The sequence below is a fragment of the uncultured Olsenella sp. genome, from assembly GCF_959602185.1.
GTDB lineage: Bacteria > Actinomycetota > Coriobacteriia > Coriobacteriales > Atopobiaceae > Olsenella_I > Olsenella_I phocaeensis.
Genome location: NZ_CAUGRZ010000007.1, coordinates 1 through 57,671 on the forward strand (window position 1 = coordinate 1; position 57,671 = coordinate 57,671).

The following is a 57,671-nucleotide window of genomic DNA, read 5'->3' on the forward strand; positions in this document are numbered from 1 at the left end:
CCTCCCAGAGGATTTAATGCTAATTCCTATTCTTTTACGAAAGTAAATATTAAAATACTTCCGTTATTTTGACAAAGCGGAATTTGCACGCTGTTGGCACATGCCAAGCGTCTACCTGCTTCGGCAACCATCGGGTGCGATTGCCATGTAGCAGCACTTACCTACGTGGAAGTGTTACAAGCATGGTGGTCCCGTTCTCGGAGCTCTTTTCCACCTCTATCGTACCGCCGTGAAGGGCGACGATTTCCCAGACCAGAGAAAGGCCGAGGCCAACTCCGCCATATGTCCTGCTACGCGACGTGTCGATACGGAAGAAGGGCTGAAAGACGCTCTTTTGGTACTGGCTGGGTATCCCAGGTCCGCTGTCTTCCACTCGCACGAGAGCGCGGTCGTCCTTCGCGCAGACGGAGACGCTGACGGTGGAATCGGAGCGGCTGTATCGTATGGCATTTTCGGTCAGGTTGAACAGCATGCGATACAGCAGGGTGTCGCTGCCAGGCACCTGGGCTTCTCCATCACATGTGAGGGCGATGCCCCTTTGCTCGGCAAGGGGGGAAAGGTCGGTAAGAACCTCCTCGACCATCGGTGCAAGTTCGATGATGTCGTTGCAGGAGACGCTGCAAAGTTCGCTCATCTCGAGCAGTGTCCTTGTCATCTGAGACATTCGCTCGGTCTGCTCTTGCAACGAGCCGAGCAGGCTAGCCGTGTCGGGCTGCGCGTCGGGATGCTCGGAGCAAAACAGCTCGATTTGGGCCTGCATCAGCGCCAGCGGCGTCCGCAGCTCGTGCGCGGCGTTGCCCGTGAACTGCCGCTGCGCGGCAAAACCCTCGTCAAGGCGGTCGATCATGTCGTTGAATGATGCGCTGCAACGCCCAAGCTCCGACGGCACATCCTCGGTGATCTTCATGTCAGCCAGATTGTCGGGTCGCACGTTTTCGACCTGAGTCGCAAAGGACCTCAGCGGTCTGAGTGCACATCCGCTTACAAAATACGCCAGGATGCCTCCAAACAGCGTCATTACTGCCGTTATGCACCAGCTGGCCGTGCTAAAGGACCCCTGCGCATCGCTCACGACGATCGTGAGCTCGTGGTCTATCTCCTCATTCGCCGGGTCAAACGACGTGGGGTCGCCCCCGTTGATGTCGTCGCGGGCTGTCAGGCCGATGCCAATCGACTCCATGGAGCGCATGCCTAAGTAGCCGATCAGGCAATTCATGAGCACGCAGGTCAGACACAAAACCAGCGCCGTCATCAGCGTAATGCGCCATTGCAGCGAGAGTCGCTTCACTTAGACCTCCTCCATTACATAGCCCTCTCCAATGCGGTTGCGGATGGGGTCGTGCCCCAAGGCGCAGCGCAGCTTTTTCCTGAGCGACGAGATGTGTACCCTCACCGAATTGCTAAAGCTGTTCACGCTCCCGTCCCACACATGCTCGATGAGCTCCTCCTGACTTATCGGGCGCCCCTGGTTGAGCATGAGATACTCTAGGATTCCCATTTCCTTGCGGGTCAGAGACAAGACCTCATCGCCGACGGTCGCCATGCGCAACTTGGTGTTGAAGCAAAGACTTCCGCAAGTCAGCACGACATCGTCTTGTGTAAAGCGCCTGAGCGTCAGGCTGCGAATCCGCGCCGCGAGCTCATCCAGATGAAACGGCTTGGTCAGATAGTCGTTGGCCCCTGCGTCCAGGCCCGCCACCTTGTCGGCGACCTCGCAGCGGGCTGACAAGATGAGCACCTTGGTCTCTCGGTCATCTTTCCTAAGGGTTTTGAGCACGGTCATGCCGTCGGCATGGGGAAGGTTGAGGTCGAGCACGACAAGGTCAAAGCTCTCGACAGCAAGTATTTCTAAGGCCTGGCGCCCGTCGTAGCTGCAATCAACGCTATAGGCAAGATTTCGCAGGCTGCGCGCAATCGCGTCGCACAGCACCCGCTCGTCTTCGACAACCAAAATACGCATGACACTCTTCTCGTGCAGGTCTTTTCACGCTTAACAAAGATTTTATGGCCAGTATGGTCCAATGGTACGCAAGACGAAAGGAGCAACCAAATTGTTCAAAGCAATAAAACCCATAGCTCAGCTTGCCTTGCTGGTCATCGGGATAACCATGGTGTGCTTTGGCGTTATGCGCGGCGAGGCAGACGCCGTGTTGGCTAAGGCTATCAGATTATGCTTGGAGTGTATCGGAATTGGATAAGAAAAAAAACTCCGCCTCACATCTTTTGAGCCGTTTTCGCTCTTGGGTGCAAGCGGCGGCGACGTTGCTCACCAATGTCCACCTGCCCAATTTCGTCAGGGGCGGCATCTATCAGGGTGCGGGCAAAACGGTCTGCGTGCCTGGCCTCAACTGCTATTCGTGTCCGGCGGCCTCGGGCGCGTGTCCCATAGGCTCGTTTCAGGCGGTGGTGGGTTCCTCAAAGTTCAACTTTTCCTATTACGTGACGGGAACGCTGATTTTAATCGGCGTGCTGCTGGGACGCTTCGTATGTGGGTTTTTGTGTCCGTTTGGCTGGTTGCAGGAGCTGCTGCATAAGATTCCTGGCAAGAAGCTATCGACAAAAAAGCTCAAGCCGCTCAGGTATGTGAAGTACGCCGTGCTGCTGCTTGCTGTAGTTTTGCTTCCCGCGCTGGTCGTAAACGATATGGGAATGGGCGACCCCTTCTTTTGCAAGTACGTTTGTCCGCAGGGGGTGCTTGAGGGCGCAATCCCGCTGTCTATCGTTAACGCCGGCATACGCTCTGCTTTAGGCCGGCTGTTTACTTGGAAGCTCATCATCTTGGTGATGGTGGTTGTGCTAAGCGTGCTCTTCTATCGTCCTTTTTGCAAATGGATCTGTCCACTTGGCGCATGGTACGCGCTCATGAATAAGGTATCCCTGCTAGGGATGCGCGTTGACCAGCATAAGTGCGTCTCGTGCGGCAGGTGCGCAAGGGTGTGCAAGATGGACGTTGATGTCACGCGGTCGCCCGACCATGCCGAGTGTATTCGCTGCGGCAAGTGCGTAAGCGCCTGTCCCGTTGGTGCCGTTAAGTTTCGCTACGGCTTAAGCCTGCCGGACAAGCAGTCTTCTCAACCACGCGAGGAGAAGCAGCACGTAAAAGCAAAGATTTAGGTTTTAAGAAAACGGAGGAAAGTTATGAGTGTTATGAAGCTACCAAAGATTGCAGTCGCACTGGTGATGTCTGCGCTGGTGTTGTGTCTTGTAGCCTGCTCGACGCCCGGAGCTGATAAGGGAAAGCCAGCAGGAAGCGATGCGGACATCGAGGCCTTTATTGCAGAGGAGCCAAAGAACGCCGAGGAAGCGACCGATCTGTACAACAGGCTCATGCAAAAGGAAAACGACATTTTCTCAAGCGACAAGGAGCTGTGGGAAAAGGTATTTGCTGAGGCAAACAAGGATTCCTCGATGATAGGGAACGGCTCAAATTACGGTGAGTTCCTGCTTTCTACTGTGGAAAGTGCCAAGGATAAGTTCTCGACTGACGAGTTCAACGTGCTTAAGGCAGGGGCCGAGCAGATCAAAAAGATTGAGGATAAACTTACGGCGCTCAAAAAGAAGTTCCCCGACTGCGTAAAAGCACCTGAATCAGGCGATAGTGTTGATGCGTCGAGCGCGGGAATGACAGGCGATACAAGTAAGTCCACCAAGTTCCCCAGCTTTAAGGGCAAAGATCTCGATGGCAACGACGTAAGCAGCGATGAGCTTTTCTCAAAGAGCAAGGTGACTGTGATGAACTTCTGGTTTACCAGCTGCAAGCCGTGCGTGGAAGAGCTTGGAGAGCTGGAGGCGCTTCACAAGAAGCTTGCCGAAAAGGGCGGCCAGGTAGTAGGTGTTAACTCTTTTACGCTCGACGGCAACCAGGGTGAGATATCGGACGCTAAGGATGTCCTATCGAAGAAGGGTATTACATACAAAAACGTCTGGTTCAAGACGGATAGCGATGCAGGCAAGCTTGTCTCGGGGCTCTTTTCCTTCCCGACTACCTACGTTGTTGATAGCAAAGGCAACATCGTGGGAGAGCCAATCGCAGGCGCAATCACGTCTGCTGCGCAGCGAGAGGCACTGGACAAGCTGATTGATCAGGCGATTGCAAACAGCGCAAAGTAGGGTTCGACGACAATATAACGCAATGAGCTTAGCATCTGCGGCTGCGTGGCACACCACCGCGCAGCCGCACTGTTGTCTAGATACTCCCGCACTATCCCCTCAGAGCAAAGATTCTGACGCGCTGAGGCAGGATGACCAGGTCAATGGGTAGCTCTGGCCCGTCGCCCCCGTCGTGCCCGCATTGCAGGCTACCGTCAAGGCACTCGATGCGGATGTTCTTTCCGCTCAACAGGAGCACCTGGTCGCTCTCCTCGGCAGTTCTTGTCAGGATGTTCGGAATGACCTGTGCCAAGATTTCGGACACGGGAAAGTGGGGGATTTCACGCTGCTATGGGCAGCTTCCCCCAGCCCGGGGCGGTCCTCGCGAAGAAGGTGTCCATGAGCTCGCCGGGTACCTGGTAGCCCATCGTCGAATGGGGTCTTCTGCGGTTGTGGAAAACCTCGATGTAGTTGAAAACCGCCCGCCTAGCATCGGCCCTGGTCTTGAAGCTGCGTCTGTAATACATCTCGTTCTTCAACGTCGCAAAGAAGGATTCTGCCACCGCGTTGTCGTGGCAGTTGCCGGTCCTAGAGCATGAGAGCCTTACGTTGTTTTCTTCGGCCCAGTCCAAAAGCATTCGGCTGGTGTACTGGGAACCCCTGTCGGAGTGGAATACGGCGTTTTTGGCCACATATCCGCGCCCCTTGGCGGTTCCCAAGGCGGCAGCGACGATGTCGGCCGTCATGCGCTCGGACATCGACCAGCTCACGACCATACGGGTGGCAAGGTCGATCACGGTTGCCAGGTAGAGCCAGCCCTCGCCCGTGCGCAGGCAGGTGATGTCCCCGCAGAGCTTGACGGTAGGCACCGGGGCCGTGAAGTCGCGCCTGATGAGGTCTTGAGAGGATGGCCTCTGGCGTGGTCGCGGGTTCAATGTTGAAACTCACCTCACCATCGCGCGGGTCCATGGGATCGCGAGAGAAGCGACCGCAGAGCTCGAGGCCCAGCATAAGCTGGACTGCGGGTTGCATAAAGGCGCCCATCTCGACAAACAGAAGCTCGGGCCCTGCCGCAGAGACGCCGCAGCCAAGATCGACGAAAGCGTTCTTGGGAAGTGGGTGTCCGTATACGCGGCTCTTGATCCCAGAGATGCGCAGGCGTTTGTCCTTGGCGGGAACCGCGATGTCGAGTGGTCGTTTTGTGGGAAAAGGGCAGAGGTCCCCAAAGCGCGTCAAGGCCGCTGAGAGACGCTTGGCAGACCAGCGTTTGCCCTCGGCAAAGACAGGGGCAGAGAGGCCCGTGCGCAGGGAGAGCACCTCGGGACCAAGGTCCTCGATCCGTTGTGCTCGTACCGCGCGGATCAGCCGCAGGGCAGCCAGCCCATCGATGGTGATGTTCACAGCGCGGCGTCAGTCATGCTTGAAAACAGTGTACACAAATTGCATGAATGCAGCTATACCACCACGATATGGGGCAAAAGTGTACGATATTGATGGCCGCAACCATTGGATCCAGGTCACCTGCCGGGGTAAAGCTGGTCAGCTACATGGCTGCAAGACGACCGTCTTTCATCTCGAGCACCTCGTCATAGCGCGCGGCATGCTCCGCATCCAGCTGATGCGTCACGGCTATCAGGGTCACCCCGTCGAGCGCCAGCAGCGTGTCCTCAACCCGTGCGGCAGTCTCCTTGTCTAAGGCCGAGGTCGCCTCGTCCACGAGCAGCGTCGTCTTGCCGTAGAGCAGGGCGCGGGCTATGGCCACGCGCTGGCGTTCCCCACCAGAGAGGCGCCCCCCGCCCTCCCCGACCGGTGTGTCCAGCCCGTCGGGCAGCGCGGCGATCACCTCGTCAAGGCCGGCAAGGCGCAGGGCGCTCCCTATTTGTTCGTCCGTGAACGTCCCTCCAAGCCCTATGTTCTCGCGCAGCGTGTCATCAAATAAAAAGACGTTCTGGTGCACCCAGGCCGCATCGGGGACACAGCCTGCCCTGCCATCTACGAGCACATGACCTGAGCTGGGGCGTAAGGATCCGCCCAAGAGCTCCAACAAGGTTGACTTGCCACAGCCGCTCTTGCCCACGATGGCATACTTCTTGCCAGCGTCGAAGCGCTTCGAGCAGTTGCGCAGGGTCGTGGGCGCATTGGAGAGTCTGCCTTCGGCCGGGTCCGTATCGCCGTACGAGAAGCTCACGTCGTCGAGCTCGATGGAGCGCCTCGGCTCGCACACCGCGATCTCTTGCCTGGCACCCGGCGTGTCGCTCGGCTTGTCGAGCCTGTCGAGGATGGGGTAGGTCGACTTGAGCTTGCTGATCTTGTCTGACAGCTCCGTCGCAGGGGAGATGACGCTGCCCGAGAGCTGCGTGACGGCAACGATGCTGCCAATGGTCACGTAGCCCCATATCGCGAACACGCCCGTCATGCCCATGATGCAGAACTGCATCGCGATGCCAACGACGCTTGCGAGGCTTCGAGCGCACGCCATCGTCATGTTGAGGTCGGCCTTATGCCTCTGGTAGCGGCCAATCATCCCACTCAGCTTGTCGAGCACATGTTGCTCCACATGAAACGATCGTATGACTTCGCCCCCTTGTGCGGTGTCGCGCACGCGCCCATTATAGCTTTTAGCATCCTCGACAACCTGCTGTTGCTGACAGGACAGGCGCTTCCCGAAGAGCTGTGGGACCAACGTCGGCAGAGCCATGCCCGCAAGGGAGATCAGCGCGACGAGCGGGTTGATCAGCACGAGCATGATGCAGCCTATGGTGATCTGGAAGACGGACTCCAGAATGCCCAGGGAGCCTGTGATGCAGTCGTTCTCGAGCACGTCCATGTTCTGGCCGAGGACGGTCAGCTGCTCTGCGCTGTCGCAGACGCGACCGCACGACGCGCCCGCTATCATCCCGCGCGCCGCCCCCTCGCGAATGTTGACCATGGCGTCCCTGACGATGAGCGCCCTCAGGGCGTCGGAGGCAAGTCTCAGGGCTCCAAGCACCAGTGCGTACAGGCACGATGTGAGGGCTAGGCGCACCACCGGAGAGACGTCCCCAACGGCCACGGCGGCTGTGGCGGCGTCAAGCAGGGCGCTGAGCAGGAGCGCTATGCCCATCGATGACAAGCAGAAGAGAAAATCGACCACGCAGAAGCAGGCAAGCCCCCTGGTGCCGATGTGCTTTCGTATGTACCGCATTCCTCGCATACTGATGTGCCTCCTTACGATGACACGTGCATCATCGCAGGGATGGCGGCGTGACTCCATATCGAATGATGTATATTTGGACGTTCGCGAGACGCTATGTCACAACGATGGCGGGGTGCGGGCGTTCGCGTCAGAGCCTCACGCCCATGTTCTCCTGGACCCAGTTCCGTACGGCGGCAGCGTGCTCATGCTGCCCTGTGAGGTCCATGTACGGGGCGATGTGCCTAAGGATGCCCAAGGCCTCGTCCCTTTGCCCCTCGCGATACCTGACGCGCGCCTCCGCGTAGAGAATCACGGGCATGTATGTGAGAATCCCCTCGTCAAGAGCCTCGCTGTGGGCGCGCTCGATGTAGCGGAGGGACTCGACGTAGCGCCCCTCCTGCTCGAGGCTCAGCGCAAGGTTGAGCTCGCAGCCAATCTTGTCGTCGGCCCAGTCCTGCGTGCCATTGTCCTGGTTGTCCATCGACTCGATGAGCTCCTCGCCAAGACGTGACGCATCGGCATGCCGTCCCAGGTAGCACAGTGTCGGGACCATGAGGCCTATGCACTCGGCTTCCGTCGGAGACAGCAGCGTGTGCCTGAAGTCATCGAGCCTCAGTGTCGGCTTGGTCAGCCTGATGGCTTGGTCGAGCAGGTCGAGCGCTCGGCCCAGCTCGCTGCCATCTATCGTGATGAGCGTAGATGCGTTCAGCATGAGGTAGAGCTGCCGGTAGCTTGGCCTCTCGCGAGACGACTCGTCCATGGAGTCAAGCAGCTCGCGCGCCTCGTCCGATCTCCCACGGTGCAGCAGGGCCCTGGTGCGCTTGGCAGCCCGTGCGAACTCGCTGTCGCGCTCGTTTTTGTAGTAGACGTCGCAAAGCTGGTAGGTGCTGGCCCCAAGACGAGAGAGCAGGCCATCGAGCACGGCCTTCGTGGGCATCTGCCTTCCGGTCTCGACGCGCGAGACGGTAACGGGCGAGCATATGCCCTCGGCAAGCTCTTCCTGCGTGAGGTGCCTCTCCTTTCTGAGCAGACGAATGGTGCTTCCCAGCGAGTTGTTGTCTTCCATTGCTACCGCCTATCGTAGCCCTGATGCCCTGTGTGCTTCAGGCAGGTGCTGTGCCGCGATGCTGTCAGGCCGGTCTCCGTCGCCCCTCTCGGTAGACACCGGTGCAGACGCCATCACCGGCCCCATGGGTTGTCATCCTATGTTCTTGCACTGCGTTGGCGCCGAGAACCCATGTCCATCAAAAACCGGGAGGATCCTCTAAAATAAATCGCTATGTGATCCCGTCCGGGTAAGATATAAAACCAGCTCGTCTCTGTCCGTTTCGTAGATTAGCAACCAATCTGGCGTAATGCGGCACTCACGATACCCCACATAGTCCCCGGAAAGTTGGTGATCCCTGTTCGTTTCCGGCAACGGCTTCCCCGCAGCTAGCTTTTTAATAATCGGTCAACAAAGAAATATCAAAGCCACGCTTTTTCAGGCGCTTAAAATCATCCCGAAATTGTGTAGTTGGTCTTATGTTATATATCGGCAAGCAGCTCCTCCACCATCATAGCAGGACCAAGGTGTATATCGATGGCCAGAGCGGCACCACAGGACTCCAGATCCACGGCCGCATCGAGGCGCACGAGGATCTCAGGCTGCTACGCATCAGCGATGAGAGGCGTCATGAAGTTAAGGAGCGCCGCAAATTCCTGAACGATGCTGACATCGTCTTTTTGTGCCTACCCGACGAGGGGGCACGCCAGGCGGTCTCGCTCGTCGAGAACCCCGACGTCTGCATCATCGACGCATCCACGGCACACCGCACCGCCAACGGGTGGGTCTACGGCTTTCCCGAACTCTCTCTGGGGCAGCGTCGCGCCATCGCCTCGAGCAGGCGCATCGCCAACCCGGGCTGCCATGCCACCGGCCTCGTCTCTGTCGCAGCGCCGCTCGTCCGCATGGGTATCCTGCCCACCGACTATCCCCTCTGCTGCTTCTCCCTCACGGGTTACTCGGGCGGGGGCAAGCGTATGATCGCCCGCTACGAGGAGGACGGGCGCGACGACGCCCTCGACGCTCCCGGCCTCTACGGCCTCGACCTCGCACACAAACACCTGCCCGAGGTGCAGAGGGCCTGCGGCCTTGCCCAGCCCCCCGTGCTCGTGCCCGTCGTCGATGACTACCGTCAGGGCATGGCCACCGCCATCATGCTGCACAGTCGTCTGCTTAAGGGCGCGCCAAGCGCGAGGGAGGTCTGCGAGGAGCTACGAGGATACTACGCGGACCAGTACTTCGTGAGCGTCATGCCGTTTGACCTCACGCCTCCCACGATCCACGCGAACGAGCTCGTCGGCACCAATCGGCTGCGCATCACCGTCTGCGGAAACGCGGAGCGCATCAGCGTGACGACACTCTTCGACAACCTGGGCAAGGGGGCTGCGGGCGCAGCCGTACAGAACATGAACATCGCGCTCGGCCTCGACGAGACAACCGGCCTGGAGTAGCCCGCAGGCCCGATGGTCGACACCGCATCTGGCTCCGCGCTCCCTGCCCCCGAAGGGCAACCCCCAAAGCTTGAAGAACAGCAGGGGACGTCCCTCAGTCGAGCGGTCGGTGGGCAGCTAGGCGGTAGGCTAGCGAGCCGAGTAGCGTCCATGCGCACCTCCAGGAAATCCGGTCAAATCTTGGGCTAGCGTACCCATTTGGCCGGATTGATGGCCGGATTGATGGCCGGATTGATGGCCGGATTGATGGCCGGATTTGTGGCCGGATTGGCGCGACCGCTCGACAGGTGGCGCAGCAAACCGCAGCAAGCTCAGCGACCCGCTGCGGTCCCCTGCCAGCCAGGCTCACACGAGCTGCAGGTGCTCGAGGCCCGAGGCTACCCCGTCTTCCGACACCGAATCGGTGACGTAGTCCGCGAGGCGCTTGACCTCGGGGATGGCGTTGCCCATGGCCACGCTCACGTCCACCTCAGAGAAGAGCGTGAGGTCGTTCTCCGAGTCACCGAAGCCATAGGTCACTCCTACGTCATCACCAAGATGTGAGAGGACCGCCTTGATGCCGGCCTTCTTGGTATTGCACGCGAGGCCGACCTCGGAGTTCTGCATCTCGAGGCGACTGGCGACCAGCTGGGAACCCAGCTGGGGGTCAGCGACGAGCTCGTCTGCGGCGGAGCTGCGGATGACCAGCTTGTAGGCACAGCCGTCCGGGAGCTGTCCGATTGCCTCGTCCATCGTGTCTGGCGTGCCGGAGCGCCTGCCCAAGGCTCCTCCGCGCAGCTCGACGGCACCATGGGCGGACTCTATCAGCGCGCCGTAGCCACCTGCAGCCAGGACCCGGTCGATGTGGGCGAGGACGTCGGCCGACAGGGGGCGATCGCGCAACACCTTATCGCCCATCGTCACGTAGGCGCCCGCCAACGCAATGATGCCACTGAACGGCAATGAGGCCAGGTCGGGGTGGATACCCACAGGCGAGCGCCCGGAGCACAGAAACGCGTGGTTGCCACGGGCGACCAGGCTGCGGATGGCTGCGGCGACGCGCGGACTGGGCGTGGGCGACAGGCCCCTCTCCCACTCGGGCAGCGCATCGCGCTTGTTGGGATCGGTCCACCCAAGGGTTCCGTCGATGTCGAAGAAGACCGTCGCTTTGCCTGATTGTGCCATGACACTCCCCATCTCAGTAGCCGCACCAGCGCGAGGCGGACGTTGCAACCGATCAACCACCGGGGACCCACGACAGCCGCACGGGACCCCGGTGGAAGCTTACACCCTCGGGACAAGCAAATCCCTAGTCATTGCCGACGAGCTTGTCGAAGCGCTCGCGGACCTTCGTCACGCTGAGACCGATGATCACCTGCATGGCCTTGCCGTTCTTGGAGATGCCCATGGTGCCGATGGACTTGAAGTCCTTGTCCTCGGCTACCTTGGTCTCGTCCTTCACGTTCACGCGCAGGCGTGTGACGCAGTTGGTGACGTCCACGATATTGTCCACGCCACCCAAGAGGTCAAGGATGTTCGCGGCAAGAACCATCTTCTCGTCGCTCGTGTCGATGTCGGGTGCGGAAGAGCCGGCCTCGTCGGCGTCCTCGGAGCCGACAGACTGCGCCATCCCATGTGCCTTGCGGAACTCCTTCTTGGAGCCGAACTTTATCTCCTCGTTTTCCTCACGACCAGGAGTCTTGAAGTCAAACTTCAGAATAAGGAAACGGAAGATAAAGAAGTAGATGGCCGTGAAGGCAAGGCCGACGGGAATGGCCATCAGGTACGTGAGGCCATGCGAGGCAGCAAGCGGTATGAAGTTGAACGACGCCATCTCGATGAGTCCGCCCGAGAACACGCCCACGATGCCGATTAGGTTCATGCAGGTCGAGAGCAAAGACGCGAGCAGGGCGTGGACAACAAACAGCGGGGGCGCGACGAAGAGGAAGGTAAACTCAATGGGCTCGGTCACGCCGCACAGGACAGCAGTGATGGTGATCGGGATCAAAAGGGCAAGGAGCTTCTTACGATTGGACTTCTTCGCCGTGACATAGAACGCTGCGGCGACGCCGGGCATACCGAAGATCTTGGACCAACCCGTCGCAGTGATGGCGCCCCAAGGAGCGAGCTCCTTGAGGGAGGCGGTAGAGGCAGCGAGCTGGGGCAAGGCCTTGGCCCACTCCGCGTAGATACCCCCATTGACGGCCACGTTGTCGTAGTAGAACGGGGCATAGAGCAGGTGGTGGAGGCCGAAGGGGATGAGCAGCCGCTCGAGGAAGACGAAGATCGTGACCCCCCAGGTGCCCGCACTCATGATGACACCCTGAAACACATGCATGCCAACCTGCACCTTGGGCCACAGCAGCACAGAGATGATGGCGCAGGGGAGCATAGCAAAGAAGGCGACCATGTAGACGAAGGTGGAGCCCGAGAACACGCCCAGCCACTCAGGAAGCTCGGTGTCAAAGTACTTGTTGTGCAGGCTGATGACCACCCCAGAGATGAGCAGGGCTCCAACCATGCCCATGTCCAGCGTCTTGATGCCGCCTATCGTCGCCAAACCAGAGGCGTTTCCGACCTCGGCGGTGAAGTCGACGCCCAAGGCCGGACCCCAAGCAGTTAGGATAGCATTTACGAAGTAGTTGAATGTGAGGTACGAGACGAGGACCTCCATGCAGCAGCGACCGCTCTGCTTGCGGGCAAGTCCAATGGGCAGGGCGATGGCAAAGAGCAGCGGGAGCTGGTTGAAGACGGTCCAACCTCCGGCCAAGATCACGCTCCATACGTTGTACCAGATGGTACCCTTGGCCGCTATCGGCCCCACAATTACCTCTGTGGTAAATAGGGTTCCCAGTCCCACGACAATGCCCGCGAAGGCAAACAGCAGAACTGGCGTGAACATCGCCCCGCCAAACTTCTGGATCTTCTGCATCATGGCGCGTGTCCCTTCTCTGGGTGCGAGCTCGATGCTGCCCCGTGACCGACCTCTTCGGTCATCTTGTTTGAACAAGTATAGCAGCTTCTTGGACATGTTATTCAAACAAGTCATTTTTTTTGGCACCTATCCCAAGCGATTCGCGTCACTGCCCAATCTTGCCGGGTGGTTTGCTTTGAACTCGGCGGGCATCCCACTTCCTGGATTTTTCATCCATATGCGCGGGAGGGGGAGTTCCATCAGGACGGTTGCGGTACAAGGTAACTATGTGCTCACAATCGATCTAGACAAGGTGCGCCCGAGACACTCGAGGCCTGCGCCAAGACGACGACTACGCAGTGAGGAACACGCGATGCCCAAAGCGCTCTTCGAAGACATATATCTAAGTATTAGGGAGAAGATCAAGGACGGAACCTATCCCTACCAATCGTTTATACCCTCTGAGAGCGAGCTTATCGGCGTGTACTCCTGCTCGAGGAACACCGTCCGCCGAGCGCTTGCCATCCTAGCCGACGAGGGCTTCGTGCAACCCATCCACGGCAAGGGCGTCCGAGTCATCTGGTACCCTGACTACCGCGACGTCATCGGTTCCTTCGATGGACTCTACTCCTTCGAGGAGTATGCGGCGCACAACGACATGAGGCCGGGCACCATCGTGAGGGAGTTCGAGCGGCTCGTCTGCGGGAAGGGACTTGCCGGATACACGGGCTTCGACGAGGGAACCGAGCTCTATCGCATGGTCCGCACCCGTAGTCTGGACGGTTTCACCTGCCAGATAGACACCAGCTACCTCCTCGCCGACATCATCCCCGACCTCTCCCCCACGATCGCCGAGAGTTCCGTGTACAAGTATCTAGAGGAGGAGCTGGGCATGAGGATACTCACCAGCCGCCGCCAGATAACAGTCGGCCTCGCCAGCAAGGAGGACCGACGGTACCTCAACCTGGGTCCCTTCAACTGCGTCGCCGTCGTCGAGAACCAGACATACAACTCGGACGGCCTCATGTTCGAGTTCACCCAGGTGCGCAGCCATCCCGACACGTTCAGGTACTGCGTGGTCTCGAGGCGCCAAGCCTGAGCCCCTCGCTCCGCCGCGTACTCCTAGAGCGGGTCTGGCCCGAGGCGGGGACGTACGCCGCCCCGGGCCACGCTAGGTCTATGACAGGTGCCAGATGTCCTCGTCGTACTGCGCGATGGTGCGATCGGAGGAGAACGTGCCCGCCATGGCCACGTTCACGAGCGCCTTCTGGATCCAAGCATGACGATCCTCGTAATCCCCATACACCCGCTCCTTCAGCTGGATGTACTCCTCAAGGTCCAAGAGGGCCATGAACCAGTCCTTGTTGACAATGTCATCGTGTAGGCGGCGCAGACGCTCGGCGTCACCCGTCGCCATGAACCGGGGGTTCGTAATGAAGTCCACGAGCAGCTTGACACCAGGCCGGCTATAGTGCGCGGACGCGTCGTAGGCGCCCTCGGCGTAGAGGCGCTCCACCTCCTGGCTCGACGCACCAAAGGTGTAGATGTCATTCTTGCCCACCAGCTCGGCAATCTCGACGTTGGCGCCGTCGAGCGTGCAGAGGGTCACGGCGCCGTTGAGCATGAACTTCATGTTGGAGGTACCGCTCGCCTCCTTGCTCGCCAGCGAGATCTGCTCGGAGATGTCAGCTGCGGGGATGAGGTGCTCCGCCGCCGTGACGTTGTAGTTCTGGACCATGAGGACCTGCAGGTACGGAGAAACATCGGGGTCCTGGGCCACCCAATCGGACAGCGTGAGGATGAGGTGGATGATGTCCTGGGCGATAACGTAGGCGGGTGCCGCCTTCCCGCCAAAGACGATCGTGATGGGGCGTGCGGGCAGATTGCCGTTCTTGATGTCCAGGTACTTCCAGATGATGTAGAGCGCGAGCATCTGCTGTCGCTTATATTCGTGGATACGCTTCACCTGCACGTCGATGATCGCGTCCTCGGGAATGCGCGCGCCCTGGTTTTCGAGCATGAACTGCCGCATGCGCCCCTTGGCGCTGTCCTTCGCCCTCTCGAACCCCTCTATCACGGCCTTATCGTCCAAGTGCTCCTTAAGCGGCGTGAGATCCGCGCTCTTGTGCCAGTCCGTACCGATGGTATCGTCCAAAAGTCCGGTGAGCTCAGGGTTGCAGCCCATGATCCAGCGGCGAAACGTAATGCCGTTCGTCTTGTTGCTGAACTTCTCGGGATAGATCTTATAGAAGGGTGCGAGCTCCGTGTCCTCCAAGATCTTGGTGTGGAGCGCCGCTACCCCATTGACGCTGCAGCCAAAGTGGATTGCCAGGTTTGCCATGTGGACCACGTCATCCTGGATGATGGCAACTGCGGGATCAGCGTAACGCTCCTTGGCGATAAGGTCGAGCTTCACGATAATGTCAGCTATCTTAGGAGCAACGGTCTTGAGGAACTTGATGGGCCACTTCTCGAGGGCCTCGGCCAAGATCGTGTGGTTGGTGTAGGCGACCATCTTCTCGACCATCGCGACGGCCTCGTCGAAGCCCATGCCATGCTCCTCGGTAAGCAGGCGAATGAGCTCGGGGATGACCATCGTGGGATGCGTGTCATTGATCTGCACCATGACATAGTCGGGCAGGTCACTCAGGTCGCTGCCACGTTCCAGCGCCTCGCGCAGGATGAGCTGGGCCGCGTTGCTCACCATGAAATACTGCTGGTACACGCGAAGCAGACGTCCCTTTTCGTCCGAGTCGTCGGGGTAGAGGAAGAGCGTGAGGTTCTTCTTGACCTCGTCCTTGTCAAACTCTATCGAGTCGGCGGGGACCAGCGAGTCATCCACGCCCTCGAGGTCGAAGAGCCTCAGGCGATTCTTGGTTGGACGGCCGTAGCCCGTCACGTCGATGGAATAGAGTCGCGACCTCACGTTGAAGTCACCGAACACCACATTGAAGCTCACGCCCTCGTCGTTGAGGACGGCCTGCCTGTCGAGCCACCCATCGGGAAGCGCCCGCTGCTGCTTGTCGCGAAACTCCTGACGAAACAGACCGTAGTGGTAGTTAAGGCCCACGCCGTCACCGGGAAGACCCAGGGTTGCTATGGAGTCCAGGAAGCACGCGGCGAGCCTGCCCAGGCCACCGTTTCCCAATGACGGCTCCACCTCAAGCTCCTCGACCTTGTTAAGGTCGTGCCCAGCCGCCTCGAGCTGGGCCTTGACCTCATCGTAAAGGCCAAGGTTGATGAGATCACTGATCAGCAACTTGCCGATAAGAAACTCCGCGGACAGGTAGTAGAGGCGCCGCTTGCCGGCATTGAGAGGCAGCTTGGCGCTGCGCTGCCTCACGATGCCCTGCAGCATGGCGCAGATCTGCTCGTCGCTCAGGGCCTCCAGGTCAAGGCCGTAGCTGTCGTGGGCGCAGGTGTTCAGACTCAACATGTGTCTTCCCTCTTTTCAGTCTATTGCTGTGCGTAAGGACGGCGACCGGACGATCCGGGGCGCTTGGTTGTGCGAATGGCCTCATCACGCCGGGAGCTCGGGCGGCCGTGCTCCGGGGACGCGAAAGTAGGTCTGGGTGAGGTCGAGGAGGGCTTCCTCGACGGCTCGGGTGATGGCACCCTCCCTCATGCGCCAGTCCCAGTTTCCACCTAAGACGGCTGGCACATTGATGCGCGCCTCGTCTCCTAGGTCAAGTAGGTCCTGCATGGTGTAGATGCAGGTGTCACTGACGGATGCGGCGATGGCGCGGTTGAACGCAGCCCCCACGGGCTCGCCCTTGGCCCGCCTGGTGTAGCGGTCCGCCTGTTCGCGCTGGCGCGGGGTCGCCGTGTTCTCGTACCAGCCACGAACGGTCTGGTTGTCGTGGGTACCCACGTACGCGATGGTGTTAGGCGTGTAATGATGGGGCAGATAATACGAATCGCTGTTGCCATCAAAGGCAAACTGCAAGATCTTCATGCCAGGAAAGCCCGTGTCCTCGCGCATCTTGATGACCTCCGGAGTCATGAACCCCAAGTCCTCCGCAATGATGGGGAGCTTGCCCAGCTGCCGTGTCAGCTCGTCGAAGAGTGCCGTGCCAGGACCCTTGCTCCAAGAGCCAGCCGCAGACGTCGCAGAGCCAAAGGGCACGTCCCAGTAGGACTCGAAGCCCCGGAAGTGGTCGATGCGCACAATGTCGTACATCTTAAGGCTCATGCGCATGCGCTCGACCCACCAGGAGTAGTGATCCTGGGCCATGGCGTCCCAGTCGTAGATTGGGTTACCCCAGTACTGTCCTGTTGCGGAGAACTGATCGGGCGGAGTGCCCGCGACGCTCGTGGGACTCCCGTCCTCACCGACCCTGAAGAGCTGCGGCATTGCCCACATCTCGACGGAATCGCGCGAGACGTAGATGGGCATGTCGCCCACGATAAGCACTCCGCGCTCGTTCGCGTAGCCCTTCAGGCTCTCCCACTGCTTGAAGAAGAAGTACTGCGTCATCAGGTGGTACTGGTAGTGGTGCTCACGCTTGGCGCTCAGGTCCCGCGACGCCTTCCCCGGGTTGCGATACTGCTGTGGCCACTCGTGGAAGGCCTTAAGGCCGAACTCCTCCTTGACGGTCATGAACTCGCAGTAGCTGTCAAGCCAACTGGCGTGCCTGCGTGAGAACTCGTCTAAGTCGGAGGGGGGGTCCTGCATGAAGCGTGCCGTCGCACGCTCGAGCACCTTCCTGCGCGCGACGAAGATCGTGGCGTAGTCGATGCGCGTCGGGTCATCCCCGAACTTTACGCCCTCAAGGTCGCCGCGCTTCAGGTAGCCCAGCTTTACCAGCTCGTCCAGATCGATGAAGTTGGGGTTGCCCGCGTAGGCGCTGAACGACTGGTACGGCGAATCACCGTAGCCCGTCGTGGTCAGCGGCAGGATCTGCCAGTAGCGTTGCGAGCAGCGGCTCAAGAAGTCGACGAACTCATAGGCCTTCGGCCCGAACGAGCCGATGCCATACCTCCCAGGCAGCGCAAAGATTGGCATCAACACTCCACTTGCTCGCATGGCGTCCTCTTCTCTCCTAGACCCACAGGCCAATTGTAACGGATACTCACCACGGTCGCGCGACCACTGCACGATCGTTCGCTACCGCTACTCACAGACAGGCTCGTCACTCAGATTCGCAGACACGCTCCTTCGTATAGGTACATTACTCGTTTGAACAAGTTTGGCTCTTCGGTAGTTCTCGTGGCCTAGGGGTCGTCTAGCTGCCCCTTGCCACCTTCCTCCTCCTCTTCCCGTCGCGTCCCCTGCCCCTCCTCCTCTCGTCCACCTTCCTCCTCTCCTCCCCCGCGGTCCTCCCGGGGAAGTGCCGGCCGCCCATCGGAGCGGCGCAGCATGAGAAGCGCGACGAGGTTGCCGGCGTTGCGGAACCCGTGGCCCATGCGCGCCGTCACCTTGATCTTGTTGTTGATGCTCTCCGCGCGGCCGTTTCCGATGCCCAGCGCCACGGCGGCAACGACGTCCGCGCGCCTGCGCCCCACCTTCTTCTCGACGGCGACCACGGGCCCGATCTCGCGGTAGGCGGCCCCGCGCGGCCAGCCGTCGGGCATGGCCTCGGCCTCGACGGCCGTCCCGGCGCGGAAGACGGCCCTCAGGTCCTCCTTGAGGTCCCAGGCCGTGAAGAGGCGCCGCCCTCCCGGGCTCGGCGGGCTTCGCCCGCTGCGGCCCCGTGGGGTCCCCCGGGTTCCTCACCGGCGCGCAGCGGCTTCCCCTGGTCGCGTCCGCAGCCTCCCTCAGCGCCCTGGCCTCCGGCGGGGTCCCCTCGCCCCCGCGCGGCCTGCCGGGCCCGTCGCGCCTCGGCATCGCGCCTTGGGCGGCCCTCTTGGCGACCCGCCGCTCCTCGCGCCCGGCCTCGTCGAGCGCGTCGCTCGTCCGCTCGGCCACGCGGAATGGGTCCATGGCCCACCGGGCGTTGGGGCACCCGCGCCTGGCCAGCGCCTTTGTCCACTTGGCCCCGCCGGCCGCCACGACCTCTATGGCGCGTCGCTGCTCGCGCGCGGGCTCGTCGAGGAAGAGGCCCGGCACCTCCTTGCCGTACCCCTCGTGGGCCCAGACGGGGCGTCCCCGGCCGTGGCCGACGACGACGGTCAGGTACTCGTGGCCCTTCTTGTAGCCGGTCTCGTCGACGCCGGTCCGTCCCAGCCCGTCGAAGCGCCCGACGCCCCCCTGCGCCCCGGTCTCGTCGTAGGCCCCCCCGCGGATGCCGCCCACGCCGTGCCACTCCGCTCGCGCGATGCGCGAGTGGGCGGGCACGCGGCACCTCACCGCCAGGCACGCGACCCAGCCCTCGAAGTCGCGCGTGCGCCTGGACCCGTGCCTCGCCCACGGCACGCTGGCGGGCCCGTGCTCCAGGAGGCACTCGGGCCTCGCCGGGTCCATGGCTCCCCGCCGCCTGGTCGGCTCGCGGTCGTGGCGCTCGCGCCTCCGACCGCAGATCGGGCACCCCGGCCGCCCCCTCCTGTGCGGTCCCGCCGACGCGACGGTCGCGTCGCCCTCGGTCGTCACGCCCTCCACGACGGTCCTCACAAGCGCGAGGGCATGCCGTAGGATCTCCGCCATGCGTCCGCCTCCCGTTGCTCCGGATGCTTTTGGCGAAGTGGAATCCTACGGGAAAGGGGCGCCGAGCGGCCCCTTGCGGGGCCGCTCCTGTCAGTCCCACCTGCTTCCTACGCGTGAGCCGGTCAAAGCGGTCGGTGGTCACCCACACAAGCTACCGAAGAGCCGGATTTTCTCGATTTGTCACTCTTCACTCCCACCTGCGGTTTTGCGAAACGAGAGGCCAAAAAAACTGGGTGACTACAAAGTGTAAGCGTCGGGCGACAATCGCCCCAAACAGTCAGGCAATCATCGCCCCTCGGAGTCAGCGCTGATTAGCCAATCTGAGCCAACGGATAATCGCCGATGCGCCAGCGTGGTTGGTGGCTTACTTGCCGGTTCCTACACTCGTAGCTTCGACACCGATGGGACCGCCTCCACCGAGAAGGTCTCACACCCCGCGCCCCGGAAGCTGGGCCCGCGCATCATGTACACGGACGCCTTGTCGAAGATGCGGTCGAGCGTGCAGACGAGCGTGTCGCTGTCCCCCTCGAAGAACTCGTCCCAGTTGTTGACCGGCGTGTTGCCGGTGAGGACGGGCGTGTTGGGCACCTCCTTCTCGTAGCGCCTGTCCACGATGTCAAAGAAGAGGTTGGTGCAGGCGCGGTCGAAGGTGCACCTGCCGATCTCGTCGACTATCAGGCAGGATGGCTTGACCATCGACGAGACGACCTTCGCGGTCGTGCCGCCCTCCACCGCCCTCTCCAGCCTGTCCTTGAGCTCGCTGGCCTTCAGGAAGTACGTCTTGTAGCCCCTCATGCAGCACTCGCGGCCGTATGCCTCGGCGAGGCGCGTCTTCCCGATGCCGCCGGGCCCCACGAACGCGATGTTCTTGCGCGCGTGCAGGTTGGCGAGCGCCGGAAGGCCGCGCAGCGCGGCGGCGTCGCGGCCCTGCATCCTGGCGAAGTCGAAGTTGCCGAAGGTCTTCGGCGCCTTCTGCGGCAGCCTGCTCAGCCGCAGAAGCGTGGCGATCGCGCTCTCGTGGTGACGTTTCGCCAGGTAGGCGAACACCTCGCCGGCCGCGGCCAACTCGGCGTCTCCGAAGCCGCAGCGCTCCGCGACGGCGGCGACCTCCTCCGCGGGCAGGTCGACCTTGAACGCGGCCGCGTCGGCGCTGATGGCCTCGTAGGCGCTCGCGAGCGTGCTCTCATCGGCCATCTTCGATCATCCCCCCGAAGTCGAACTTCGCGAGCGCCGGGTTGCCCGCGGGCAGCTCGACGCGCGGGACGGTCGCCCTCACCGGCCGTGACGGCACCTCGCAGGGCTGCGCGTCGACGTACTGGCCCTCGCAGAAGCTGTCCTCCCTTCCCCGGGTGACGGGGTGGACGCAAAGCTCCCGCGCGAGGTCCTCGCTGTATACGTGCAGGCACTCGCCCTCGCGGCTGACTCGGCACACGCTTCCGTCGTACCAGTGCGGCACGCCGAGGCGGCGCCCCTCGTAGCTCACGAATCCGTCAAACGTGATGCGGCGTCTGGGACAGAGGCACATGGCGACCTCGTCACCGACCGCAAGCGCGCCCGCGGCGGGCAGGCACTTGCTGCCGTGCTCGTCGGCAGGCACGCAGTCGAGCGCGCGGTGGTAGCTGCCGCCCTGCCGGGCGCACCACGCGAGCGCCTCCTCGTTGAGCTGGGTGATGTCGTGGAAGTCGCGACCCGCCAGGAAGTTGTCCTTCACGTAGCGGACCAGGCGCTCGACCTTGCCCTTGGTGAGTGGGTGCCTAGGCTTGCAGAGCTTCGTCCTGAATCCGACGCAGGCCATGAACGCCGCATAGTCGGTCTGCCAGACGGGACGTCCCTCGGAGTCCCGGTAGAGCGCGACGCTCTTCATGTTGTCGGTCAGCACGTGCTCCGGCACGCCCATGGCCATGAACGCGTGCGCCATGCCGATGAACAGGTTCTCCTGCCTGGCGTTGGGAAAGAACTCCGCATGGCAGGTACCACAGTGGTGGCAGATCATCGCGAAGCAGGCGGTCCTGCACCTCACGCCGGCCTCGTCCCCGAGGTTCACGAGGCCCCAGCCCATCTGGTGCGCCTGGCCCGGCTTGGTGTGGAAGCGCTGCCCGCGGCTGCCCTGCGGCGCCGCCGTCTTGCGCTTCGCCGGCGCCAGGGACATGTGCGCCCTGACGTAGTCCTTGACCGTGGCGAGGCCACCCTTGTAGCCGTCTGCGACGAGGCGCTCGTAGACGACCGACGAGTTGGCCACCCCCTTCGCGAGCAGCTCGTCGGCAACTCGCTCGTGGCCGGTCATCTTTGTGACCCCGGCCTTCCTGCCCGTGTTGGCGTGGGGCCTGACCTTGAAGCCGTTCTTCTGAATGGTCCTGAGCCTCGACCTGGTCAGGCCGGTCCTCCTGCGCAGCTCGGCGAGGTTCACGTCCGCCAGGTCGATCGGGTGCCCAGCGTCCTCGGCCATGTCCGAAAGGGCCTTGTCTATAATATCCTGCAGGTCATTGCGCTCGTTGGGTCTGCCCTCCATAGCCCTCCTTACACTGGCGCATCGGCAAGACCAGTGTAGGCCGCTCGACGGCGCAATGGCCGTTTCTGCTTGACCGGGAGTGGCCATTATCTTCTGACTATTCGGGGCTGATATCGCCTGGCGCTAACATCATCTACGACGTGGACGAAGAAGGCGCTGCCAAGGTCCATGACTTCACGGTCAATGACCAGGGCATGATCTCCTTCGACGGCAGCAAGGATATGACCGACGTGTTCGAGTGGACCGTCGAGAACATGCCCAAGGACATGCGCACCACCGCAATCGACAAGAGCAGCGGGATCCACGAGGGTCAGGCGCGCGAGAAGATGTGCGTCATCGATACCGTGGCGTACACGGGCTGCATCCCCGGCAACGAGTACACCGTGACAGGCACGCTCATGGACAAGGCCACGGGCGAGAAGGCACTCGATTCGCAAGGCAAGGAGATCACCGCATCCGCCACGTTCAAGGCCGAGGACTTCACCGGAACAGTCGAGATCGAGTTCACCTTCGACGGCGCGGGCCTCGCAGGCCACGACGTGGTCGCTTTCGAGACCATGACGCACGAGGGCAAGGAGTACATGGTCCACGCCGATATCTCCGATGAGGGCCAGACCGTGGACGTCATCGACATCCACACCACGGCGACCAACCCCGATACCGGCGACAACCTGGGCAGCACCGCAGAGGAGCTCGAGCTCACCGACACGGTGGCGTACCAGAACCTGAACCCCGGTAGGACGTACAAGCTGGTCACCACCCTCTACGACTCTGTCAACGGCAAGGAAATCCTCGACGCCGACGGCAACGTAGTTTCCGCCGAGACCGAGTTCGCCCCCGAGGCCGAAGACGGCACCGTCGACGTTCCGATGACTGTCGAGACCGAGGGCGTCGCTGGTCACACGCTCGTGTTCTTCGAGCGCCTGATGGACTCCGAGGGCAACACCGTGGCCACGCATTCCGATGCCAGCGACGAGGACCAGTCTGTCCACTTCGCCGGCATCCACACCAACGCGGTCGACGCCGACGACGGCGACAAGAATGTCGTCGCTGACGGCACAACACAGGTGACCGACACCGTGACCTACGAGAACCTCGTACCCGGCAAGGAGTACGTCCTCACCGGCACGCTCATGGACAAGGCCACTGGCGAGCCGTTCAAGGACGCCAAGGGCAACGTCGTGACCTCCACGGCCGCATTCACGCCAGACAAGGCCGAAGGCACCGTCGACGTCGCGTTCGAATTCGACGCCACCGGGCTGGAGGACAAGACGCTCGTAGCCTTCGAGACGCTCACTCGCGACGGCGTCGAGGTCGCGGTCCACGCGGACATCGACGACGAGGCGCAGACAGTCGAGCTCTACACGCCCGAGGAGGGCACGCCGGGCAAGGGCTATCCCAAGACCGGCGGCTCGGTGCCCGTCGCCCCGATCGCGGCGAGCATCGTAGTGCTCGCTGGATGCGGAGCCGCGGGCGCGACATACGCGCTGAGCAAGCGCCGCAAGGGCCTGGCTCCCGAATCCGACGAGCAGGACGGACAAGAGCCCGAGGAATAACGGCTGAATAAGAAGCCGAAAAGGGTGGGGCGGGCCACCGAGCCCGTCCCGCCGTCACGTCAGGAGAAGATGATGAAGAACGCGAAGATGCTTCTGTTCCCGTTGGGCGGGATCGTGCTCATGGTCGCCGTCGCCCTGGTCCTCACATGGGTGACTGCGACTCCCGATGAGAAGAACTTGATCGCAGACTGGATCGAGGACTATATCGGCCAGGAGCAAGATGAGGACGTGCGGCAAATCGATTGGGCCAGCTTGCCCGACGAGGTCGTCGCATGGGTCGAGGTCCCCGGAACCGAAATAGACGAGCCCATCGTGCAGGCGAATCCGGGCTATCCCAACTACTGGCTCTACGCGGACGTGTTCGGCGAGGGCGGTCACGGAACGCCGTATATCGACTGCGACTGCAGCTTGGACGGTCCCTTCACAATCGTCTACGGGCATCATATGGATGACGGCAGCGTCTTCGCCGGCTTTGCGAGCTACAGTGACGCCGCTTTTGCTGAAGACCACCGGACTGTCTACCTCTACGTTCGTCAAGACGATTCACGTCGCGAGCTAAAGGTCGTAGCAGTCAACGTGCTCAACGCGAGTAACGATTCATTGCAAACAGAGTTCAAGGACCAGAGGGCCTTCAAAGATTACGCGTTGTCCTGTTTCGAGGAAAGCGAGGTGGTGCTAGGCTCGCATGAGGACATAAGCCGTTTGTATGCTTTCGCCACGTGCTCCTACGAGACCTGGAACTCACGCACCGTTGTATATGCGGAATAATTCACACGATACATAATGACCTTCGCCCGTGCACTCGAGTATCGAGCGCACGGGCGTATAATTTATATAAGCCTTATTGAAAGCAAGGAGAAGCCGATGGATGAGAACGAAATCAAGAAGGCATTGCTCAACGGCAAAAAGGACGAGCGGATCATCTTCGCCGTAACCCCCGCGTTCAAGAAGGTGATGGGCGAACTTGCCGAAGAGGAATGCAGCACGGTAAGCGCCCTTCTTACCGATATTGCAGTTAAGGAAATCTTGAAGAATGCTTCAAAGCTCGACTTCGCCAAGCCGGAGTCATAGGAATCGGAAGTACGCCTCGAGCCGATCCAGGAATAGCCGTAGGAGGAACAGATGACAGCAACCGACATCATGACGAGCCCGGAAGAGACTCCAGTCGAGCAACCGACCCAGAAGCAGATCGTTGAAGGTCTGATTTCAGGTAAGAAAAAGAGCAGCAACAAGCAGGAGATTGCTGAGTTCACAAAGGAGTGGTCAAGACTTGCACGCAAGGAAGGCGTAAGCGACAGCTCGGTCGGATTGCTGATTGACGGCTTCAGCATTGCCGGAGCGAATCCATTGTTTGCACTTATGGGGACCGATGAGTCATGTTTGGCAACCTTGCGAGGAATGAAGAAGCTCCCCAAAATCGAAGAGAATCTACTCGGGGCTTCGCTCAGGATCTATGTGCATTTATTCGCTCTTTCCGTCAATGCCGGCAGGAGCTGGGACTGCATAAACTCGATTATCTCAACTATACCGAAATACGCATACAACAAAGAGGGAAAACCTTTCGGGACGAACTCCGCGACGATTTCGAAATACTTGCTGCGTGAGCTGAACGCCGGCAAGGCATCGGAAGTTCTCACGGGCGCTGATCTGCAAGAGTCGACTGCAAACAAGTTGGTCACAATCTTCTCCTCCGCTTTCGAAGAGGCAGTGTCCAAGAAAAAGCCGGTCAAAACTGAAGTCGATTCGGTCAAGGTATTGAAAAAGTGGTTTGAATCCAAGGCCACAAAGACCGAAGAGGCCACCGCAATCACCAAGCCGCTCTCTGGCACGTTGAAACTAAAAGAAACCGCTGATTTCTGTAAAACCGGTAGCGAAAAGACTGCCAGTGAGCCTGCCGCAATAGCAAAGGAGCCCCATACTCCGATTGCCGGTGCGGAGGGTAAAGGGGACGAACCCTTGACTTACGATGCAGTGGTTGCCGCAATCCGGAAGCTCGACCGCGCTCACGCCATTACCGAGTCAAAACTCTCATCTGTGGAGAACATGCTTCGAGCGAAAGAGGGGGCGATCGAAAAACTCAAAGCGTCGCTCGACGAGGCGAACAGTCACATTGCTTCCCTGAAGGAAGCCAATAGCGACAAACAACAGCAGATCGACAACGCGAACTACCAGATCGAGAAGCTCCAACATGAGATAGAAGAGGCGAAGTCGACGGCAGACGCCCGCGCGGAAATGATTGCCATGCTTGACAAGAACAGGGATCAGAAGGGAAGCGAGGCGCTTGCCAGGATTGCCTCGAAGCTCAAAGCAGATTACGGAGACTTCAAAGAATACGAGGGAGAGACTATGACTGTCGAGCTCGGCGAGATTGTAAAGCTGCAGCTCGGCCAAGTATTCGAGACCCTCAAATCCGCTGGTGTGAAGCTCTAAGGGGACGAAATTGGCACTTGAATATCACTTCGGAATAGACTTCGGCACGACGAACAGCTCAACGGTAGGCTACTACCGCGCTTCAGGCGACGCGCAATGGGTCAAGATGCGTTTCGAAGACGAAGAAGGCCTCCCGACTCCTTCGTTCGTCGCTATCGATTACGAGACCGGAGAAGTCCATACTGGGCGAGATGCCTGGAACCGCAGGATGGAGCTCTCATCGACCTGCGAATGCATTCCAAGTGTGAAAAGTTTGCTCGATAGCGGCTGGAAAAAGACAATAGCAGGAAAGGAATGGACCGCCTGCGACGTGGCGACGCAAGTATTCCTCGCTTTGAAGAGGACAGCATATGAAGGCCTTGGTGCTGAAATCGCTAGTGCAACAGTTGCAATCCCCATTGGCTTCAGCCCTTCCAAACGCGAGCAGGTCCGCAGGGCGGCTGCCCGTGCAGGCATCGCGATAGAATCCTTCATCAGTGAACCCACCGCAGCATATTTTGCGAACTACAGTGAGCTTAAGAGCTGCGAAACCGTCGCGATGTTCGACTGGGGTGGAGGCACGCTCGATGTATCAGTTGTCGAGAATGACAGCGGGCGTTTAACCGAACTCGCGACGAATGGAATTAAGCTCGGTGGCGACGATATTGACCGCAAGGTGGCTCTCAAGATCCACTCCAAAGTGGCTCGAGAAAAGGGGCAATCGGTGTCATTCGATGATATGCCGCTGGTCGCTCAGGACAGAATGCTCGTAAAAGCGGAGCGCGCCAAGCGCGTACTCAGCGACGATGACGACACGTCTGTTTTCTTGGGCTCTTACGGAGAGCTCGGGGCTTTCAGGGAGTCTCTTAGCTACGAATGGTTCGAGGCGATAATCGAGCCCGAAGTCAACAGGGCGATGAAGTGCCTCGAAGACACCATTTCCGGTTCCGGCGTTGGGCTTGCGAACATCGACCGCGTGGTTATGATTGGCGGCTCTTCGAATATGCGCCCATTGCTTGAGCACATGGAGGATAAATACGGAGACAAGCTCTTCTTCCCAGATGAGACCATGTGGAGCATCAGCGACGGAGCAGCGAGGCTTTCCATCAACCCCGGCATGTACTATGCAGCGCAGGACTTGGGTCTCATTCTCTCGGACGGGTCTTATTTCCCCATCTTGCACAAGGGGGACAAGGTCAAAGGGTGGAGTTCTTCGACGAGCTTCGGCCTTGTCGACCACAGCGAGGACGCAAGGCTGATCTTTGCGGGAAGTCGCGATCTGGACAGGGCGAGCGATCGGTATTGGGTCTTCACGGTGCCTCAATACGGGTTCCTGCAGGAGAAGATTATTCTCGAATCCTCTTTTGACGACAATCTGGTGTTCAGAGCAACGGCTAAGAGCTCGATGAGGTCAAACAAGTACTCGTCGACTTGGGAATACGACCGACTGAAATGCTACTACCGTCTATCGGAGCTGGGGTTGTAGCATGAGCGCATCGATGACAGAACTCGACGTAAGCACCGTTTCGCTGCAAAGCAACGTGTACCCCGTCGTCGATGAAGTCCCCTATTATGACAAAGCGTTTCTCGACGCGATTCACGACCCGGAGCTCTTGCAGATCTTCAACAGCAGATTCGAGAGTCGCTACCATCTTTCGCCGCTCCAGAACGAGGAGCGAGTCTACGCCATCCACTGCATGTATGCGGAGAAGGACGATTTCCCCTGGGGTACCATCGTTACGGATGCCGGGGAGAAAGTCGTATGCAAGTGCGAGAACTATGGATGCCGGCTTTTCGGGGAGTGCAGGCCCGGAGTGGAGGTGCCCGAAGTCAAGGAGCTCGAGGAAACCCCCGATGACGCGCCGTTAACTGAGAAGCTTCCGGATGAAGAAATCGCAATCCCCGACATGGAGGCCTTCAACGAAGCATTCTACGGGGACCTGGAAGTCGCCCCTCAAAGGATCAAGGAGGAAGAACAAGAAGAGGCCGATGGGGGCAATTACCAAGTAATCGAGCCCGAGCAGGATGCCGGCGACTTCGACTTGGACGAGTTTCCCTGGGAAGCTGAGGACGAGCAAGAGGAAGCAGAGCAGGAAGAGCAAGACGAGAACTCCGACATCCCCTCCTTCGAGGAGATCGACGAAGGCCGGGCTTACGAGGATTCCGCGCCGACTGAAGAGCAGCTGCGCGTTATCACCCTCCCAGTCAACGCGCGCGCAGTTGTGAATGCGGGGCCGGGAACGGGCAAAACGTTCACGCTGATCGAAAAACTCAAGTACATGCTTGAAAACCAGGAAGTGCCCTCGGAGAACATTCTCGTGCTGAGCTTTTCTCGGGCGGCGGTAAACGTCATCGAAGACCGGCTATCTGCTGCTGTCAGAGACGGCCAGCTCACTGCGCCCTGGCAATCACTCGATATCAGGACCTTCGACAAGTTCGCAACCTGGATCCTCTACAGCGGCGCCGACCTGGAGCCAGACGGCGTACCAGAGCCTTTCCTCCCGAGCACCGAGGAGATTCCCCAGCTTAACTACGACCAAAGGATTCTTGCCGCAAAGAACCTTATCGCCAACTGGGATGGGCTATTCGACAACGTCTCGCACGTCTTTGTCGACGAAACGCAGGACCTCGTCAGCCCCCGCGCCGACCTAGTGCTCGCAATACTGAATTCCCTGCCTGAGGACTGCGGTTTCACGTTGCTGGGGGACAGCTGTCAGGCGATTTACGATTACGGCCTCTATTCATACGAAAAGGGAAAGCGCGTCAAAAAGGGCACAACGTCGACCGACATGCTCAAAAGTATTCGGGAATCGTTCAACCCTGTTGCGCTTAGCCTCACGGTAAACCATCGCGTAAAGGGCTCCCTCCCTTATTCGCTTGAAACCTTGCGCACTGCGCTCATCGACGAGGACGTCCAAGCCGCCAGGGAATCCATACAGCAAATCATCGAGCTCTACATAGACGATCTGAGGGAAATCCGTGAGCTTGACAGGGAGACAATCGAAGCGGTCTCCGCAAATGGAACGCTGAGCATCCTCACCAGGACCAACGGCGAGGCGCTCTACGTCAGCAGCCTGCTGCGGAACAAGTCGATAAGCCATCACTTGCGCCAAGCAGATCGCGACGAGTTCGTTTCTCGGGTTATAGCTGATGTCTTCTACGAATACGATTCCGACAGCATCGACAAACAGGAATTCGTGTCAAGGGCAATAGAAGTTGGAGCCGGGACTGAAGAAGAGTGCATCGAAGGCTGGTATGAGCTTGCCGAGGCTTGTCGGGGGAAGGAGCTCGGAGCTCGCTACCTGGTTGAAGATCTTCTGCAATGCCTCACGTCGAATGCAAAGCGTTCGGCATTCTTCACAAGCATCCCCGACGGCAACGGCATCACCATCGGCACAATCCACTCTGCGAAAGGACGCGAGTACGATACCGTATGGCTCGCTTCGGATGACCTCGCGAAAATCGCCAAGAACGGAGACCTAGACGAATGCAAGGTTGCTTACGTTGCGCTATCGCGTCCCGTGAACGGCCTCGAGCTAAAGCAGTTCGAGACGGCTAGTCGAATCATGGGCTTCGGAGACTGGACAACGGGTAAGCGGAGACATTTCTGCGTGCCTCGAAACGTTGCGATGGGAGTGTCCAGGGCAAGGAAGAAGCGTGTGTCAAACGTGGAGCCAATCGATGAAATCGACGTCGATTTTAAGTCGTTCGGAAGCAAAGGCGCTATACAGAATGCCCTGCGCGAATTATGCGAACCGGGCAGCCCGTTGAGCCTGCTGAAGAACCCCGCCTCAGAAGGGGTTTATCCCACGTATACGATCTGCCTTGAGAGCGATGAAGGCCAGCGGCCGCTTGGCCTTTTGAAACCGTCGTTTGCAAGAGGTTTCGCCATTGCCCTGAGCGCAATCAACGGCGGGAAAAAGAAAGGCCATGAGCCGGCGGAGTACATCGACGATTGCCCCGAAGCGTTCGACGACCTCTATGTAGAGGACGTCGTCTCGTGCATTGGGAGTGCCGCTGACGCCCCCGAGCACGCAAAGCGCTTCGGAAACCAATGTGTTTGGTACGGCGTGACGGTCACCGGGCTTGCTAAGGCGAACAGCCGTAGCTATTAGGCGGGATGATATGAGCGATTACAGCGAATTTTACAAAGCGCGTCAGACGGTTCTCGATATCCTGGAGAAGGACCTCATCGGACCCGTTGCTCCTGACGAGGTCATTGACGAGTTGCCACTGTCCTACTACGCAATGGGAAAGATCTACCCGAACGACCTAGCAGAGGAAGACGTCGAGCAGGGAGAGAACATCGTAGACAACAAGGCTGACGACTACGACGCCTCAATCGACCTTGGCGGGCAAAGAAAGCCCTCATCGTTCGGCATAACAGTCTCGCCAGGTTCCGCCGAAGCAATGCTTGTAACGGTGAATTATGCGACGTACGAGCTCGAGCACCGCAACGTCAAAGATAAGGAAACGGGCAATATCTACGATGAGACCTTCTGGTCCCGAAAGCAACATAACAAGGAGCTGGATTGGAAGGTCAGCCGCCAGCAAGAACGGTTGAGATTGGGCGGAGGGGCCGAGCTGAGGATAACCCCTCGGCCGTCAATAGGAAACGAGGGCGACGTCGTAACCGTCACCCTTCTTAACACGAACGTCGCAAGCGACGACTTCGAGCAGCTAAATGCGGAGTCCCTGTTCCAGCCCTCAATCAAAGTGGAGCTTCGGGGCGCGAGCCGGTTCACGACCATAGAGCGCAATTCCGGCAGGATAACCGACCAAGAGGTTCTCGAGCTGGACATGCTCTACAGCCACGTCCAGTGCTATGCGCAGGGCCACGGATGCTCGGTCCTGTGGGAAGTTACCGATGATGCGCCACAGGCAATTGAGTCCACCTTCCTGCCCACATACAGCCTGCTCCAAATGATGCCCGCAAAAGCAGATGGGCGGCGCCTGTTCAACATGAAGCACCTTTCAGAAGCGAGCTTGGAGGAAATCCTGCGCGACGGAAGGGCGTATATTGGGGAATACAGCCATTGGATCGAAGATCTGGAATCCAAGGCGTTAAGGCTCCCCGCCCACCTGCACAACGTATCGGAGGCCAACATCGCCGGCTGCAGGAGGGCCCAGCAGCGGATCCTCGACGGCCTTGCCCTGCTCGAATCCGACGCCGCCTCCTTTCGGGCGTTCCAGCTCGCGAACAAGGCGATGTGCCTTCAGCGAAGGAAATCTCTCGAGAATCGGGGCATCGCCGTATCTGATGAAAAGATCAACTGGTATCCCTTCCAGCTAGCCTTCATGCTCCACGAGATTCGATCAATCGCGGAGCCCGAAAGTGATGAACGTCAGCTGGTTGATCTGCTGTGGTTCCCCACGGGCGGGGGCAAGACCGAGGCGTATCTGGGCGTCGCAGCCTTCGCAATATTCCTGCGCAGGCTAAGGAATCCCGGATCCAAAGGTGTATCGGTGATCATGAGATACACTCTACGGCTCTTGACGGTCCAGCAATTCGAGCGCGCCAGCGTGCTGATAATGGCCTGCGAGATCATAAGGAAGGAAGAAGCAATCGGCGGCGAGCCCATCTCAATCGGGCTCTGGGTCGGCGGAACCCTCGTTCCAAACAAGCTCAAGGAGGCGGAGTCTGCGCTGAAGAAACTCAGAGGCGGAGAATCGCTTTCCGAAGGGCTTGCGGATCCTGTCCAGCTGAAGGCTTGCCCATGGTGCGGCGCGGAACTGACGGCGAAAGACTACAGCGTGTCCGCAGGGAGGATGCGAATCGAGTGCCCGAATCCCGAATGCGACCTCCACGGCCACAAGGGCGGACTACCCGTGAGGCTCGTCGACGAGGACTTGTACAGCAACCTCCCCACGTACCTCATCGCAACCGTGGACAAGTTCGCCCAGATACCCATGAACGAAGAATCAGCACGCATATTCGGCATCGGGTGCGATGCGATGCCTCCGTCCCTCATCATCCAGGACGAGCTTCACCTCATATCCGGTCCCCTGGGCACCATTGTGGGTCTGTACGAGGCGGGCCTCAGCAAACTTTGCGAACGAGAGGGGATTCGACCGAAGGTCATAGGTTCGACGGCGACAATCAGGAACGCCAATAGCCAAATCAAATCGCTCTATTGTGAAGGGTACGAGCAATTTCCCCCGCAGGGACTTAGTATCAACGACTCGTTCTTCGCAAAGCTCGCATCGGAGGATGACCGCCCCGCCCGCCTCTACGTCGGAATCATGGGCGCCGGGATGACACCCACGAACACTCTCGTGAGAATCAACGCCTCCCTCTTGTTTGCGACCCGGTACTTGGAAGCGGCGGGATACAACGAGGATGTGGTGGACAACTACTGGACACTGGTTGGCTACTTCAACACGCTCAGGGAACTCGGCGGTGCTTCAACAACGGTCATCGACAGCGTGCAGCGGCGTTTTTCGTTCCTCGCCAACTCAAAGTTCAAGAACGACTACCCTGGCGTCGACGGGTCGAAACCATATAACTACATCATGGAGCTCACCAGCCGCAAGAGCGACCATGCTATCACCGAATCCATTGCAAGAATCGAGCGCAAATTCAACAGGAGCAATCCTGCGGATACGCTCGATTTCGTCCTCGCAACGAACATGATTTCTGTCGGTGTTGACGTTGGAAGGCTGGGCTTGATGGTCGTCGCATGCCAGCCGAAGACAAATGCGGAGTACATCCAGGCGACAAGCCGCGTTGGACGTGCCAGCCCCGGCCTCGTCGTCGTGAACTACAACCAGATGAGGTCGAGAGACCGATCCCACTACGAGCAGTTCCTGAAATACCACTCCGCGCTCTACCGCTATGTCGAATCCTCAAGCTTGACACCGTTTTCGGATAGAGCCCGCGATAAGGCTCTGCACACGGTGTATGTGATGCTGTGCCGATATTTGGTGAAAGGCCTAGCATCAAACGACGACGCCGGCATGTACCGCGACTCGAAAAACGGAGTCCAAACTATCAAGGATTACCTCATCGATTACGTTTCTAGGGTCGACCCCGAAGAGGCTGATTCGGTTGCCGAAGAACTGGAAATCATCAGCAAGGAATGGGAAGACAGGTGTACCCCAGATCTCAAGTACAAGACCTGGGGCAGGACGAAGGCGCCATCACTCTTCAAGAGCGAAACGTCAGAAGACCTGTTTAGCGCAATGGAGAGCATGCGCAACGTGGAAGTGAAGTCGAATGTGTGCCTGTGGGGTGAGCGATAATGAGAATACCCGGGGAAAGCTCAAAGAAGATCGGGCAGCTCCGCCGAACCCAGCTTATCACCACCTTCGGCCCTGGTGCTCTGGTCGACATGCCCGATTATTCAGTCATCGTCGCAGATGCGTCGATGTGGGAGTACGACAAACATGTCTTGCACGAGGAGAGGCTCGAACGCCTGCTGGGCGTAAAGTACTTCCGCGAGCCGCTTGCCTCCGACGACCCACATACCGGAAAGGACGTTATCAAGTCCTTCCGCTTTCCCGAGTGGTACTACTGCCCGAACTGTCATAGGTTGGCACCGGCATGGGCGCTGGAGGGAAGAAAGAAGGGCTACTGCGGAAACTGCAAGGAGAACAACAGGCTTGTCCCATCGACGTTCATCGTCGCTTGCGGGAACGGCCACATAGAGGACTTCCCGTATCGGTGGTGGGTCCATCGTGACACTGGAAAGGAATGCGACGGCAGGGCACTTGAGATTACATTCGACCAAGCCAAAGGCGGACTCGAGGGCATCATCATCAAATGCAGAGAATGCGGTGCCCAGAAGAGCATGGCGGGATCAATCGGCGCTGACGCTCTGAAGGGGTTCAAATGTCATGGCCGCAGGCCGTGGCTGGGGCGGCATAAGGACGATTCTCGAGAATGTGACATGCAGGTTCGAACTTTGCAAAAGGGATCCTCAAGCGTCTACTTCCCGATGACGATCGGCGCGCTCACCATACCAGCATTCGATCTCGGACCATTGGCCGATTGCGCCAGCCGCAACTGGGATACGACGTCGCTGATGTGGTCGATGATCGACGACGCCACGAAGCTGACATACTGTAAGAACCTGCTGGACAAAGAGGGTCTTTCCGGCCAATATGGGCCCTCGTCGCTTGTGGATGAGTTCAACAAATGCGCCGCAGGCGTAGATATCACCGAAAAGAGCCTTGTCGAGGACGAGTATGCTGCACTCACTTCGCCTGACAAGGACGATAGAGCGTTCAAGACCATCCACGTTGGACCGCCCGAATCCTTGAGCGACTACATTGACGATGTGGTGCTCGTGAAGCGACTGAGAGAAGTGATGGTCCTTCGCGGGTTCCGAAGGGTCACGCCTGAGGCGGTCGAAATTCCCGGTGAAACGGAAGAGCAGTACGAAAAGCGTGCAGCGAAGGCTTTCACGCCTTCGACGACGTCCGATGATTGGCTCCCAGCGATGGAGCTTCTCGGAGAGGGTTTCTTCCTCACGCTGAACACAGATGCTGTTGACGAATGGGTCGCACGCGTTGGAAATCGCTACGATTCCATGGAGAGACATCTGAAGAAGAGCAACATAAAGTGCCCTAGCTTCTCGCCTCGCTACGTGCTCCTGCACACACTATCGCACCTGCTGATCCGGCAACTCACGTTTGACTGCGGGTACTCGAGCGCCTCAATACGCGAGAAGATCTACGCTTCGAAGCCGGGAGACGATCGAAATATGGCAGGAATCCTCCTGTATACCTCCTCCCCTGATTCGGATGGCAGCCTCGGCGGGCTTGTGAGGCAGGGCAGGCCGAACAATCTGCAGCTTACGTTCGAGAACATGCTGAACGCTGCCTCATGGTGCTCTTCCGACCCGATATGCAGCCAATCCAAGGACCAAGGCTACGATGCATTGAATTATGCCGCATGCCATGCATGCACCTTGCTGCCTGAGACGAGCTGCACCATGCGAAACAGCCTATTGGACAGAGTGTCCGTGGTTGGTGAAATCGGCAATCCGGATCTGGGCTTCTTCGGAGACTGGTTCAAATGACAGGGGCGGTATCCAGCAAACAATCTGAGAACACTCGACAGATTGTGCTCGCCATTGGAATAGACAAGGACGGTTTCGAGTTTGCATCGTCTCTTGACAGTGCGATACTCCACGCGGATGGCGAATTGGTTCAGCTATCCGAAACCATTCAGACCGTAGATAGTCTGAAGCCCGACTGCGACAAGCTGGATTATGCGCTTGCTGCTAGCGCAGGCGCGCTTTGCGGGCTGATGGACATCTTCCTGGTCGGAAAACCTGGCGAAACGAAGCTGGGCGAAATGACCGATGGTTGGTTCGAAGATCGGGTAACTGATTTCGCTAAACTTTGCGGCTGGGATGGGAAAGACACGGCTTCCGCCATTCGTTACTTAGAGAAGAAATTCAAGATTCCCTACGACCAAACAGGCAGGGGCATTGCAAGCGAAATATGCGATCTGACGCCTGAGAATCACCACTTCAAGTCCCTCGGCCACAACCCAACGCTGTTCGGCCTATTCTTCTCAATACTAGACCAGTTCACCAACCAGTCCCATTTCGTTACCGATGGGGAGCTTGTTGCGCTTCAGGATGCTGACGGGGGGTTCGAGCTGCGTGGAAACAACGCACCCGCTAAGCTTTTCTGTGGATTCTTCAACTGGTTCGGACATCTGATATCCGACATGTCGGGGTCGTCTGGCAGCAAAGGTCGAGGCATGGGCGTCCCCTCTCCATTCTGGGCATGGACGAGTGATATTGTCGCGATAAGGCGCCAGTTGGGGATCGACGTCACCGACTTTGATAAGAACCTGAGTGAACTAGCGCTGAACGTGTACAAACAAGGGTTCGATCTGCGCTTCCAGGCCGTCCAGGCAATTCCCGTCTTATTTAACGAAGCCGTTGTCAGGCTGCTTTACGCGGTGAGACGGCTGGTCCGGTACCTGAAGAAGTCAAACAGACAAGACCGCTCCTTCCAGGGGATGTGGAGTGCCTGCGAACCGTTCTCGAATCCAACAATCAAACGAATGCTCACCGTTGCCCATGGCACGTTTTGCATGCTGGACGTCGGCGATGCCATTGCGAGGGGCATTGCTGCAGGCGCCGGCACTTTCAACGCGGCAGAATTCGTCATGCGCCTTAACATCGCGGGCGTAGGCCGCTTCTCCATATCCCTCTACGGCGAAACCAAGAGGGCCTTCGAGATTAACAGCGCCCGACAGTCAGCTCTCTTTGCTCAGAGGGAGCAGACGATTGTCGAAGATTACCTATCCGGCCTCCATCGACTTGCCCAGGTCTATGATGACGAACGCCTCGTATGCTTTGTGGACGACTTCAGGTGCAGTGATATGTACATCGAAGCTTTTGAGAAGTCTGTGCAGCTCGCCGAAATGCGAAAAGTCGATCGAGACAAGCTTCTTAAGACGAAAACCGACATCGACGAATATTTTGCCGGAGGTAGAAAGTGAGCAAGAAAGAGACAAAGCTCGAAAAAGCTCGAAAGCTTGCCGAAGAAGCCCTCGATCGAACAAACGAGAGGATTGAAGAGCTTGGAGACCATTCTGGCCATTTGTACGAGTCTCTAGGGGTTATGCAGGATCGCTTCGACTTGATCAGAAACGTTCCAGAAGAGAAGAGGATGGAATTCGAACGGGCGAAGAAGATCCGCTTGGAATGGAAGCAACAGGCTGAAAAAATCGAGTCCGACTACGCCACGGCTCAGGCGAAGAACGCAGGAAAGGGCGCTGCGGGCGCTGGTGCTGGCGTTGCTGTGGCAGCCCTCGGCCCAACCGCGGCGATGGGCGTCGCAACGACCTTTGGTGTTGCATCTACCGGTACTGCAATATCGGCGCTCAGCGGAGCAGCAGCGACGAACGCTGCCCTCGCCTGGCTCGGTGGCGGAGCATTGGCGGCTGGAGGGGGCGGAATGGCTGCCGGCGAAGCTCTTCTCGCATTGTCCGGCCCAGTTGGATGGGCGATTGCGGGAGTAGCGCTGCTGGGAAGCGGCGCTCTTCTGATAAAGGGAAAGAAGGATAAGAGCAGGCTCGAGGATATTTTCACGCTGATTAGTAAACGCGATACGAAGTCGTATGAGCTGGCTATCGTAGAGCTGAACGAGCGAATCCGCCGTATTGATGACGAAGCTTTCAGAATCGATGATGCGGCGGAAAGGATTGTATCCTTCGGCCTTGATTACGGTTCGATGAGTGAGGGGCAGCAGTACGAGCTCGGCTCCTACGTAAACCTTATGAACGCATCCATCCAGCTACTCGTGAACCCAATTTTGGGGCTCCAGCCGAAGTACTCAGAATCGGATCTCGACGAGCTTATTAGTCATGGCACTGTTGAAGTCGAGCAGAAAACGAGGCCTCTGATCATTTCCCTGTGCAACCTGCTCTTCAAGATTGACCTGAGCGATGCGGATAGAAAGCTCATTCGTAAGGCGTTCAAAGGTAACAAGGAATTCCTGGAGCAGGTTGGCTTAAAGAAACGCGATTTCAGTGGCTCCATCATGGACGTCGTCAATCAGGCTTTATTGCGAAAGTACTGGACGCTCGAGAACGCAAACAGCTAAGAAACCCGACGCACTGAATATGCCTTGAGTCAGTGCAGTTCATAAAGCTCGGTAGAACACGATCTTGCTGACGCCGGTTGTCTCCTCGACCTCTTTGATAGTGAGCTGACCTGATTCGTGCATCTTTATGGCTCGCTCAAGTGCTCCTGGGTCGACCTTTGGCGCCCTCCACGGTGTCCGCGTGAACGGGCAGCCTTAAGCCCGTCTTTAGTGCGTTCGGCGATCATGTCGCGTTCCAGCTCGGTGATGGACGCCATGATCCGGAAGAAAAATCTCCCCATGGGCGTTGTGGTGTCAATGGCGTCCCCGAGGGAAACGAAGTCGACCCCCATTTCGTCAAATTGATGCGAAAGCTCTATGAGGTGCTTGGTAGAGCGCGAAATGCGATTGGGTTTCACGACCGCGACTTGATCTCCTTCGCGAAGCATCGAAAGCATCTTTGCAAGTTCTGGTCAGTCTTCCTTTGCACCGGACGCCTTCTCGAGAAACATCCTCTCGCAGCCGGCAGCCTTCAGCGCATCCTCCTGGCGGTCGAGCCGTTGCTCTTCAATGCTAACGCGAGCGTATCCAATCTTCATTTCGGGCTCCTACAGTCGATGCTTACGAAGTGCGTTGTCCATGTCGGTGCGATTGATTCTGATTGACCGGCCGACTCTGACAACGGGAATGACCCCGTCCTTGATCTTCTTGTAGACCGTATTGCGCGACACCCTAAGGTACTGTGCGGCTTCCAGCGCAGTGAGATAGCCGTTTATGATTTCGGTAGGGCTTTCCGTTGCTGGCAGTTGCGACAATTCATCTTCCGACTCCACTTGAATCTCGAACCTACGGATTCGAGGACTGGATCAAGGTTCAGAAATGCTTCCTCTGGCGTCATCAGCTCCACTCTTTTCGATGATGATTTACGTTTGGCTGTTTTCCGAAAATGATTTACGTTTGGCTGTTTTCCGAAAACGGTCTTGCCCCGAGTTTCTGGGAACTTGACATTGGGAAGGTTTTGGGAACGCTTTTCGCGCTCTGCCAATGCATCGGCGGGGTGGGGCGCCAGCTTCCCGGAAACGGTCGTTATTGGGAAGGCCTTTACTCCCAGTGCCCGCCTGTCACAACTGTTTCGTAGTGGCCCTGCTCGGCATGTTCGATCTCGTCGTAGCCGACAAGTATTTGATGGACTTCGCTGTGGTGCCCTGACCATTCGCCTGCCAGCATATGGGCTTTTCCGTGTTCGGCGGTGCGACCCGTGATGTCGGCTCCGCATATGTTGCAAATCGAGAGCTCCTGGGAATCGTAGATTGGAACTTGTTCGCCCCAGGCTTCCGAGTCGACGACCCATACCTGCTCGGTGCCATCCACCCAGCGCATCTCATGTGTCGGTACGGATTCGCTAGATGACGCTGCGGGAGAACTACTCTCGCTGCTTGGTGCTGCAGCAGCGACAGAGCTTGTCGTGCTCGCGGCGGGCGCTTCGGATGTGTTCAATTCGGAATCGGTTGTCGATACGGCACCCGAATCCGATTCATCAGTTTGAGGGTCTGAAGAATCTTCAGGGGTCATGCTCGAGACGCTCGCCGCAGTGCCCGATTCGTCTTCGGGGACTACCGGTTGCTCACTGCTACTTGTCTCGACGGCGCTTTCGGTAATCTGCGTCCCCGCACTGGCATCGTTGCTGGCATTGCACTGCGCAAACACCAGCAGCAAAAGCAGCGCAACAACGACGGCGAGCACTGCCAGCATTTGCTTCCAATGGCTCTTCGCCAGATTCATCATCTTGTTCATTGTCTCCTCCTACATGAAACGAAATGCCGCACGAACCAGAAAGCGCACGAATGCGCCGGTCAGCTTAATCAACGTCTTCATGGTCCAGTCCCTCCATCCAGCTGTCGTATTCGTCTTCCTCTTCGCTTTCCTCGTCCTCTCCTGGTGCGATTCCCATCGCCTGCAAGGTGTTCACCAGCGCAAGGCTGCAGCCGCACATGCGGGAGATGTCTTCGGGTGCGGACCCTGCGGGAGCCGTCCGCATGAGCGCCTCGAACAGCGCCACTGTCTTGTCGACGGCGGAGAGGTCGTCGCTGTTGCTGATCCATGCGGAAGCTGTCTCGTCGAGCCGCAACATATCCACGAGCTCGCCGCAAATCCGCTGCAGGGCGATATCGTTGCCGATGCTCACGGTCTCGATGTCAGCGACCTCTTCGCTCTCGGCGAGCAGGAAGCGCCAGCCTTTCTTGCGATGCGCCACGGGGATCTCGTCGCCCGGGGTGTCGCTGCGGTATGACTGGCTCGCGTCGTAACTGTGGGCAGCCAACCATATTCCAGTCTTGCCGAGTTGGTCGAACAGAACCTCGAAGTCAGTGAGCATGTTCGCGTTGCCGAAGGGCTCCGACTTCGTGAAGGTGTCGGTGTCGAAGACGTCGACGCGGTTGTTCCTGTACCGGATGCGGATCTCCATCAGCGCTCTCCCTTCTCGCGGTTGCTGCGCTGTGATTCGCGACGGGTGTGCTTGTGTTTCTCGACGGTCTTTTTCTTTCCGGCACCGTGCGAGGCGTCGGCTTTCGTCTTTACGTTCTTCGACTTGGCTGTAGTCCTGGGGAGCAGCCCGTTGGCCGCAGTGAAGTCGCGCGCCTCGCGCAGAGCCTCGAGCGACTTGCGCTCGGCCTCGCTGCCGTTGCCGCCCTCGATGCGTTTCTCGACCATCTTGATCCTGGCGTCGCATTCGGAAATGCTGCGGATTCCGAAGCGGGAGCACGTTTCCAATGCCTTGGCCATGCGGTCGAGCTCAGCAAGGTCGTTCAGGATTACAGCGTCTTTTGCGGCCTTCAGAATCGCCCGTGAAGATGAGGCGTCGGGGTGGTAGGCGGCCATGTTCTTGAATCCGTTCTCAAGCGAGCGGCGGCTGTAGAGGTAGCCAAGGCGCCCTCCGGTCACCTTGCACTTGGGGTCGTCGGAAAGCGAGTAGATCCAATCGCGGTTGGTGGCCTTCGACGAGTTGTCCGCCACCGTCACGCCCAGCATGTCCAGGATGCCGCGGAACTCGCCCTCGTTGCGCGCAAGGCCCTTAGCCACGGATACGCGGCTTCGGATGTCCGCAACCCAGGAGTATGCGCCGCTTGCCCACGAGCTCGCGTTCTGGGCGGCTCATGTACGTCGGCTGCATCGTCCTGGCGGTCTTTTCCGGCTCATCCTTTGCCGCGAGGCGCGACAGCCCCTCGTCGTGTTCCATCACGTTGGAAAGCCCGTTCAAGCCCCTATCACGCGCCATGTCCTGAAGGGCGCGGTTCAGCTCGAAAGGGTTGTCGGTGTGCAGCCGGTTGCCGGTGACCAGGTTGGTGCAGTTCACGACCAGGTGAGCGTGCGGGATCTGGTTCTGGTTGTCGTCGTGGTACACGATGGCCACTTGGTAGTCGCCGAAGAACCTCATGGCCCATGCCCCCGCCAGCTCGCGCAGGACGGGAAGGTCGATATGGTCATCGGGGTCTGGCGAGATGATGAAGTGCTTGTAGGTGCGGGCGCGCCTACCCTCATACGGTTCGTCGTTGCCGCATCGGACTCGTGTGGCGTCCATCTCGTCGGCCCATTCCACGGCATCCTTCATAGCCTCGTCGTAGCCCTGCATCTCGCGCTCGTCCCACGACAGGTTGAAGAAGTCGCGTGCCAGAGCGCGGTTGCGCTTCTCCAGGTACGTCTTCACCTTCTGGCAGTTGGTGTGTCCCGATATCGCCTTCACTATCGGCATCAGCGACCATCTACCAACGTCGTTCCCTCGAGCTGCCGCAGCTTTCCCTCTATGCCGCGCTCGCCGGATTTCACGTCCTCGAGATTGCGGTTGGCGCACTCGAGCTGCTCGACGAAGTAGTCGATGTTGCTGCCGCCGCGGCTGGCGAACAGCGCGATGGTGTTGAGCGCGTGCACGGCCTGGTTGTAGTGGTTGCCCCAGCGGCGCATCTCGCGCTCGAGCCCGCCGGCAGTAGTGCGGTCAAGCACCACGGCAGTGCGGGCGCCTTCCGACGCATAGTCGGCAGGCAGCTGGATGAGCACGCGGACAAGCTGGGAGACGGTGAGGCCGTTTCGCGATGCGAGGTCGAGCGCCCGATCCTTCTCGCCGGGCGTGAGCCTCACGTATACACGCTCGCAGCGTCCGCCCATCGTCGTTCCTCATCTTCAGGGCAGGTGCTCGGAGGGCGCCTGCCTCCCAGGGGCGCGGGGCATCCCCCGCAGCGTCATCGGCTGGAGGGCCGCGACGCTCGGTCGCAAGACGGCCCCACGGCAACGCATACGCTGACGAAGGGTTTATTGCCGCCACCGACCCAAGCCCTATGCGTGCGCCTTGTGCGTACAACATAGGAAGCTTGTTACCGTTTGGATTGTACCATGAAACAGCACAATATTGTGCTGTATTTGGCCGACAGCTTGTAATTGCTGTCGCATGCCAGTGATAAGATATCTTGCAAATGTATTGCATTCCGACTCATACGGAGACCGGACGATGAAGTACTCAGACCTCGTCGAAAACGGGGCAACGGACACCGAGAAGCAGGAGTTCCTCGTGGGCGGCGACATGGCCGCCATTACGATCAGGATTCCGAAGAACCTGCGCAACGCGGGCAAGGAGGCAGCCGCCCTCAAGGGAATCAGCTTCAGCGCCTTCATCCGCATGTGCATGATCGAAGAGCTTACGAAGAAGGGACAGTAGCCAGTGGCGCTAGACGAGCTACATACTGCTGGCTCTGGTTTCATCGAGAGCTTCGACTCGCGCTATCCGACACGCGTCCTGGAGATCCTCCTCAGCGACCGCACCACCGGCCGCAACATCATCTGGGCCGACAATGAGTACGAGGCTCTCGGCGACGGCTACATGGGGGACGACGAGATCACCGTCGAGAAGATCACCGGCCTCTCCTCCGGCGTCATCAAGCCCCGCATCGCCAAGGAGCAGGAGCACCAGTCGCAGCGCACCAGGACGCGCGCCGAGGTGTTCACTCCGTCGTGGCTGGTGAACCGCATGAACAACGACCTCGACGGCGCATGGCTCGGCATGCGGGACGCCTTCAACGTGGAGGACGGCACCGCGTGGCGCACCAGCCCTGAGCCGGTCGTCTTCCCCAGGAGGAAGGGATGCGGCTGGCACGCCTACGTCGAGAGCCCGCGCCTGGAGATAACCTGCGGCGAGGCGCCATTCGTGTGCTCGCGCTACGACACCGTCACGGGAGACGCCCTCCCCGTGGCAGAGCGCATCGGTTTCCTCGACCGGAAGCTGCGCGTCGTGAGCGAAAAGACCAAGTCGCGCCGCGAGTGGGTGCGTTGGGGGCTCGCAGCACTCAAGGCCTCCTACGGCTTCGAGTACCAGGGCGACAACCTGCTCCTCGCTCGCATCAACGTGTTCGAGACGTTCTGCGAGCACCTGCGCGAGCGCTGGGGCGCGGGCATGTCCGACGAGGAGCTGGACCAGGCCGCATGGATAGTTTCGTGGAACATCTGGCAGATGAACGGCTTCACCTGCGCGGTGCCCACCAACAAGATGGACGCCGTCGTGCAGTCGGTGCTCTTCGGATATGAGGAGCCCGTGCCGGAGCCCCTGCAGCCCACGCTGTTCGACCTCCTGGACGAATCGCCCTTCGACGATGCAGTTGAAGAAGAAAGGGAAGAGGAGTCCGGCGAGACGGTGCCCCTCTGCGTCATATATGACTGGCGGGAAAACGAGCCCCTCGAGTTCCAGGAAATGAAAGGCAAGGCACGCCCCATGAATAAGAAGTTCTATGCGGTAATCGGCAACCCTCCGTACCAGGAGGAGGTTCAGGGCACCAGCGATAAACCAATTTACAACTACTTTATGGACGAGTGCTACAAGCTTGCCGACCGAGTAGAGCTCATTACCCCAGGTCGCTTCCTCTTTAATGCCGGCAAGACGCCCAAAGAGTGGAATACCAAGATGCTTTCTGACCCGCATCTTGAGGTTCTTAAGTACGAGCAGGTTAGCTCAACCGTTTTTCCAAATACCGATATCAAAGGAGGGGTAGTCGTCACTCTTCGCAACGCCAATAGAGAGTCTGGCCCCATAGAGGTCTTCACCCCCTTTGAGGAGCTGCGTTCCATACGCCAGAAGGTCGTTTCAGATTTACATAATGGCTGCATCACAGACTTGATGTATCTACAAGAACGTTTTAACCTCGGCGAGCTCTACCAAGATTATCCCGAGGCAGCCAAAATCATCAGTAGCGATGGCCGCGAGCGGCGTATTGTTACAAGCTCATTCAATAAACTTGCCGTATTTTCAGATGTCCAACAAACAGAAGATTCCATTCGCATACTTGGACTAAGTCAACCTGGTAATAAACGTATCTATAAATGGATTGAACGCAAATATATTGAGGATAATGGAAATCTTGAGCAATTTAAGGTCGTATTGCCCAAGTCAAACGGTTCTGGCGCTCTAGGAGAAGTACTATCTACGCCGCTAATCGGCGAGCCGCTAATCGGCTATACACAGTCCTTCATTGGAATAGGTGCTGTGGACACCCGAGAAGAGGCTGAAGCTATCCTAAAGTACGTGAAGTCAAAGTTCACGCGCGCATTGCTTGGCATTCTCAAAATCACGCAGGACAACCCGCCCGAGAAGTGGAAGTTCATTCCCCTTCAAGACTTCACCACCGCCTCTGACATCGACTGGTCGAGGTCCGTCTCCGAAATCGACCAGCAGCTTTACGCAAAGTACGGCCTCTCCAACGATGAAGTCGACTTCATCGAGTCCCACGTGAAGGAGATGGACTAGCCATGGCCTTCACCGACATCAGCAACCTCGTCAAAACCTCACGTCCGGCGCTGCCGCAGATATACGCCTACACCACGCCCGAGATTGCCCGCCACGACGGCTGGACCAAGATCGGCTACACGGAGCAGAAAGTCAAGGACCGCCTCGAGCAGCAGGCGCACACGATAGACGTGGTGTACAAGCTCGAGTGGCACGGCAACGCAACCTACGAGGACACGGGCGAGACCTTCCACGACACGGACTTCCACAGCTACCTGCGCAAGCTCGACATTAAGGACAAGCCAGGCACCGAGTGGTTCGAGATCGAGCCAGACCCAGCCCACATGCGCTTCTACGAGTTCCGCGAGAACCACGGCGTCGTCGCAGACGCGCACGCGACCATCGAGTACCGCCTGCGCGACGAGCAGGGGCGCGCCTCCGAGGAGACCGCGAGCTACGCGCGCAGCCACGAGGGCGGCGAGTTCCTCTGGAACGCCAAGCCACGCTTCGGCAAGACCCTCACCTCCTACGACTTCTGCAAGCGCGTCGGCGCGCAGAAGGTCCTCATCGTCACCAACCGCCCCGCCATCGCCAACTCCTGGTACGACGACTACGAGAAGTTCGTGGGGCGCGACTCCGGGCTCGTGTTCATCAGCTCGGCCCCCGCGCTCCAGGGCAGGAAGTACTGCCTCACCCGCGAGCAGTACCTGGACGGCCTCCAGAAGGGCGGCCCCAAGGGCTTCATCGAGTTCGTGAGCCTGCAGGACCTGAAGGGCGCCATCGACTTCGGCGGTAAGTACGACAAGCTCGAGCACGTGGCCAACCTCGAGTGGGACGTCCTCATTATCGACGAGGCGCATGAGGGCGTGGACACCTTCAAGACCGACGTGGCCTTCGACCACATCAAGCGCACGTTCACGCTGCACCTCTCGGGCACGCCCTTCAAGGCCATCGCCAACGAGAAGTTCCCCGAGGAGGCCATCTTCAACTGGACCTACGCCGACGAGCAGAAGGCCAAGAGGGACTGGAACGACCCGGAGCTTCCGAACCCCTACGCGGACCTGCCGCGCCTCAACATGTTCACCTACCAGATGTCCGACATCGTGGCCGACGAGGTCAGCCGCGGCATGACCATAGACGGCGAGACCGTAGAGTATGCCTTCGACCTGAACGAGTTCTTCGCCACCAACGAGAACGGCTACTTCTTGCACAACGAGGACGTGGACCGCTTCCTGGACGCGCTCACCACGCAGAGGAAGTTCCCGTTCTCCACCCCCGAGCTCAGAGACGAGCTGCGCCACACGTTCTGGATGCTCAACCGCGTGGACTCCGCCAAGGCGCTCGCGAAGAAGCTGAGGCAGCACCCCGTGTTCAAGGACTACGAGATCGTGCTCGCCGCCGGCGACGGCAAGCTCGACGACGGCGAGGCGAGCGCGCAGGCCTTCGACAAGGTGCGCGAGGCCATAGCCGAGCACGACCGCACCATCACGCTCTCGGTCGGCCAGCTCACCACCGGCGTCACCGTTCCCGAGTGGACGGCGGTGCTCATGCTCTCCAACATGAAGAGCCCCTCGCTCTACATGCAGGCTGCCTTCCGCGCGCAGAACCCGTGCCTGTTCAAAAGGAGCGGGAAGTTCCTGCGCAAGGAGAACGCCTACGTCTTCGACTTCGACCCAGCCCGCACCCTCACCATCTTCGAGGAGTTCGCCAACGATCTCTACACCGACACCGCCTCTGGCGGCGGCACCGCAGACGACCGCAAGCAGCGCGTGCGGACGCTGCTCAACTTCTTCCCAGTCATCGGCGAGGACGAGAACGGCGAGATGGTGGAGCTCGACGCCGAGCGCGTTCTCTCCATCCCGCGCAGGATCCGCTCGCGCGAGGTGGTGCGTCGCGGCTTCATGAGCGACTTCCTCTTCCAGAACATCGCGAACGTCTTCCGTGCGCCCGCCGAGGTGCTCGACGTGCTGCAGAGGCTCGAGCCCTTCAAGGCTCCCAGCAAGGAGCTCGGCGTGCGCGAGGACACGGCTGACGAGCTCGACCTCGACGAGAACGGCGAGATCGACATCCCGCAGGAACGGGTGATAGGCCTTGCCGAGGGGATGTTCGGCGAGAAGGTCTACGGCTCCATCGCGGACGAGCTCGACGACGCCATCGACTCCATAACCGTCGACGAGGGCGGAGACCCCGACGACGTGTTCCTCGACAACCTGCAGACCATGTTCGGCGAGAGCATTGCAAAGCCACTCGTGGAGGCGGCGAACCAGAAGTACGGCGACGAGTTCCGCTCCTCGCAGCAGAAGAGAGTGGAGCGTCGCATCAAGGCGGACGTGGACATCAGGCTCAACCGCGAGGTGGGCAACTTCACCATCGAGAGGAACCGCATCGAGAAGGACCGCGCAAGCCAGCTCGACCTCGCGCAGACGCAGGAGGAGGCCGACGAGATCAACCGCGCCTGCGACGAGCAGATTGAGGGCGCACGCCAGAGCCTCGTGGAGAGCCTCAAGGGCTCACGCGACGAGCTGGTGAAGAGCGCCGGCGAGACCGTGGTTCGCGAGGTGGAGACCGCCAAGAGGGAGAGCAAGAAGCAGACCATCGAGGGCAGCATCCGCGACCACCTGCGCGGCTTCTCCCGCACGATCCCCTCGTTCCTGATGGCCTACGGCGACGCGGGCACGACCCTCGCGAGATTCGACCAGATCATCCCCGCTGACGTGTTCCTGGAGGTCACGGGCGTGACCGTGGGGCAGTTCCGCCTGTTGCGCGACGGCGGAGACGTCACCGACCCCGAGAGAGGCGAGACGGTCCACTTCGAGGGGCAGCTCTTCGACCCCGTGGTCTTCGACGACTCGGTGCACGAGTTCATCGGCCTGCGCGGCAAGCTCGCCAACTACTTCGACGACAGCCAGGACGAGGACATCTTCGACTACGTGCCGCCGCAGAAGACCAACCAAATCTTCACGCCACGAAGCGTGGTCGTGAAGATGGTCGACCTGTTCGAGCAGGAGAACCCAGGGTGCTTCGACGACCCGGATCACACCTTCGCCGACCTCTACATGAAGAGCGGCCTCTACATCACCGAAATCATAAAGCGCCTGTTCAACAACGTTAGGATGCGCGAGCTTTTCCCGGATGACCGTGCAAGGCTTAACCACATCCTCGAGGAGCAGGTATTCGGCATCGCGCCGACCGAGATCATCTACCAGATAGCGACGAACTACATCCTTGGCGCGAACGGCGAGGTGGGCGGCGACTGCGACACGAACTTCGTGAAGGCCGACTCAGCCGAACTCGCCAAGGAAGGCAAGCTCGCCGAATTCGTCGAGCAAACGTTCGGAGGGAAGCTGTGAAAATAGACTTACACTGCCATACTAAGAAGTGCAAGCAAGGTGATTCTCCCAATCGCAATGTTTGCCCAGAAGATTTCAAAAAGGCTGTCGATGATGCACAAGTCGATATCGTCGCTATTACAAATCACAACACGTTCGACTTAGAGCAATTCAACCGCTTCAATAAAGAACTCGGCGAAGAGGAGAAGCTCTGGCCTGGTGTTGAACTTGATGTTTGCGGCAGTAGAGACAAGTCCCACTGGCACATGCTGGTCATAACGGGCCCATCAAAGAAGGATCAATTCAATACGGCATTGCAGCAGCTTACTGGAAGCATGTCTCCCGACAAAGTGCTGGTAAACGTGGGCGAGGTGTTTAGCCACTTTCGAGACATCGGCGCGATTTTCATATCTCATGCCCACGATAAGAGCCCCCATATTTCTCCAGAAGACATGAGCGAGATGGAAACTCTCATCGGCGAAGAGGAAAAGTGGCGACTCTTCTATGAGCCCAGAAGCCTGGTCACAGTCGGCATCTGGACTAACCACGGCTTCAACATGATGCTTGGAAGCGACGTACAGGATTGGAATAAGTATCCCAACTGCGAGCTTCCGGATTTAAGGCTCCCCGTGAGCTCGTTTGAGCAGTTCTGCCTGCTTGCCAAGCGGGATGGCAAAACCATCGAAACTCTCCTTGGAAAGCGTGGAACCTTTAACGTTATCGCTCATCCTCATGCCGGCGTTGACGTAAGTCTGACCCTAAGGGAAGACATCAATGTGATGTTCGGTCAGAAAGGCACTGGCAAGACAGAGATATTGAAGTCGATTGAGAAAGTGCTGTTGTCAGAGGGCAGGACATGCTGTAGCTATTACGGGAATGAGAAGCATGAAGGTTTCAATACGCTGCTATCGACTGAAGATCTCGTCCGAGAGCCGTCTCGCTTCGGAAGAACTAACGGATCGGATGAGATTTCAAAGATCCTGAACTGGTCAGATGCGACGCCGACCTCCCTAAGTGCGTACGTGACTTGGTGGAGCACGCGCGGAAACAATAACAACAAAGACAGGTTTGAGTTATCCAACGCTCAAAACCTCGACGAGCTATCCGACAGTGCATTTACGACAGATCAAAAGGCGAACAAGGCGGTGTCGAGCTTTGTTGCTGCATACCGTGACAACGGATATGGTAGCTATCTCGAAAAGCAAGACGCCGACACCCTTCTTGCTTTGCTGGAAAAATTGGGTAGAAGTATCCATCATCAATCGAAAGAGCATTTCATTGAATATCGAAGCATAGAACTGGCTAATATTGCTTTGGCAAAGATTAAGAACGAGATTGATGCCAAGTCCGAGACAAAATCCAAGCCGGGGTCGACGGGCTTTCTCGCTTTCGTCAAAGCGCGAATAGAGCTCAAAGAAACCGCTGAAAAGCTGATAAACGCACTCGCACCAATCAATCCGAATCATGAATTTGGAAGAGAGTATTTAGGCGACTTAGGCGACAAGGGCGATGCCTATATCGTAACGCGGTACAGATACCTTTCAAAAGAATCTAAAACGAAAGAGTTCGAGAAAGGCATTCGCGACCTAAGGACGTGGAAGATTGCCCTCGAAGAGCTACGCGATGAAGCGATGGGGCCAATGGCGAACGCAAAGCAACAAGATTTCGCTGCTCGTTGCAATGAACATGCTATATCGGACCTCTCTCCATTCATTGGAATCAGCAGATACATTGCACTAGACGAAAGTAACGACGAATATGCTCCGTCAAGTGGCGAGGAAGGAATTCTGCTTCTGAGTCACACGCTGAATAAAGATGCAGATGTGTACATACTCGATGAAGCTGAGCTCGGAATGAGCAACTCGTATGTTGATGCCGTCATTAGAGAGCGGATACAAAAACTAGCGCGACAGGGAAAGGCCGTCGTTCTAGCGACCCACAACGCGAACCTCGCGGTTAGGACGCTCCCGTATCTGTCGGTGTATCGAGAGCATGACAATGGCGTTTACAGAACCTATATCGGCAATCCGTTTACAGACGAGCTGGTCGACATCAATGACTCTAGCAATGTGCTCAGCTGGACTAAGAAGAGCCTTGAAGTCTTAGAAGGAAGCAAGGAAGCATTCTACAACCGTAGAGACGTATATGAGGCAGGTATGAGATGAAAGTCATTACAGCCAAAGTTGTAAGACTCGATAACGACAATGAAGCACTCCGTTTCACCGTTGACGAAAAGGAACAAGATGTCGCGCTAACAAGTCAAGATGGAATCAACGGGCTGAAAGCCGTGTATGAAACCTTGCTAGCGGAAGTCATGGAAGGTGATGTGACGGTTGAGCTGGAGGATAGAGATGAAGGCACAACTGCGATGTATCAAGACGTTTGCAGTGAATACATCACGCTTTTGAACAGCGACTTAGCGTCCGCACGACATGAAATTATTGAGAAGGGCCTTGCCGCTCCAATTGAGGGCGCAGATGAAGGCAAATAGATAGAGGGCAAGGTTGATCGCATGTCAAAGCTAAACATAGACCAGAAGAGCATCAGGGAGCTGCTGACCGAGAAGCACGCGGACTTCCTCATTCCAGACTACCAGAGGCCGTACGCCTGGGGAGAGGACGAATGCGCGACGCTTTGGGACGACCTGTTCGCGTTCGCGTTTCCGGATGACGACTGCGACAAGTTCAAGCGTGAGTCCGACGAGTATTTTCTAGGCCCCATAGTCACGTTCCGCAACGACGACAGCCAGCTTGAGATCATCGATGGCCAGCAGCGTCTCACGACCATCATGCTTTTGTTGCGCGCCTTCTACGACAAGTTCGGGAACATGAAGGACAAGCAGTCGAAGCAGGTGCGCGAGAGCATCGCCCGCTGTGTCTGGAAGACGGACGAGTTCGACGAGCCGGACATGAACCGCCTCAAAATCGACTCTGAGGTCGCGTCTGACAACGACAAGGGCGAGTTCCTGGAAATCCTCAAGAGCGGCGTGGTCGAGCAAGGATGGAAGAGCTCGTATGCCTGCAACTGCCGCTACTTCCAGCAGAAGATAACCGACATGGCCAGCGAGTGGCCGTCGTACGTCGCCCTGCTCGCCACGCGCATCCTGAACAACGTCATTTTGCTGCCCATCGAGGCGGAATCGCAGGATACGGCGCTGCGCATCTTCTCTACGCTCAATGACCGCGGGCTTCCGCTCGCAGATGCGGACATCTTCAAGAGCCAGTTCTACAAGTATTTCTCCTCCCTAGGCCGTAAAGACGAGTTTATAGAACACTGGAAGGCGCTTGAGGAGAACGCGACGGACATCTTCCACCCGGCGGTGGGTACCCCGATGGACGAGCTCTTTACCCGTTACATGTACTACCGTCGCGCTTGCAAGCATATCCACAGCACCACGACGCAGTCACTGCGCGATTTCTTCGGTCAGGACTCCTACAAGATGCTCAAGAGCGAAGAATCCCTGTCCGATCTAGAGGTCCTGCTGGATTTCTGGAAGAAGGTAGACCGCCAGGAGGGGTTTTCGGAGAGGGTGCTGCGCGAGCTGTTCGTGCTCAACTACGCCCCGAACGGCATGTGGACATACCTACTGTCTGTCTGGTTCCTCGCCAACCACGACGAGGATGGTTCCTGCGACGAGGCGGCGCTCTACGATTTCCTGCAGCTCATCACAGGGTTCATATACGCCTACTCGATAGAGCGTCCGGGCGTGAACGCCCTGCGCGTGCCCGTCTTCCCGCAGATGGAGAACATCATCGACCAAAAGCCTGTGGAGTTTTCTGCATACCGCTTCGGCCGCGAAGACATCAGATCGCGATTCAAGGCGTACGCATTCACGAACCAGAGGCGCTTCACGCGCTCGATGCTCGTATGGTGGGCGTTCCAAAATCCTAAGCAGAAGCTCATGAGTCTCGACACAACGCTCGAAATCGAGCATATCTACGCGAAGAAGCGAACCGAGACGGCACCCCTGAGCGACCCGTCGAACATCGAGGCGTTGGGCAACAAGGCGATGCTCGAGAAGCACGTGAACATCAGGGCGTCTGACTATCGCTTCAGCGACAAGAAGAAGTACTACGAGGGCTTTGTGAACGACAAGGGTATTGAGAAAGTGGGCACCGACAACGAGGAGCTGCTGGAGCTTGCCCGTACGCGCGAGGACTTCACCGAAGGCGATATCATGAAGCGTACCGACGAGATAATCAGCTCGTTTGTCGACTATCTGGGTGAGCTCGGTCTGCTCAAGTGAGCCAGCTGGAAATTGAGAGGCTGCATATGAACAAAGACAATGCCATTGAGTATTTTCTCATTGATACCGTTGGCCCCAATAGCGCTGCAATAGCTGCTGGTGCAGCTTGGCTCGATGACAACGGCGGTGGTTGCATCCTTACGCAGGATAAAGAAACCATGCAAGACGTGCTGGATGTGAAAGCGGATACTGAGTTCAAGAAGGCGGAGGACAAGCTTGCCAGTTACGGCATCTCGCTGAATTGGTCGGGCAGAGGCGTTTCCAATGCTGCGGGCAATCTCATGGCTGTATACACAGATCCGACAATTGATGGCGAGATTAGAAGCAGCGGCCTCGAACGTGTCTTCATTGTCCCCTGGACCGAGAAGGACTGCAGCTGGTTCAAGGCTGCATTTAAGCCCACCTTTGTCGTCGTCAACGCAAACGGCGAGCTGATGAGGGCTGACATGCAGCCCGTGTATGCGAGCATGAAGGATGAGATACCGGAGGCGCTCGATCATATACTTGGCTTTCTCGCGCAATGTGCTGCCGGTTACAACAACAGACTGCAGTGGCGAGAAGAGGAACGCTTCAAGGCGGACCTCATGAACCATCAAGCCGACTGGAGGCAAGTTGACCCAGAGACGGTGCTCCTCCGGTGCGCGGAGCTAGGGATGTCCGCAGAAGATTCCAAGAAAATCAGCTCGATGATAGGGCAGCTCAAGGCGGGACATAAGTTCCGTCCCAAGCGCGGTTTTGAAAAAGGGTTTGGACGTTAGCAAAGCAGGCGCGCCTGGGCTCGGCACTTTCACAGCTATAGGAAAGCAATCGGGAGGCCTCATGAAGAACTTGGACAAGTACAGGGGCTGCCTCATAGGAGGTGCTGCCGGGGATGCGCTCGGCTATCCGGTTGAGTTTCTCGATGAGCGCGAGGTATCCAGGCACTACGGACCCTCCGGTATTACCAGCTACGAGCTCGTAGACGGTGTCGCACAGATTTCCGACGACACGCAGATGGCACTCTTCACGGCGACAGGGCTCCTGCTTGGAACGACGCACGGCATGATGCGAGGCATCATGGGAAGCTACCCCTCCTACGTGGCGCTTTGCTATGGGGACTGGCTGCGAACACAGACCAGGCAATATCCGCTCAACACGGAAGACTCCTATTCCTGGCTGGTAAACATCCCCGAGCTGTTCGACAGGCGGGCTCCCGGCAACACGTGTCTTTTTGCGCTGCGCAGCGGGAAGACAGGGACCATCGATGAGCCGATAAATGACAGCAAAGGTTGCGGTGGCGTCATGAGGGTCGCCCCGGTCGGCCTGTACTTCGCGCCGGAAGGCCGGCAGGTTGAGAACCCGGACCTGGTCGGGGCGGAGGTCGCCGCCATCACTCACGGGCATGAGCTGGGATACATACCGGCAGCTGCGCTTACGCACATGATTAACATCCTTGTCCACGAGGATTCAAGCATCGAAGAAGCCGTCATTTCCGCAATAGACGCCGTCAAAGGCTTGTTTCCCGATGCAAGGCACCTGAACGCCTTCGTGAACCTCATGGAGAGGGCGGTTGAATTCGCTCATGAGAACATCGACGACCTTGACGCGATTCACTCCCTCGGCGAGGGATGGGTGGCTGAGGAGACGCTCGCGATAGCGGCCTACTGCGCCATAAAGCACCCCGACGACTTCGAAGCGGCCCTAGTAGCTGCCGTAAACCACAACGGTGACAGCGACTCTACCGGTGCCGTGACCGGGAACATCATGGGAGCGAGCCTCGGCATCTCGGGAATACCGAACAAATTCATCGAGAATCTGGAGCTAAAGGACGTGATTCAAGAGGTCGCTGACGACCTCTACAACGACTGCCAGATGACTGAATTCGGCGACTACGAAGACGAGGTCTGGACGAACAAGTACATCTATCACACGTATCCGGATGTCGCCGAAAGGAAGTAGTTCAGTCAGCGCATGATTCTGCATGGACAGCGCCCCCGGGAGCCGAAGCTCCCAGGGGCGCCCTGCGCTTAGAGCGTGCCGAGTGCGTTGAGGTGGTGGCGAAGAAGCGCCCGGCTCTCGCCGACGATGAGCATACTCACGACGTCGAACCTGATCCGGATGTCCTCGGAGTCCAGGTGCTCGGCGAGGTAGGCAGCCGCGAGCCGTTCGAGCGCCACGCGATTCGCGTCCTCCTCGGGAAATCCCTCGCCGCCGTTCTGCGTGATCTGGCAGTGGACGAAGACCAGGTCGTCCTCGTCGCGGGCGATGAAGTCGGCGACGTCCCCGCCGTGCGCCCAGCCCTCCTCCAAGATTTCGAAGCCTCTGCGCTCGAGGTAGACCCTGATGCCCTTCTTGACCCTGGTGTCGATGGCCTCCATAACGTCCTCCTTAGCTCCCGGCCCGCCCCGGTGGCGCGCCTTGTGGCTCGCATGCCGGCGGGGTTCGCGCGGGTGCAAGGGGGAAAGCAAAAACCGGAGGGCCCGAGTTTTCGAAAGGGCGCCCCGTGCCCGGCGAAAAGTTTTTGCGGCCCTTGCGGCCGTAGGCGGTTCCCGGCGAGCCTGCAAGAGTCCAAGGAGAGCCCCTGGAGGTGGGCAAGGCGCGAGGAGGCATTGGATGCCCACACGAGGCTTGGAGAAGCGTCAGGGTACGTCGCAGGGGCATCTCGGGCTCTGGGGGATGCGTGCGCTGGCAACGTTGCCCCCATCGCCACGGGGAACGGCGTTTCGACTCTCTTTCAGGCACGCAAAGCTATCGGCGACTCATCTCGAGGATGTCATGTCGCTCGGTGTTGACGGTGGCGGCGTCCACATCACCGCGCAGGTCTATGAACTCCTTGGTCAGGCGATCCACCTCGTCGTGAAGCCGCTCGTCGACGGTGCCGCCGGCGCGTATACGCGACAGCTCCCTAAGCAGCTCCAGCATGTTCTCGCGCAGGGCGCGGTACACCCGGATGTTCGGCACCACGGTGATCGCCTCGTCGTGCAGCCTCGCCATGATGAAGTCCTGCTTGCTCATGCCGCTCTCGGCCGTCACCCGGTCGAGCCAGAGCTTCTGCTCCGGCGTCATCCGGAAGGCCACCGTGGCGCTCCGCCTCCTGCGGTCGTTCGGGCACGGCATCAGATGCCCGCCCTGGTCGCGTCGAGGGCGCGTGCCATCTCTCCCTGCTTGTCGGGGAAGAGGTGCGCGTAGCGAAAGGTCACGTCCGAGCTCTCGTGGCCCAGGCGCTCGGCTATGGCCACGGCGGAGAAGCCCATCTCTATGAGCAGCGAGACGTGGCTGTGGCGCAGGTCGTGGATGCGAATGCGCTTGACGTGCGAGCGTTTGCAGCCGCGGTCGAGCTCGTGGTGGAGCTTGGCCTTGGTGAAGGTGAAGATGCGCTCGTCCTCGCCGATGGGAAGCGATCCCACCCACTGCTCGAGCTCGTCGGTGAGGAACTTGGGCATCACGATGGTTCGGACGGACTTGGGCGTCTTGGGCGGCGTCACCACGTCGCGCCCGTGCAGGCGCTGGTAGGACTTCGTCACCTTGAGCTCGGAGCGGGAGAAGTCGAAGTCTGGTGGCGTGAGGGCCAGGAGCTCGCCCAGGCGCAGGCCACACCAGTAGAGCACCTCGAAGGCGTAGTAGCTCTCCGGCTTGTCGGACACCGCATCGGCGAAGCGCAGGTACTCCTCGCACGTCCAGAAGAGCATCTCGCCGCCCTTGGACGAGCCCATGCGCGTGGTCTTCGCGCAGGGGTTGCTCTTGAGGCCGTAGTAGCGCACGGCATGGTTGAAGATGGCGGAGAGCTGGTTGTTCACCGAGCGCAGATAGGTGGGCGCGTAGGGCTCGCCCTTCTCGTTGCGGCGGGCCATGAGTCGGTTCTGCCAGCGCACCACGTCGATGGGCTCAATCTCATCCACGCGCATGTTGCCGAAGTACGGGAGTATCTTGCCCTTGATCATGTAGCTCTTGGTGTACCAGGTGTGCTCGCGCAGGCGCGGGCGCATGTCCGCCTCGTAGACCTCGTAGAAGGCGGCGAAGGTGGAGCTGACCGAGCCTTGCGCGTTCGAGGAGAACTCCTCCTCCCAGGCGCGCGCCGCCTCCTCGCTCTTGAAGCCGCGCTTGGTCTTGTGCCGCGAGTCACCGTTGTAGTCGCGGTACCACACCTGCGCCGTCCACGTCCCGTTGGGCTCCATCCTCACCGACATGCGCCGCTCCCTCTAATCATTTCGTAGGAATATACAGCACGTTATTGTGCTGTATATTCACGTACAGTAACAGCACATGTGCGTGCTGTCAATCGATTGCGCACGGAAGCGTGCTGCAATATCCTGTACCCATGCGTTTTCAGGAGGAAAGATGACGATAGGCGCACGCATACGCAGGTACCGCAACGAGGGCGGCATGACGCAGAGGGAGCTCGCGGACGAGGTGGGGCTCACCGAGTCCGCCATCCGCAACTACGAGCGGGACATTAGGACGCCCAGCGACCAGCAGATAGAGCGTATTGCCGAGGCCCTGGACGTCTCCGCCGACTCCATACGTGAGATAGGCGTGAGCGGCGCGAGGGGCGCGCTTGAGGTGCTGTTCCGCTACGAGAGGGAGCTGGGCCTCATGCCCGTCGTCACCGAAGACGGAGTGGCCGTGGCGCCCGATCCCAAGAAGGAAGGCTCGCAGAAGGCCGCGCAGGCCCTTAAGGCGTGGAAGCGCATGAGGGACCAGCTCGCCGCCGGCGAGATCGACGAGGACGACTACGAGACCTGGAAAGCTCGTTTCATGGGCTAGGGCAGGGCATATAGCTCCTCAGGGGACGCTGCGGCATCCCTTTTCTTTGCCGCAAATCGTCACTCTCGCATTACTATTGCCGGTTCTCGGGGGCCAAAATGGGACCGGAGTCGCCTATTGCACACAGTGTTGAGAGCGACAAACAGCTCTCCGAAGGGCTCGAAAACAGCCCGAAATCGCCGGGAATCGCGGATTTTCACGATTTGTTACTCTTCACTCCTACCTGCGGTTTTGCAAAATGGAGGGCTGAAAAAGCGGGGTGACTACATGACTCAGCTCAAAACGGGCATGCGGCTAAAAAACGCGATGAAAATACTCTTCTCGCTTTGGCATGTTTTGGCATCTAGTCGCTTCTCTTTGCAACAAGTCGCAACGCGTCACCCCAGCACGATTGAGTGAAGAGTATTTCCGCAGGTTAGCACCCATAGAATAGGCCCTTAAATCCGAAGATTCCGGGGCTTTCTGGCGTTTGTCACTCCCCAAAAGTCCCGGTGGCTTTGTCCAATACAGGGCACTAGTTGCTAACCACCGCGACTAGACGTGCAGGATGAGACTAGATGAAATGGGCTATTTCCCTACTCCCACTCAATAGTCGCGGGCGGTTTGGGCGTCACGTCGTAGACGACCCTGTTCACGCTGGCGACCTCTCCCACGATGCGGCTGCTGATCTTGCCCAGCACCTCGTAGGGAAGCTTCGCCCAGTCTGCGGTCATGGCGTCGCTCGACTCCACGGCGCGCACGATGATCGGTCGCGCGTACGTGCGCTCGTCTCCCATGACGCCGACGCTCTTGATGTCGGGCAGCACGGCGAAGTACTGCCAGCAGCTGTGCTCGCTGTTCCTCTCGCCCGTCTCCTCGAAGAGCCGCGCGTTGTACGCGTCCAGCTCCTCGCGCACGATGGCGTCGGCGTCGCGCAGGATGTCCAGCTTCTCGGGCGTGACGTCGCCGATGATGCGAATGGCCAAGCCGGGCCCGGGGAACGGCTGCCGGTACACCATGCCCGCCGGCAGGCCCAGGCTCACGCCCAGCTCGCGGACCTCGTCCTTGAAGAAGTGGTCCAGGGGCTCGATGAGGTCGAAGCGCACGCCCTCGGGGAAGGGGATCAGGTTGTGGTGGCTCTTGATGGTCGAAGCCTTGCCGCCCGTCTTGCGCGCGCCGCTCTCGATGATGTCAGGGTAGATCGTACCCTGGGCCAGCATCTCAACGCCACCAATCTTCTGGGCCTCCTCGAAGAAGACCTTCCAGAACTCGGTGCCGATCAGGCGCCTCTTCTGCTCGGGCTCGGTGACGCCCGCCAGCATCCTGGCGTAGCGCTCCTCGGCGTGCACGTGCA

At 58.9% G+C, this 57,671-nt stretch carries 46 protein-coding genes and 4 pseudogenes (1 of these 50 running past the window's edge); 24 read left to right on the top strand and 26 right to left on the bottom strand.

Going from position 1 to position 57,671, the window contains the following annotated elements; all coding sequences use genetic code 11:
* Positions 1 to 157: 157 nt before the first annotated feature.
* Both Q5923_RS06010 and Q5923_RS06015 read right to left on the bottom strand, forming a co-directional pair.
* Positions 158 to 1,288 (bottom strand): HAMP domain-containing sensor histidine kinase, encoded by a 1,131-nt coding sequence (locus tag Q5923_RS06010; protein ID WP_303132810.1) that lies wholly within the window; start codon positions 1,286 to 1,288, stop codon positions 158 to 160.
* On the bottom strand, positions 1,289 to 1,960 hold the full coding sequence (locus tag Q5923_RS06015) for a response regulator transcription factor (RefSeq protein WP_303132812.1): 672 nt from the start codon (positions 1,958 to 1,960) through the stop codon (positions 1,289 to 1,291).
* A gap of 61 nt (positions 1,961 to 2,021) precedes the next feature.
* Between Q5923_RS06015 and Q5923_RS09565 the strand changes: the two genes are divergently transcribed.
* Genes Q5923_RS09565 through Q5923_RS06030 form a run of 3 tightly spaced genes read left to right on the top strand, consistent with a single transcriptional unit; the run spans position 2,022 to position 4,110 of the window.
* Entirely contained in the window at positions 2,022 to 2,198 is a 177-nt protein-coding gene (locus Q5923_RS09565) for a CD1871A family CXXC motif-containing protein (RefSeq protein ID WP_072499955.1), read from the top strand.
* Positions 2,191 to 3,114, top strand: a complete 924-nt coding sequence (locus Q5923_RS06025) for a 4Fe-4S binding protein (RefSeq protein ID WP_009278014.1) — start codon at positions 2,191 to 2,193, stop codon at positions 3,112 to 3,114. The genes Q5923_RS09565 and Q5923_RS06025 overlap by 8 nt, the downstream gene beginning before the upstream one ends.
* Before the next feature lie 24 nt (positions 3,115 to 3,138).
* Positions 3,139 to 4,110, top strand: coding sequence for a TlpA disulfide reductase family protein (locus tag Q5923_RS06030; protein ID WP_303132814.1), 972 nt, complete (start codon positions 3,139 to 3,141; stop codon positions 4,108 to 4,110).
* 91 nt (positions 4,111 to 4,201) lie between these two features.
* Here Q5923_RS06030 and Q5923_RS06035 read toward each other — a convergent pair whose 3' ends face one another.
* The 5 genes and pseudogenes from Q5923_RS06035 to Q5923_RS06055 form a co-directional block, all read right to left on the bottom strand.
* Entirely contained in the window at positions 4,202 to 4,348 is a 147-nt protein-coding gene (locus Q5923_RS06035; protein ID WP_303132817.1) for a hypothetical protein, read from the bottom strand.
* 82 nt (positions 4,349 to 4,430) lie between these two features.
* The gene (locus Q5923_RS06040) at positions 4,431 to 5,024 is read right to left on the bottom strand and encodes an IS3 family transposase (RefSeq protein WP_303132819.1); all 594 of its coding nucleotides are present in this window, start codon (positions 5,022 to 5,024) and stop codon (positions 4,431 to 4,433) included.
* Between the two features lie 608 nt (positions 5,025 to 5,632).
* The gene (locus Q5923_RS06045) at positions 5,633 to 7,282 is read right to left on the bottom strand and encodes an ATP-binding cassette domain-containing protein (protein ID WP_062529469.1); all 1,650 of its coding nucleotides are present in this window, start codon (positions 7,280 to 7,282) and stop codon (positions 5,633 to 5,635) included.
* A gap of 130 nt (positions 7,283 to 7,412) precedes the next feature.
* On the bottom strand, positions 7,413 to 8,330 hold the full coding sequence (locus Q5923_RS06050; protein WP_072499958.1) for a helix-turn-helix domain-containing protein: 918 nt from the start codon (positions 8,328 to 8,330) through the stop codon (positions 7,413 to 7,415).
* Between the two features lie 198 nt (positions 8,331 to 8,528).
* Positions 8,529 to 8,799 (bottom strand): annotated as a pseudogene (locus Q5923_RS06055) (type II toxin-antitoxin system YafQ family toxin).
* Between the two features lie 37 nt (positions 8,800 to 8,836).
* Between Q5923_RS06055 and argC the strand changes: the two are divergent.
* Entirely contained in the window at positions 8,837 to 9,760 is a 924-nt protein-coding gene (gene argC / locus Q5923_RS06060) for an N-acetyl-gamma-glutamyl-phosphate reductase (RefSeq protein ID WP_303132823.1), read from the top strand.
* Positions 9,761 to 10,105: 345 nt separating this feature from the next.
* Here argC and Q5923_RS06065 read toward each other — a convergent pair whose 3' ends face one another.
* Together Q5923_RS06065 and Q5923_RS06070 are read right to left on the bottom strand one after the other, a co-directional pair.
* Positions 10,106 to 10,924 (bottom strand): HAD hydrolase family protein, encoded by an 819-nt coding sequence (locus tag Q5923_RS06065; RefSeq protein ID WP_231782221.1) that lies wholly within the window; start codon positions 10,922 to 10,924, stop codon positions 10,106 to 10,108.
* A 124-nt stretch (positions 10,925 to 11,048) separates the two neighbouring features.
* The gene (locus Q5923_RS06070) at positions 11,049 to 12,674 is read right to left on the bottom strand and encodes an alpha-glucoside-specific PTS transporter subunit IIBC (RefSeq protein ID WP_303132826.1); all 1,626 of its coding nucleotides are present in this window, start codon (positions 12,672 to 12,674) and stop codon (positions 11,049 to 11,051) included.
* 352 nt (positions 12,675 to 13,026) lie between these two features.
* Between Q5923_RS06070 and Q5923_RS06075 the strand changes: the two genes are divergently transcribed.
* Positions 13,027 to 13,752: a GntR family transcriptional regulator gene (locus tag Q5923_RS06075; protein ID WP_303132828.1), complete on the top strand. Its 726-nt coding sequence runs from the start codon at positions 13,027 to 13,029 to the stop codon at positions 13,750 to 13,752.
* A gap of 78 nt (positions 13,753 to 13,830) precedes the next feature.
* Here the strand turns inward: Q5923_RS06075 and Q5923_RS06080 are convergent, their stop codons facing one another.
* The 6 genes and pseudogenes from Q5923_RS06080 to Q5923_RS06100 all read right to left on the bottom strand — a co-directional run bounded on the left by Q5923_RS06080 (position 13,831) and on the right by Q5923_RS06100 (position 21,745).
* The gene (locus Q5923_RS06080; RefSeq protein ID WP_303132830.1) at positions 13,831 to 16,089 is read right to left on the bottom strand and encodes a glycogen/starch/alpha-glucan phosphorylase; all 2,259 of its coding nucleotides are present in this window, start codon (positions 16,087 to 16,089) and stop codon (positions 13,831 to 13,833) included.
* A gap of 84 nt (positions 16,090 to 16,173) precedes the next feature.
* Entirely contained in the window at positions 16,174 to 17,679 is a 1,506-nt protein-coding gene (gene malQ / locus Q5923_RS06085; protein WP_062529455.1) for a 4-alpha-glucanotransferase, read from the bottom strand.
* A 188-nt stretch (positions 17,680 to 17,867) separates the two neighbouring features.
* Positions 17,868 to 18,293, bottom strand: a pseudogene (locus Q5923_RS06090) (transposase); the annotation flags it as partial.
* A 211-nt stretch (positions 18,294 to 18,504) separates the two neighbouring features.
* A pseudogene (locus Q5923_RS09570) lies at positions 18,505 to 19,236 on the bottom strand (transposase); the annotation flags it as partial.
* 378 nt (positions 19,237 to 19,614) lie between these two features.
* Complete coding sequence (locus tag Q5923_RS06095; RefSeq protein ID WP_303132833.1) at positions 19,615 to 20,430, bottom strand: ATP-binding protein; 816 nt, start codon at positions 20,428 to 20,430, stop codon at positions 19,615 to 19,617.
* The gene (locus tag Q5923_RS06100) at positions 20,420 to 21,745 is read right to left on the bottom strand and encodes an IS21 family transposase (protein WP_303132835.1); all 1,326 of its coding nucleotides are present in this window, start codon (positions 21,743 to 21,745) and stop codon (positions 20,420 to 20,422) included. Before Q5923_RS06100 ends, Q5923_RS06095 begins: the two co-directional genes overlap by 11 nt.
* Positions 21,746 to 21,885: 140 nt before the next feature.
* Here Q5923_RS06100 and Q5923_RS06105 point away from each other — a divergent pair, with 140 nt between their 5' ends.
* The 10 genes from Q5923_RS06105 to Q5923_RS06150 all read left to right on the top strand — a co-directional run bounded on the left by Q5923_RS06105 (position 21,886) and on the right by Q5923_RS06150 (position 37,281).
* Positions 21,886 to 23,301, top strand: a complete 1,416-nt coding sequence (locus Q5923_RS06105) for a VaFE repeat-containing surface-anchored protein (RefSeq protein WP_303132837.1) — start codon at positions 21,886 to 21,888, stop codon at positions 23,299 to 23,301.
* Positions 23,302 to 23,373: 72 nt separating this feature from the next.
* Positions 23,374 to 24,069 (top strand): class B sortase, encoded by a 696-nt coding sequence (locus Q5923_RS06110; RefSeq protein ID WP_303132839.1) that lies wholly within the window; start codon positions 23,374 to 23,376, stop codon positions 24,067 to 24,069.
* Positions 24,070 to 24,165: 96 nt separating this feature from the next.
* A complete protein-coding gene (locus tag Q5923_RS06115) occupies positions 24,166 to 24,372 on the top strand; it encodes a hypothetical protein (RefSeq protein ID WP_303132841.1) in 207 nt (68 codons plus the stop codon).
* Positions 24,373 to 24,423: 51 nt separating this feature from the next.
* Positions 24,424 to 25,731, top strand: a complete 1,308-nt coding sequence (locus tag Q5923_RS06120) for a hypothetical protein (protein ID WP_303132843.1) — start codon at positions 24,424 to 24,426, stop codon at positions 25,729 to 25,731.
* A 10-nt stretch (positions 25,732 to 25,741) separates the two neighbouring features.
* The gene (locus Q5923_RS06125) at positions 25,742 to 27,196 is read left to right on the top strand and encodes an Hsp70 family protein (protein ID WP_303132845.1); all 1,455 of its coding nucleotides are present in this window, start codon (positions 25,742 to 25,744) and stop codon (positions 27,194 to 27,196) included.
* A 13-nt stretch (positions 27,197 to 27,209) separates the two neighbouring features.
* The gene (locus tag Q5923_RS06130; protein WP_303132847.1) at positions 27,210 to 29,825 is read left to right on the top strand and encodes a UvrD-helicase domain-containing protein; all 2,616 of its coding nucleotides are present in this window, start codon (positions 27,210 to 27,212) and stop codon (positions 29,823 to 29,825) included.
* 10 nt (positions 29,826 to 29,835) lie between these two features.
* Positions 29,836 to 32,952, top strand: coding sequence for a helicase-related protein (locus Q5923_RS06135; RefSeq protein WP_303132849.1), 3,117 nt, complete (start codon positions 29,836 to 29,838; stop codon positions 32,950 to 32,952).
* The gene (drmB, locus tag Q5923_RS06140) at positions 32,952 to 34,733 is read left to right on the top strand and encodes a DUF1998 domain-containing protein (RefSeq protein ID WP_303132850.1); all 1,782 of its coding nucleotides are present in this window, start codon (positions 32,952 to 32,954) and stop codon (positions 34,731 to 34,733) included. The genes Q5923_RS06135 and drmB overlap by 1 nt, the downstream gene beginning before the upstream one ends.
* The gene (locus Q5923_RS06145; RefSeq protein WP_303132851.1) at positions 34,730 to 36,175 is read left to right on the top strand and encodes a hypothetical protein; all 1,446 of its coding nucleotides are present in this window, start codon (positions 34,730 to 34,732) and stop codon (positions 36,173 to 36,175) included. Before drmB ends, Q5923_RS06145 begins: the two co-directional genes overlap by 4 nt.
* A complete protein-coding gene (locus tag Q5923_RS06150) occupies positions 36,172 to 37,281 on the top strand; it encodes a hypothetical protein (RefSeq protein WP_303132853.1) in 1,110 nt (369 codons plus the stop codon). Before Q5923_RS06145 ends, Q5923_RS06150 begins: the two co-directional genes overlap by 4 nt.
* A 125-nt stretch (positions 37,282 to 37,406) precedes the next feature.
* Here the strand turns inward: Q5923_RS06150 and Q5923_RS06155 are convergent.
* The 7 genes and pseudogenes from Q5923_RS06155 to Q5923_RS06185 all read right to left on the bottom strand — a co-directional run bounded on the left by Q5923_RS06155 (position 37,407) and on the right by Q5923_RS06185 (position 41,418).
* A pseudogene (locus Q5923_RS06155) lies at positions 37,407 to 37,859 on the bottom strand (recombinase family protein).
* Between the two features lie 9 nt (positions 37,860 to 37,868).
* Complete coding sequence (locus Q5923_RS06160) at positions 37,869 to 38,093, bottom strand: helix-turn-helix domain-containing protein (RefSeq protein ID WP_303132855.1); 225 nt, start codon at positions 38,091 to 38,093, stop codon at positions 37,869 to 37,871.
* A 268-nt stretch (positions 38,094 to 38,361) separates the two neighbouring features.
* The gene (locus Q5923_RS06165) at positions 38,362 to 39,054 is read right to left on the bottom strand and encodes a hypothetical protein (protein WP_303132857.1); all 693 of its coding nucleotides are present in this window, start codon (positions 39,052 to 39,054) and stop codon (positions 38,362 to 38,364) included.
* Between the two features lie 64 nt (positions 39,055 to 39,118).
* Entirely contained in the window at positions 39,119 to 39,724 is a 606-nt protein-coding gene (locus Q5923_RS06170; protein ID WP_303132859.1) for a hypothetical protein, read from the bottom strand.
* Positions 39,724 to 40,338, bottom strand: a complete 615-nt coding sequence (locus tag Q5923_RS06175; RefSeq protein WP_303132862.1) for a hypothetical protein — start codon at positions 40,336 to 40,338, stop codon at positions 39,724 to 39,726. Before Q5923_RS06175 ends, Q5923_RS06170 begins: the two co-directional genes overlap by 1 nt.
* Positions 40,331 to 41,008: a relaxase/mobilization nuclease domain-containing protein gene (locus tag Q5923_RS06180; protein WP_303132863.1), complete on the bottom strand. Its 678-nt coding sequence runs from the start codon at positions 41,006 to 41,008 to the stop codon at positions 40,331 to 40,333. Before Q5923_RS06180 ends, Q5923_RS06175 begins: the two co-directional genes overlap by 8 nt.
* Positions 41,008 to 41,418: a hypothetical protein gene (locus tag Q5923_RS06185; RefSeq protein WP_303132865.1), complete on the bottom strand. Its 411-nt coding sequence runs from the start codon at positions 41,416 to 41,418 to the stop codon at positions 41,008 to 41,010. Before Q5923_RS06185 ends, Q5923_RS06180 begins: the two co-directional genes overlap by 1 nt.
* Positions 41,419 to 41,758: 340 nt before the next feature.
* Here Q5923_RS06185 and Q5923_RS06190 point away from each other — a divergent pair, with 340 nt between their 5' ends.
* From Q5923_RS06190 to Q5923_RS06225, 8 genes are all read left to right on the top strand, one after another.
* Complete coding sequence (locus Q5923_RS06190; RefSeq protein ID WP_303132867.1) at positions 41,759 to 41,965, top strand: DUF6290 family protein; 207 nt, start codon at positions 41,759 to 41,761, stop codon at positions 41,963 to 41,965.
* A gap of 3 nt (positions 41,966 to 41,968) precedes the next feature.
* Positions 41,969 to 44,041 (top strand): Eco57I restriction-modification methylase domain-containing protein, encoded by a 2,073-nt coding sequence (locus Q5923_RS06195; RefSeq protein WP_303132869.1) that lies wholly within the window; start codon positions 41,969 to 41,971, stop codon positions 44,039 to 44,041.
* 2 nt (positions 44,042 to 44,043) lie between these two features.
* Positions 44,044 to 47,370 carry a DEAD/DEAH box helicase gene (locus tag Q5923_RS06200; RefSeq protein ID WP_303132871.1) on the top strand — a complete coding sequence of 1,109 codons (3,327 nt, stop codon included), beginning with the start codon at positions 44,044 to 44,046 and terminating at the stop codon, positions 47,368 to 47,370.
* Positions 47,367 to 49,514 carry a PHP domain-containing protein gene (locus tag Q5923_RS06205; RefSeq protein ID WP_303132872.1) on the top strand — a complete coding sequence of 716 codons (2,148 nt, stop codon included), beginning with the start codon at positions 47,367 to 47,369 and terminating at the stop codon, positions 49,512 to 49,514. Before Q5923_RS06200 ends, Q5923_RS06205 begins: the two co-directional genes overlap by 4 nt.
* A complete protein-coding gene (locus tag Q5923_RS06210; RefSeq protein ID WP_303132874.1) occupies positions 49,511 to 49,840 on the top strand; it encodes a hypothetical protein in 330 nt (109 codons plus the stop codon). Before Q5923_RS06205 ends, Q5923_RS06210 begins: the two co-directional genes overlap by 4 nt.
* 21 nt (positions 49,841 to 49,861) lie before the next feature.
* Positions 49,862 to 51,595: a DUF262 domain-containing protein gene (locus tag Q5923_RS06215; RefSeq protein WP_303132876.1), complete on the top strand. Its 1,734-nt coding sequence runs from the start codon at positions 49,862 to 49,864 to the stop codon at positions 51,593 to 51,595.
* 26 nt (positions 51,596 to 51,621) lie between these two features.
* Positions 51,622 to 52,353 carry a hypothetical protein gene (locus tag Q5923_RS06220; protein WP_303132878.1) on the top strand — a complete coding sequence of 244 codons (732 nt, stop codon included), beginning with the start codon at positions 51,622 to 51,624 and terminating at the stop codon, positions 52,351 to 52,353.
* A gap of 61 nt (positions 52,354 to 52,414) precedes the next feature.
* The gene (locus Q5923_RS06225; RefSeq protein WP_303132880.1) at positions 52,415 to 53,533 is read left to right on the top strand and encodes an ADP-ribosylglycohydrolase family protein; all 1,119 of its coding nucleotides are present in this window, start codon (positions 52,415 to 52,417) and stop codon (positions 53,531 to 53,533) included.
* Between the two features lie 68 nt (positions 53,534 to 53,601).
* Here the strand turns inward: Q5923_RS06225 and Q5923_RS06230 are convergent, their stop codons facing one another.
* The 3 genes from Q5923_RS06230 to Q5923_RS06240 form a co-directional block, all read right to left on the bottom strand.
* Positions 53,602 to 53,952 (bottom strand): YraN family protein, encoded by a 351-nt coding sequence (locus Q5923_RS06230; RefSeq protein WP_303132882.1) that lies wholly within the window; start codon positions 53,950 to 53,952, stop codon positions 53,602 to 53,604.
* A gap of 370 nt (positions 53,953 to 54,322) precedes the next feature.
* On the bottom strand, positions 54,323 to 54,691 hold the full coding sequence (locus tag Q5923_RS06235; RefSeq protein ID WP_303132883.1) for a plasmid mobilization protein: 369 nt from the start codon (positions 54,689 to 54,691) through the stop codon (positions 54,323 to 54,325).
* Complete coding sequence (locus Q5923_RS06240; RefSeq protein WP_303132884.1) at positions 54,691 to 55,761, bottom strand: site-specific integrase; 1,071 nt, start codon at positions 55,759 to 55,761, stop codon at positions 54,691 to 54,693. Before Q5923_RS06240 ends, Q5923_RS06235 begins: the two co-directional genes overlap by 1 nt.
* Before the next feature lie 151 nt (positions 55,762 to 55,912).
* Between Q5923_RS06240 and Q5923_RS06245 the strand changes: the two genes are divergently transcribed.
* On the top strand, positions 55,913 to 56,338 hold the full coding sequence (locus Q5923_RS06245; RefSeq protein ID WP_303132885.1) for a helix-turn-helix domain-containing protein: 426 nt from the start codon (positions 55,913 to 55,915) through the stop codon (positions 56,336 to 56,338).
* 575 nt (positions 56,339 to 56,913) lie between these two features.
* On the opposite strand, the gene guaA is transcribed toward Q5923_RS06245, so the two are convergent.
* On the bottom strand, positions 56,914 to 57,671 hold the 3' portion of the coding sequence (guaA, locus tag Q5923_RS06250; protein WP_303132887.1) for a glutamine-hydrolyzing GMP synthase. 835 nt of this gene lie beyond the right edge of the window; only the last 758 of its 1,593 coding nucleotides appear in the window; the start codon falls outside the window, past its right edge — the gene reads right to left on this strand; its stop codon occupies positions 56,914 to 56,916.

Excerpts from the sequence above, each read along its gene's own strand:
- Q5923_RS06065 (WP_231782221.1), bottom strand. The coding sequence starts at position 10,924 with ATGGCACAATCAGGCAAAGCGACGGTCTTCTTCGACATCGACGGAACC.
- Q5923_RS06050 (WP_072499958.1), bottom strand. The coding sequence starts at position 8,330 with ATGGAAGACAACAACTCGCTGGGAAGCACCATTCGTCTGCTCAGAAAG.
- Q5923_RS06235 (WP_303132883.1), bottom strand. The coding sequence starts at position 54,691 with ATGCCGTGCCCGAACGACCGCAGGAGGCGGAGCGCCACGGTGGCCTTC.
- Q5923_RS06015 (WP_303132812.1), bottom strand. The coding sequence starts at position 1,960 with ATGCGTATTTTGGTTGTCGAAGACGAGCGGGTGCTGTGCGACGCGATT.
- Q5923_RS06110 (WP_303132839.1), top strand. The coding sequence starts at position 23,374 with ATGAAGAACGCGAAGATGCTTCTGTTCCCGTTGGGCGGGATCGTGCTC.
- Q5923_RS06030 (WP_303132814.1), top strand. The coding sequence starts at position 3,139 with ATGAGTGTTATGAAGCTACCAAAGATTGCAGTCGCACTGGTGATGTCT.
- Q5923_RS06080 (WP_303132830.1), bottom strand. The coding sequence starts at position 16,089 with ATGTTGAGTCTGAACACCTGCGCCCACGACAGCTACGGCCTTGACCTG.
- Q5923_RS06115 (WP_303132841.1), top strand. The coding sequence starts at position 24,166 with ATGGATGAGAACGAAATCAAGAAGGCATTGCTCAACGGCAAAAAGGAC.
- Q5923_RS06130 (WP_303132847.1), top strand. The coding sequence starts at position 27,210 with ATGACAGAACTCGACGTAAGCACCGTTTCGCTGCAAAGCAACGTGTAC.
- Q5923_RS06245 (WP_303132885.1), top strand. The coding sequence starts at position 55,913 with ATGACGATAGGCGCACGCATACGCAGGTACCGCAACGAGGGCGGCATG.
- Q5923_RS06165 (WP_303132857.1), bottom strand. The coding sequence starts at position 39,054 with ATGAACAAGATGATGAATCTGGCGAAGAGCCATTGGAAGCAAATGCTG.
- Q5923_RS06200 (WP_303132871.1), top strand. The coding sequence starts at position 44,044 with ATGGCCTTCACCGACATCAGCAACCTCGTCAAAACCTCACGTCCGGCG.
- Q5923_RS06100 (WP_303132835.1), bottom strand. The coding sequence starts at position 21,745 with ATGGAGGGCAGACCCAACGAGCGCAATGACCTGCAGGATATTATAGAC.
- Q5923_RS06135 (WP_303132849.1), top strand. The coding sequence starts at position 29,836 with ATGAGCGATTACAGCGAATTTTACAAAGCGCGTCAGACGGTTCTCGAT.
- Q5923_RS06045 (WP_062529469.1), bottom strand. The coding sequence starts at position 7,282 with ATGCGAGGAATGCGGTACATACGAAAGCACATCGGCACCAGGGGGCTT.
- Q5923_RS06220 (WP_303132878.1), top strand. The coding sequence starts at position 51,622 with ATGAACAAAGACAATGCCATTGAGTATTTTCTCATTGATACCGTTGGC.
- Q5923_RS06070 (WP_303132826.1), bottom strand. The coding sequence starts at position 12,674 with ATGATGCAGAAGATCCAGAAGTTTGGCGGGGCGATGTTCACGCCAGTT.
- Q5923_RS06095 (WP_303132833.1), bottom strand. The coding sequence starts at position 20,430 with ATGGCCGATGAGAGCACGCTCGCGAGCGCCTACGAGGCCATCAGCGCC.
- Q5923_RS06215 (WP_303132876.1), top strand. The coding sequence starts at position 49,862 with ATGTCAAAGCTAAACATAGACCAGAAGAGCATCAGGGAGCTGCTGACC.
- Q5923_RS06225 (WP_303132880.1), top strand. The coding sequence starts at position 52,415 with ATGAAGAACTTGGACAAGTACAGGGGCTGCCTCATAGGAGGTGCTGCC.
- Q5923_RS06120 (WP_303132843.1), top strand. The coding sequence starts at position 24,424 with ATGACAGCAACCGACATCATGACGAGCCCGGAAGAGACTCCAGTCGAG.
- Q5923_RS06230 (WP_303132882.1), bottom strand. The coding sequence starts at position 53,952 with ATGGAGGCCATCGACACCAGGGTCAAGAAGGGCATCAGGGTCTACCTC.
- Q5923_RS06075 (WP_303132828.1), top strand. The coding sequence starts at position 13,027 with ATGCCCAAAGCGCTCTTCGAAGACATATATCTAAGTATTAGGGAGAAG.
- Q5923_RS06190 (WP_303132867.1), top strand. The coding sequence starts at position 41,759 with ATGAAGTACTCAGACCTCGTCGAAAACGGGGCAACGGACACCGAGAAG.
- Q5923_RS09565 (WP_072499955.1), top strand. The coding sequence starts at position 2,022 with ATGGTACGCAAGACGAAAGGAGCAACCAAATTGTTCAAAGCAATAAAA.
- drmB (WP_303132850.1), top strand. The coding sequence starts at position 32,952 with ATGAGAATACCCGGGGAAAGCTCAAAGAAGATCGGGCAGCTCCGCCGA.
- Q5923_RS06145 (WP_303132851.1), top strand. The coding sequence starts at position 34,730 with ATGACAGGGGCGGTATCCAGCAAACAATCTGAGAACACTCGACAGATT.
- Q5923_RS06185 (WP_303132865.1), bottom strand. The coding sequence starts at position 41,418 with ATGGGCGGACGCTGCGAGCGTGTATACGTGAGGCTCACGCCCGGCGAG.
- Q5923_RS06240 (WP_303132884.1), bottom strand. The coding sequence starts at position 55,761 with ATGTCGGTGAGGATGGAGCCCAACGGGACGTGGACGGCGCAGGTGTGG.
- Q5923_RS06210 (WP_303132874.1), top strand. The coding sequence starts at position 49,511 with ATGAAAGTCATTACAGCCAAAGTTGTAAGACTCGATAACGACAATGAA.
- Q5923_RS06180 (WP_303132863.1), bottom strand. The coding sequence starts at position 41,008 with ATGCCGATAGTGAAGGCGATATCGGGACACACCAACTGCCAGAAGGTG.
- malQ (WP_062529455.1), bottom strand. The coding sequence starts at position 17,679 with ATGCGAGCAAGTGGAGTGTTGATGCCAATCTTTGCGCTGCCTGGGAGG.
- Q5923_RS06170 (WP_303132859.1), bottom strand. The coding sequence starts at position 39,724 with ATGGAGATCCGCATCCGGTACAGGAACAACCGCGTCGACGTCTTCGAC.